The sequence below is a fragment of the Serratia sp. CY74737 genome, assembly GCF_052166775.1.
Taxonomy (GTDB): Bacteria; Pseudomonadota; Gammaproteobacteria; order Enterobacterales; family Enterobacteriaceae; genus Serratia; species Serratia ureilytica.
Genome location: NZ_JBJNOF010000014.1, coordinates 167,479 through 217,750, shown reverse-complemented (window position 1 = coordinate 217,750; position 50,272 = coordinate 167,479). Strand labels below are relative to the sequence as shown.

The window sequence follows — 50,272 nt, the reverse complement described above, 5'->3', positions numbered from 1 at the left end:
TCCAATTGCGCGCGAGGATGCAAACAGAGACGCTTCACGGTGAACTCGCCGGCTATGCTGGCAATAACAATATCTCCATGGGCCGGACTGATGCTGCGGTCAACAACAAGCATAGAGCCCTCAGTGATCCCTGCCTCAAGCATGGAATCACCTGTCGCATAGAGAAAATAGGTCGCATTGGGATGGCTGATGCAGTACTCGTTCAGATCGATGCGCGAACTGACGTAATCTGCTGCAGGACTGGGAAACCCCGCCGGCACCTTGTCGGCGAAAAGCGGGATTTTGAGCTTGGTTGGGTTTGGTGTTGGATAAAAGAAAGTCATAATGTTGCCTTGTTACTGTGTTTTTATACAGTATATGCGCAAGATTTTGACGGGGGAAAGTTCGGATTTTTGTTAGAAAGGTAGGATATTGATCGGTAAAGAAAGATAGTTTCGATGAATGGCCGAGTTCCCTCCAGGCTACAACTCACGATCGAAGTTCGACCTTCAGCGCGTTTTCGCATCCACAAGTAGAACACTGTGCTGATGTTTATCGCGACATTATCCCTTGCGATATCAGTCTGAGAGGAGCGCCAGAACCCAACTATCAGGTGGCGTGAGGCAACGCTGACGGACGGCGTGCTGGGAGTCATACGTTGTTACTACAGTACGTCACCATGCCCCAACGATAGTGATTGTGCTTACTTATCATCTTGATGGGCTAGAAAATTTTGCCATCAATATCATGCGATGGCAGAATATAGCAAACCAACATTTAAGAATTTTACGCATTGAATACTTTTATACGTTATGCATCTGTAGGGGTAATGAATACCCTGGCTCACTGGGCTGTTTTTGGGCTCATGCTCTTTAGCGGTTTCTCACAATCAGTTTCAAATGTTGTCGCTTTTGGCATCGCTGTAACCGTTTCGTTCTTTGCTAACGCCAAGTGGACGTTCAAGGCACAAGCTACAACTTACCGCTATATGGTGTATGTGTTGTTTATGGGAGGTATGGCATTCTCTGTCGGTTGGGCAGCAGATACGCTACATGCAAACCCAATTGTAACTCTCGTTACTTTTTCAGTGATCAGCCTAATCTGTGGCTTCATTTATTCTAAGTTAGTTGTCTTCAGGGAAGATAAATGAAAATTTCACTTGTAGTTCCCGTATTCAACGAGGAAGAAGCAATTCCTCTATTCTACCAATCTGTGCGTCAGTTTAAACCTTTTCAGCATATAGATGTAGAGATCGTTTTCGTCAACGATGGTAGCTCAGATAGAACGGAAGAAATACTGTCTTCCTTATCTAATGATGATCAAAATGTTAAATCGATAAATTTTTCCAGGAATTTCGGGAAAGAACCTGCATTATTTGCTGGTTTGGAAGCCGCTACCGGTGATGCTATTATCCCAATTGACGTTGACCTTCAAGATCCAATTGATGTTATCCCACTATTATTGAATAAGTGGCAAGATGGTGCAGACGTGGTGTTGGCTAAACGTATGGATAGGCAATGCGATGGCCGAATGAAGAGAAAAACAGCAGAATGGTTTTATCGAGTACACAATAAAATAAGTAAACCGGCCATAGAAGAGAATGTAGGTGATTTTAGGCTGATGACCAGGGAAGTGGTAGAAAGCATTAAATTACTTCCAGAGAGAAACCTATTTATGAAAGGTATCCTTAGCTGGGTTGGCGGAAATGTTGAAATTGTTGAATACTCTAGAGCCGAGCGAGTCGCAGGAACCAGCAAATTTAATGGCTGGAAGCTTTGGAATTTGGCAATAGAGGGAATTACAAGTTTTTCCACCTTCCCTCTTCGTGTTTGGGCTTACATTGGATTTTTTGTTGCTGCAATTTCCTTCATGTATGGCGCATGGATGATCATAGATAAGGTTATTTGGGGCAACCCGGTAGCTGGCTACCCTTCAATTATTGTTTCCATTCTTTTCCTTGGCGGTGTACAGCTTATAGGAATCGGAGTGCTTGGGGAATATATTGGTAGAATATACATTGAAACCAAACGTCGCCCACGCTATATAATAAAGAAGTGAGATGAGAATTAAAATGTTTTGTAAAATCGACAAAAAAGCACTGCTCCTTTACTCAGGGATTGCTCTTCTTTTTATTTATCCATTAATCCAAGCTGGTGTTTTTTATAGGGATGATCTAGATAGAGCCATAACTGGTCAGTATGGATGGAGAGGATTAGGTCGGCCTGTTGCAGATATTCTCATGAAAGTTTTATCCGCCAGTGGCCACTATAACCTTGATCTATACCCCTATACTATGATTGCTTCCTGCTTGTTTATCGGTGGGGCATCGCTTTTACTTAGCGATCATTTATCGAGGTTAGAAGTTCCTTCACACAAATTAGTTTCGGCTCTTCTAATTTTTAATCCATTCATGCTGCAAAATATCGCTTACAGATATGACTCTTTAGGCATGTCCATTGCTTTTTTCCTAGCGGTTATGGCTTATACCTATACAGCCAGTAATCCTACCAGACAAACTTTAGTAAAACTTTTCGCTGGCGTACTATCTTTAACCATATACCAACCATGCGCAAATGTATTTATTGGTTTACTTGCTGTAGACGTAATGATCGCAGCAGTAAAAAATGACTGTAAAGCCACTGACATTATAAGAAGAATACTTAAAAAAACAGCTTTATTCGTCTCTTTTTACATGGTTTACATGTTATTCTTTGCTGCAAAAAGTAATTCACGCGCAGAGATCATATCAGCTAATACTGAAGGGCTAGAGCATTTAGCCTCTACGCTTAGTTCATTAAAAAACATGGTGCTATCATATTTCTATGGCCCGGTTTATATTTATTTTTTGATTCCAGTTGTTGCTGGCTTGATTTTCATGTTGTTTGCAAATCGCCATAAGAAAAAATCAATATTATCATTCAGCCTTTATTTGGTTATTTCCCTAATTATATTTTTAGTTTCACTGATGGGGCCAACCATATTTCTTAAAGATGCTCCGGTATTCCCCAGGACTTTAGTTTCCTTCTCAGCGTGTCTTGTTTTAATATCGATTCCCATTGTTTATTTTTTACCAAAAATGAAATATTTATCACTAATTCCTGTTATTACAGCAATTGCATTCAGCGCACAATTAGGCAGTGCCATTAAATCACAGCGCGAGTATGAAGATTTTATTTTTAACATGATCAGTCGTGACTTGCTCACTCATAATGAAATTACCACCATCGGAACAGTTGGCCAGGTCAATATAAATGAAAGGGCTAAATTGTTAGTGGACAACAAACCATTAATAGGCTATTTCCTTAGCCCTGCATCTGAGTTTTTAGCCTCTTTTCAACTAATTAACAAAGGGTTCCCGCAGACTCTGCATGGTTATGGAGATGAACAAAACAATAAAAATGTGCTTTCTCGTATGATTAGCAGTGGGATTAAACCAATCTCAACTAATAAGGAATATTCTCTGTTCATTTCAGGTAATACAGCCATTGTATCATTGGGAACGGATAATAATTGACCTATTCAGCCCTCTACCATGAGGGCTTTATTTTTGGTTCCGGCCACACGATTTTTTCAAGATCTGTGTCATCGCTGATCTTCTCGATCTCGTTAACGTAGTCCATCCATACCCGCAATTTGGCTTTCTCTTCATCGGTAGCCATACCCAATAGCAACTTGCTATTGAGGGTTTGCGTAACGTGGTTAACACGTGCGATACGACGTTCTTTCTCCCCCTGTAACATCTTGCGTTTTTCAGCAGAGCTGTAGGTGCGCTTAATCACCCTTCCGTCACGATATACCCACGTCATATCGTTGCACGCTTCAGGTGGGGTTTCGCTAATCGCCACCTCTGCTACTGAGAAACCTGGAGGGAAAATTGCTGTGACGTCTTTTGATATACAGACGATAATGCCATTCTCGTCATACATGACCTTCAGCGTGTCTGGACTAAAATCCGCCTGACAGGCGTACCAGTCTCGCCCATTTTTATCTCTGGCGTAAAGAATATCAGGTCTATATGCTGGCTCATTCTCTTCGGTGGATTTAAAATCAGGCTTGTAAATAGCAAAGTTTTCAAATTTAACCATGATTAAGAAGTCCCTATATTTCGCCAAGAACCATTAATTAAAACTTGGACATATGAATAAGAAGCCCAAATAGATGGGTTATAGTTGGCCCCAGACATACCAGTAAACACGCAACCGTCAGGAGCTCTAACTTGCCCCCCAGTATCAGGCTGGTTAATTCGTCCAGTGAGCCTGACGTTTTGGACAAGATTTTGATAAGCCCAGTTTTGAGCGTTATTTTGCGCATTTGATATATTTTGATTCAGCCAGTTACTAAGATACCCACCCCAGATATTACCGGTAATATTACCGTCGACATGAAAAATAGCATTATTTGCATAAACTCCGCCTGGACAATAAAAGTTCCCGCCATTTGCGTCAAATCGCCAATTTACATCTGTATTATCGCCCTTTGCATGGATGCAGGCTTGTGCAAAGCTTGGCGTACCACTGAGCAAATATCCAAAACTCACTGCAGTTGGATAGCCTTGCCCTTGTCGAGTTGACACCCCTTTAACTATTGGCACATAAACACCGCCTGATGTTACAGGCCATTGCCAATTAGGCTGAAAGAATGGCGCCTGATTGTTCAACTGTTCGGAAAATGGCCCAGCTCCCCACGGAATTGCTCCTGGCGTTGTGGAAATAGCGGGGGAAAACAATTGTCCCGTCATAGTGTCGCCAGTCTTAGCAACAGCATTAATATCAGCAGCAGTAGGTTTAAACTTATCGGTATAAATTCTCGCCCAGGTAATCCCACCAGCCTCTGCTTGAGAAACACCAACATACGCAGCCATATTACCGCCAACAACAGCAACGTAGCCTGAGGACGGTGCGGCATCCATAGGCAAGCATACAACGCCAGCTGATACGTTCCCGGACACCGCTGGGGGCTTATTAGCTGCCGAGGCATTTACGCGGTAAAACTGCGCGATGTTACTGTAAGCGTCGCTTTTGGCTATTGGCCCGACACCCAAACCCGCCGTGCCCATTTCCATAACATTACCACTGCCAGTGCCGACGTTTTTTGTCGCAGCAGTACCGAGCTCAAGGTTTTTCCGGCCCTCCGCTTTATTTTGTAAATCCGCCAAGTTTTGTGACTTTTGAAGAAACAGCCCATTGGGATCCGCCAACAGATTTTTCCAGCCCGCTGCACTGGCGCCGTCCGGATCCGTGGTGTTTGAATCAACGGTATTCCACCAGATTTTCGAGCCGTCAGCGCTTAATACCGTCGCGCCTTTTGCATATCCGCCGATAGCCTGAGCAAAAGCGGAATCAAAGGTATACTGACCGCCGGCTTGAGAAAAACGAATTGCCGCAGTGATGTCGTTCAGCAGTCCGTTAAAATCCTTCCCGTGCGGCGGGATACCGCCGGCCGCGATCGCTGTCATTGTGAGTGGCGGAAAGCCAGAGTCATAGGCAGCTTTGCCCTTTTCCTTGGTTTCCTGCGTGGCGTTATTGGGGATCGTGTTTTTGTCAGCAGTACCGCTGGCGAACGGCACTACAATCTGACGCGGTTTATCTGTCAGTTTCATTTTATGCCTTCTGAATTATTGAAACGTTAATACCTGGCGGCGCCGGCAGTGCGCCGGAGGACTGCACGATAGCCAGCTCTGCGGTCGACAGTTCAAACTCGAACACATAGCTCATCTTCATTCCGCCATCGTTCTGGATATAGGCGCGCCCCCGATCGCCGAACATGTAACGCAACATCCGATTGATATTCGGTATTGAGCAATCGGTGATATTGCTCATGGCTTTCATCATGATCAGACGGCGATAGATCGGGTCCGCAAGTTCAATGGTCTGCGTTGTGCTCTCACCGCTATAGAACGGCGCCTGGTCAAATGGGCGGGGATCTGTCCGCGTTGGCGTATCCAGCCGCGCCTCACTGAACCCCAAATAATTAAAGTCGTCGTCGACCGTTAGCCGCCGGCTTACGTCCACAATTTTTCCCCACACATCGAGGCCATAGGTCTCTGCGGTTTCGATGTTCCAGATCAGATCGTAAAAATCATCGACGAACTTGTCGGGGGAAACGGCTTCGTTGAAGCTGCCGATCAGGGCGTTAAGGCGGGGGCTGGCGGCGTACTGTGCGAGCACAGTGGCGGCCACATTCTGCAATTTAGACCTCCTGCAGCTCTACGCTGATATTGTTCGGATCCAGCGTCGGAATTTCGTCGATACCAAACTGGAGGGATGAGGAAAAGGCGTTACCATCCCTGCTCAGCGCCAGGCTGAGAATATCGATGTTTGAAGGGTCAATGCTGTAAATGCCCGCATAAAATCGCCCGGCGGCCAGCGCAGCCGCTGCACGCGCGCGATTGCCCCCATCAGCGCCATTGAATGCCGCAATCACTTTATTCTTTACCTGATCGGTAATGTCCGATGGCAAATATTCGCTTTTTCTCAGGATAACCCTCACTGACACGCTCACCGGCTTCAACCCTTGCCAAGTGATCACATACTCCGGGTATGGCGGCTCATAGCCGTCGGTATCTGCAATCGTGTATGAGGAATCTCCGTTCATGTCGACACCGGGCGGCGCCTTGCGCCAGATAGCATCCGCGATATCCTCAGCCTTTCCGCCATATACGCCAACGTAGAACGAGTTTTTCTTCAATGTATATTTGGATGGGCCGACTTGTCTGTCTACCGGGGTCGGGTTATGCGTAACGTATACGTCCACTACGTTGGGAACTTTTGCGAGGATCTCGCCGCGGATCGCGTTCAATGTATTCCGGGCATTGTTGGCAACGGAATTGCGTCGGCGGTGCTCAAAGTCGGCTCTGCTCTCCTCATTGTTGCCCGGCACCCCGGCGGCGCGGTTGGTCACACCTGACCAGCCAGGGATCGCTTTGTAGACCTTGCTGAGCGCACCAATGGGGCAACCGATCGGGCCTGTCGTGAGGTTCTGGAAAACCACATCCACGCTACCGGCGGCGCCGATCGTTGCATCGGAAAGGCTGGCGTAGAGATACCCTGCTTCATCCTGTGCCAGGCTTCCAGCAGGGATCAGCGTATCCACCAGCCCTGAGCACGTCCCGGTTACTGTCGTGCCGGTGGCACCGATGCGGTCGAGGAAATAAACCCGGCCAATCGCATCCTGAAACCTGCCGCTGCTGTAGTCCGCGTTCACCTGGTTCGCGATCGCCAGCAACTGATCGTTCTTATCGGCGATGATGGCCGAATCGCTCATCGCCAGCTGCCCCTGTGGGCTTGTCAGACTGGTCCCCATCGAGCTCCCCAGCGCGGTGGAGAAATCGGTTAACCGGCCGTTTAGTATGTCCACCTCATCCGGCACCAGCAGCCCCGTTTTTGAAAACGTAACCGCCGGTACCGCAGTTGTGTAATTGGTGTTTTCATCCGTCATAACAGCACCGTGTAATCGTTGAAATTGGTATCGGTGATCGTCATTACGCCACCAATGCGGCGATCGCCATCAGAGACTGCCGTACACAGCGCGCTGGAGACCGTCGGCAGTTTCATCGCCTCCTGCTGCATTTTGGTGTTAATCAGCTGCGTGCCGGGCCAATGGCCGAGGATCCGCGGGTAATAAGGAATTCCGAGCGTGTTGTCATACCAACACTCGCCAAGGAAAGTGCTGCAGGCGCACGCCACATCCTGCGCCACCGCATAAGGATTGTCCGTGACCGCCAGGTTGCCTTTGTCGTCCAGCATCAGATCCCAGGTATTCGTATCGAGAAGAAGTGAGCGAGTTTGCATCATGCCCCCTATTGCGGTTTATTCGTCTGCGCGCTGCCTGATTGCACGCCACCATGCACGTGGTCACCAAACTCGATGCCACTAATCGTGGCGCCGGCGGACAGTTCCGCTTTGCCTTTGGCTGTAAACTTCTGGCTCACCTCGGTCGCGCCGTTCAGTGCGATTTCCGGCGAGTTAACGGCAAAGCGCTTCGATGCATTGGTTTCAACATCCGGCGCATTCAGCGTAATTTTCCAGGGTGAAGTTACATTGATCTGCTGATCGGCAAACTCGACAAATTGCACCGGGTCGCCATTCAGCACACCACCCAGATAGATCGCATCTGACAGGCTGTGCGTGCGCCTTGAACCGGGCATCGCGGGCTGGCGCGTGGCTTTAACCCCGCTGATATCCCGATCGCAAATCGCTATGAACCCAATATCACCGGCTTTCGGTGGCATAATCACCGCACTTTGGCCACCCTGTAGACGCCATACCGGCACGTTGTAAATCACCTCATGCGGGATAGGTGAGCCGTCGCCAGCGACGGCCATCACCATAGGGCGAATGTCCACGTGCTCCCCATTGGCATTGATCACCCTACACAACGTGATAAACGCATGACGCCCCAGAAACTGGCGCATAACGAAGTCCTGCGCGTTGATATCACCATTCAGATCGGAGCCGTTTACATGAAAATTCTCCATATCAGCCCCCGGGTTGCCGCAACAATTCGCAGGATGTTGAACATTGACCGCCCTCAATCCATGAGGTTAACGTGTGCATTGCACCGAGCACCGCATAGCGGCCGCTGGCGTTCGGGAGTGAGGTCACCAACGACAATTTGCGACCAATAAAAATATCAGGACAGAACAGACATGAAATGCTCAGCCCAACATTGGTAAAAATGGGATATCCGATTAATCCGTGGTCGGGAGAAACGAACAATGCCGGCTCTTTTCGGGAGACTCCCTTTGGCCAGATCGTCACCTTCTCCACGTTGATATCGATCTCGGCATCAACAGCCCGTGCCGCCTCGATCATCTGCTGCGTGATATCTCCCTGGAAATACGGATCGGGCAGCGTGCGTTTAACGCCCTGATTCTCATATTTCAGCCCCACTGATGATGCCATTGGCATCAAAATGTCATCGATCGAGACGGGGCCTTTCGCGCTGAATGGCGACACCTTTTTCGCCCGCAGATAAAACATCATGTTCGCCGTAATAATCAGCGGCACATCCGGAGCCTGGTTGTAATCCGCATATGCATCGCTGATAAACCCTTCGAAAATCAGACGGTCAGCAGCCCATACGCGGATCCGATTAGGCTTGGCCCCATCAATCCAAATCCCTTTGTAGCTCAGCGCCGCCATCTGCTGGGCCACGAGCCCCCACAGATAAAGGGTAATTTGCGTGCCGGCAATCCCGCCATACGCCGCCAGGCTTATATAGCAGCGCGCATTCTTGACGGTAAGCACGTTACCCCGATCGTCAAACGTTCGCCCCTCTGCCAGGGTAAACTCCACCCTGATATCCCGTTGTTGATAGCTCACGGCATTTCCTCCGGCGCAAGGTAGTAAAGTTTGAAACGCTCACCCAGGCCGGACCATTCAGGATCCGCGTTTCCCGCCAGGTCAGCGAAAAATAATTCGCCGGCGAATGGCAGATAGACGTAACGCACGATCTTGTTGCCGTTCAGGCACAACACCCCCTGCAGGCAGGGAGTGCCGTTAACGGTCAGATCGATATATAGCCCCGTGGTACGCTGTGCCAGACGAATTTCACAGGCCTGATTATTCAGGGAGACGGTGAATCGTTGAGACTTGAGGGGCTTGAGTACAATTTCCAGCATCAGGTTAAACTCCGCGCCAATTGCTTAACCGCCGCATCCAACTTTTGCGTCGCGCTGACGGTGACCTCTCCGAGAGGTTTGGTCACATCCTCGACCGCTGACGAAACCTTATCGGCAATGTTCCCAACCAATTCCGACGCCGAGCGCTGCACGCCGGAGATCGCTTTCTTCACATCAGAAAGGGTGGAACCACTCGTTGAAGAGGTAACGAGCTCCGTTTTGGCGCTCGCTCCCTGGGTGATTTGATTATTGGTAGTGTCGGCCTGCGATGTCTCGCTGCTGACGGTCACCTCGGCCACGTCCTGCACGTCCTGAAAAACCGCCGTTACCGTAAGCAACGTCGGGCCGCCGTCGCTTCGGATCCGATAATCGTATTTGGTCAGGTCATAGGACGAATAGGTTTTGTCGGGGGTTTCGATGTCATAAACCTCCGCCGTTGTGCGCATCGTCTCCAGGGTGGCCAGCACGTCCGAGCGGGATGTCAGCGTGAGATTGGTCAGGTTCGGAAGCCCGCCTGAAAACCCTGTCCAGCCTTCCACGGTAAACGTAATGTGTAATTCTGCCGGCCGCTGCACCTTGTTGAATGAGGTGTAACCACCTCGCTCGATCGGCGCCGTGGTGATCGACGCTTCGCCCCCCACTTCGATAACGACAAATGACGTTGGCGAAAAGGGCTTCGTGCCGACACTGGCGCCGGAGGCATAATAAACTCCGTATCCCGGTGCCAACACGCTGTTAACGACAGACAGCAGGCCACCGCCCCGCACAGCATTCAGTACAGTGGCCTGATTCAGGGAAAACCTCATGTCGACACTCCCGATGCATACGCGCCCACAAAGCTGGAGCGATTAATTTTTTGCCTTGCGTCGTCGATGATCCCTTTCGTGCTGTCCGCCGGCGAATTCACCTGCAGAGTGCCGATATGGGTTGTTTCGGTGATCGTGGATTGCGAACCGCCGACCGGCTGGCGCGCCTGCGCCGCCATGCCTGCGCCCGGCTGAGGCAAATTCGACAACACCTTCGGCACGTATTCCCGCGTTTCCTGCGGGGCCGCGCCGAGCCCTTTGCGCTCAACATTACCCTGGCCCCAGTTATACGCCGCCAGCGCCTTACCCAGATCACCATCGAACATTTTCAGCAGCTGCGACATGTAGCGCGCTGCGGCATAGGCTGATTTCTCCGGATCAAAAACGTCATCGCCGACCAGCCCAAAGTCCTTCGCCGTGCCTGGCATGAACTGAAACGGCCCTTTGGCGCCCGCTTTCGATATAGCCTGAGTATCGCCGCCTGACTCCGTGATCACCATGCTGCGCAGCAGCCCGGCAGGGAGCCCGAACGTTTCCTCCAGCTTGCTGAGTTTCGGCTGCAGCCACGCCAGCATTTCCTCACCGGCCTTTGTTGGCTGTGGCCGGCGTACAGATTGAGCAAACTGCGTCGGAGCCTGGTCTTGCCCGTAACCATCACCACGCGGAAGATTGATCCCGAATGTATCCTTAACCCAATCGTGAGCGGATTTTCCCCACCCCTCTACCTTGTCACTGAATGGCAGATTGTTCAGGGCATCCGCAACGGGGTTATTTTTCAGCGCAGGGTATTTTTCCTCGAGGGGTTTAATGACAAACTCCTCAAGCGCCACCAGAGCTGCAATAAGGCCGGCAGGCCCCATCAGCGCCCCGCTGAGCCCTTTAAACAGGGAAAGCAGCTTGCCACCCACCGATGCGCTAACCAGCAGCAGAATGGCGTTCTGCCAGCCTCCTACCGCATTGGCGGCTTCACCGGCGATACCGACAATGCTCGACAGAACATCGAACACGCCCTGCACTGCGGCTTTGATTTCATCCGGGTGCTGTGCCATCCAGCTCGCCAGATCGTTCAGCCACGCGTTGAACTGTTTGATGTAAGGCAGCAGCGCGTTAAAGAGGATGTATCCCGTTTTCTCAAAGGCCTGGCTGATCTCTGCCCACTGCTGGCGAAACTTTCGCGCCGCCGCGATTGACTGATCGTCAACGCCTGAGTGCGCTGTAAATCGGTCAACATCGCGCAACGCATGGCCAGAGCCGAACCATTGCTGCGCGGCGTAGCCATACCCCAGCTCACTGCCATAGGCCTGCTGCTGATCCTTATTCAGGTTTGGAAACGCGGCTGCCAATTTGCGGACAATATCTTCAGTCCCATCCCGGCCCAGATCGATATTGGCGCCCGCCTGGTTGGCGGCCAGTAGCAGGCTTTGAAGTTGTGGATCCAGCCCAAGGCCAGATTTTAAGCGTGCCTTTGCATCGTTGATGCGGGAGAACGCGCCAACAATCTCATTGGCACTGACACCGAACGCCTCGCCCGCCTTGGTCCAGCCATCCAGCGATTTGGCCGACATGCCAAAAGCATCGGCCGCCGTCGCCAACTGGTTCAGGTTACTGGTGAACCCGGTAACAAAGCTTTTGAGGCCGCCCAGCGACAACGTGACGCCGGCCAGCGCCAGCACCTGGGCGCGAATACTGGAAAAGAACGACGCCGCCTTTTTGCCGCTGGCTTCCATGTCTTTGGCGGTTTTGTCGGCTTTTTTCCCGGTTTTATCCAGCGCCTCGCTGCTTTTCTTCTCGCCGGTGTCGAACGCCTGCGCAACGTTCTCCATGACCGCTGTCAGGCGGTCAAGCCCTGCCACTACCGCCTGCTCGCCAGCGCTGAAGTTTTTGTCGTCAATACCCAGGGCGAGGACGAGCTCGTCAAGTACCATTGCCACTATTTCCCCTCCTGCATTACGCGTGCGTTATGGGCGTCCACCTGGATGATTTCCAACAAATCCCACAAGTCCTGCACACCAAGCACCGCATCCAGCTCGGCCTTGGAGGCTTTGCCGGCGGAAATCACGGTAGCGATGGTGTGCGGAACGTTGGTGTAATCGACAAGCCCAAACGGCCTGTCAGGATTGGCAAAACGAGGCGGTATATCTAGCGGCCGGCGGTAGCGAAAAAATCCACGTGCAGTTTGAACACCTCCGCGCGCAGGTTAAGGCGTGTGGCCACTTCATCGATATCGGCTTCAATCAAAGGGCGAACCACGGTTTTATCCGCTGGATTCGGCACGGCCTGAACACAGGTCATCAACTCATCAAGCAGCGGCTTGGCCTCATCCGGGGGGATCTTCGAAATCGCCTTTAAGCCCTCAACAGCCATCGCCGCGATCCCCATGCTGCGTAAATTATCGGGGATCTCGACGCCGCCGCGCCCCATCGCCATGAGCGCCCGCAAAGCCCACCATTCAGCCTGTGAAGCCGACATTTCCTTGATATAGAAAACCTTGCCCTGATCGCGCCCGGCGGCGTCGATAGTGATAAACGTCTCTTTACGTGCCATCAGTTAAACGCCTCCGGAGTGATGGATTCCCATTCGATGATCGCCTGGCTGGCCTGCAGAATGCGGCCGGCATCCGGTAGCGCCTTCCACTGCTTCAGCACGCCGTTCACGCATTTATATTTGCGCTTGAGCGCCGGCAAGATAACCGTTGCATTGCAGCGGAACACCGCCACGCTGGCGCGCGATGTGGTAGCCCAGGTATCGAACACGTCCCGACTTTCCGAATCCGGCATAATGTAGATCGTCTGGTTGATGTTGCCGTAAATGAAGCCGGCCGATAACTTGCCGTCGGCGCCGCGCACCGTTTCCGCCAGGCTCAGCGCGTCGGTCCCGTAGATATTATCCGCAGCGAAGCCCTGCAGCTGCACACCTGACGGGTACAGGTTCATTACCGACAGCGTAATGATGGCGTCGGCAGAAGTGATGGTGTTGGACATTATTGAACCTCCGTCGATGCAATATTCAATTTCTGGATGCTGCCGCCGTCGCTGTACCACAACGCGCAGTTCGGGCTGGTGCGACCTGGTCGAAGGGCCGGCAGCATTTCACCGACATAGAGGTAGTACCCCGTCGCGAAAATTGTCGCCGACACGTCTTCCCCTACTGCGTTGCTGATCTCCAGTTTTTGCGCCGCGGACAGTGTCACCCCGGCACGAATGCCGCCCCATGCTTTAAACTGCTCGATCACATCGGTCATCGAGGTTGCAACCAGCGCGCGCCCGGCGTTGTTGTAAGGGATCGTCTTGTTGGATTTGAACAGCGCCAGCACCGCGCCCTGCAGGTTGGCGTTCAGCCAAATTTGCCCAGCGAAGCTGTCCAGCCATTTGAAATCGCCGGTGATCGAGCCATCTGCCCAATAATCCTCGACGATGTTATTGGCGGCGTACTTGCCGTAGAAGTTATAGCCATTGGCGATCAGCACGTCGTACTCATCCCCGCTGGTCACATCGGCCGCCAGCCCGTTGTATTCGCGGAATTTGAACGGCACGCGCCCTTCTGTGCGGGTAAAGTCCAGCGCAGCGGCATATCCCAATACGGATGCAGGTTTTTTCACGTCAGTGCAGAACACCGGCACGACACTCCCGTAATTATTCACGGTGATGATCTTGTACGCGATGTGATCCTGATTGCCCGTAATTCGGGCTTTTTCGTTGGTGGTCCACGCCACATAGAAAAAGCGCTCCTCCTGCGCGCTGGCCCATGCGGACAACGCCAGGTGTTCATCATCCTTGCACTCGAAAACGGTCGAGAATGAAGCCCATTGCTGCGACTTGGCGATGATTGCCGTGAACAGCGCGGGAACCACTGCCGCCGGCGCCCCCTGGGAGATCTTGGCGCCGAGATCGCTGGTCATCTTCATGGGTGCCGCTGCGGTACCGGTCGCATACGCGATGGTCGTCGCTTCCGGCTTGGCGCCTGCAGCAGTGATGATGAAGGCATTGTGCGTGGTGTCATATACCACCGTCGCCACGGCGGCCGTCAATGAGGTTTGCAACGCGGCGGCCGCCTCCGCAAAACTGGTTACCGCGCTGAAATTGACTTCCGCACTGGCATTCTTCCCGCTGATGCTGATCGTGAGCGTACCGGAGATTTTTTTCAGCTCCTCGACCGTCACCCCTTTAAACGATCCGCTGCGCAACCATGCGGCCGCCGGCGCGCGGTTGAATCGGGCGAACAGCAACGCCCCCGGAGATTTTGTCGCGTTGTTGTAGCCCTGAAAATACATGGATGCCATAACGTATTCGTCAGAGTCACCACCGAAATAATCGGCCACGCTCGAGGGTGACGAAAACGAAGGGACGTCGCCGATCGGTACGTAAGGGCTGTCGGTTAAAAGCAGGCCGTTGAGGTCGACCGCATTACCCACGGCGGATAGCACGCCCGGTTTGATTTTTACGTCTTTACTGATTGGAATTGCCATCGATGGACTCCGTTGTGGTCGTTTTGATGGTCACGTTGTCGAAGAACGCCAGAGGCGCACTGACCACCGGTTTGATTTGCGCGATGAATTCCAGCGTCCAGCGCGGTTCGTATTGCCACTCGCCGTTAATCATCGTGGTCTGACGGGGATCGCTACAGTAGAGCGGCGTTAAGACGCCCCCGGAGCAGCGAAAAGCGGAGGTGCCAAACTCCGAGCGGATCAGCGTGGCGAACATCAGGGAATTTCGCTCCGCGCTGTCGCCAAAGAAATCAAGCTGACATTCCCAGCGCGTGGTGCGCGTGATGTGTTGCGTACCCATTCCGGCCGCCGGTGGCGGCGTGTACTTCACCACCGCCGTAGACAAACCGGCGGAATTCAGCGAAGTCATCGCGATAAATTCGCCCTGTGGCATCGGCACCCCGTTTTGCTGAGTGCGCACGATCTGCGCATCAACAAAAAGCCCCTGGAGAAAATCGCCAAGGGCTTTATAGAGATCGCTTTCAGTGATCGAGAGCGTTACGTTTGCAGACATGCAACAACCCTCGTCCAATCCGGCCAGTTCTCCGGCACCGCCACCACAAGCCACGTTTCCCCCGCGATGACGAATTTGTCACCGCCGACCTGCTTCGGTCGGCTCACACCGCACCAGTTCCCGTTCGTATAGATGGACGTGAACACCCCCTGAATATTCAGGTTGTCCAGGTGGCGGATATCGCCCTGGGTAACAGCCTGTTTTTGTACCATCATCGGAATAGGCGCGTCATAGGCCGGCGCCCGGGAATAATCCTCACGTTTTTCGGCACCGAGCGATCGATAAATCTGCGCCTCAACGAAGGGATTAACTGCGCCGACGGCGCGCGAAACAATACCGTGCAAATTCACTCATCACCTCCATCAACGGCATAGTCGACGCTGTTCTGCATGTGGCCAGTGTCGACCAGCGGCTTATCGAACCCTTTGCGCTTAATGGTCGATTCCGCCAACGGCGGAGAATTGAGCTCCCGGATAGAATCCTGCAGCTGGCTTTTTATCCGCTCCCCCATCAATCCAAGCGCTAACCGCGCGTCATAATTTGATGAACGGATAAGCTGCGAAAACTCACCGGGCCACTGCGTACTGTTGGCTGAAATCATGTTGCGGAAAAAAGGCCGCGGCAGCTGAAAATAGGACTCCCCGGCCTTGGTCATCACCATTTTTCCGAACTCGTTCGCGGCGGCCACCAGCGCAACCGGGGTCCCGTCCTCATAGGTCGCATCGGCCAAAAAACCCACCTTGAGGCTCTTGCCCGAAGACAGCCCTTCGGCAATTTGCGCCAGGCGCGCTTTAAACGCGGCACCGCCGCGAACACTGGCACCCATTTAGCGCCCCCGCCTGACCGGCCGATAGTAGTGATCTGGATAGCGAGATGGCGATGAGCCCGGGTGATAAACCATCGTCCTGTAGGGCGCGGTCGCTTGCCAATAATCCGCGCCATAGGGAGTCTGTAGATACCACCATGACTGATCGTTACTGCCGGCGCTGTCCACCGATACAGAAACCGATCCCTCTGAGGCACTGGTAATGCGGCCAACAAGGCCGCTTCCCTGACCGCCCGACTGTCCTGAACCAAATCCGCGCAACGCACAGAGATGAGCAACAAGCAGGAAAAATAACTGCTCACGCTCTTTCAGATCCTGCACTTTGCTTTCATCGGTATTATCGAGGTAGAGGGTCGAGGCCTGATTGAACAGCGCCTCGAGCAGGTCATCACTTGGCGCCGATCCGCATCCCGTTGCAAACGCCGGGTAAAGCGCCCGAAATGCCTTGATGTTGAAAACCACGGCGCCCATGCATTACTCCTTCTTATTCATCGCTTCATCATCACGCTTGATCCCCGGTGCCGGGTTGTTCTGCGGCAATGGGTCAAGGCCTGACTTCAACTTTTCCTGCTCTTTGGCCTGCGCACGGGCGCTGTTGCCATTCTCCTGCGCGAAGATCACACCGTTTTTTACATACGGCTGATCTTTGTGGATCTTCAGCCAGGCGTCCCACAGTTCCTTATCGACCGGTGTGAGGCCATAGCCGCCGATAATTCGCACATCTTCGCCGCGGTAACCCGCGACCGCCTGCCGATGGCCGTCGACTTCCAACACCAAACCGTTCGGCAATTTGCAGCCAACTGTTACTTGCTCTGCCATCTTTTAAACCCCCAACATTTGTGCGTAAGCCAGCGGTTGGCGAATGATCGCCCCCCAGGTACCGGCGGATTTTTTCTGGTGCCAGGCTGAAGACTCCGTCACCACGGCGTGCGCGCGCATTTTCTCGGTGAACGCACAGTAACCGGTGTCGTTCTCCCCGAGGCGCTCGGCAATCAGCTGAACCACTTCACCCGCGTCGCTGGAATACTCCACCGCCGTTTCGATGGTCATATTCGGGAAGTTTTTCTGCAGAAGATCTGAAACGTTGACCTTGTATTGGTTGGTCTTCGTCAGGTTTGCTTCCGATGTCGGGGACATATTCAGCTTCATCGCGTCGGTACGTTCGACATGACCTTTGGTCTGACTGGCGAGCTGCTTGTACAGCTTGACGACGTCGTTATAAATAGCGTCGCCATCCTTATCGTCCCACTTCAACTTGCCGCCGACGTCAATCGGGGTAATCGGCGCCGACAGCGATGGATCGTTCAGCATGCCGTAGTTCTGCAAGCCCTCGATGCCGTAGAAGTAGGATTTATTCTGGAACTTGTTCAGCACCAGAGCAGACGCGACATTCAACTCCGCCGCCCAGCCAATGCGCGCCGCGCCGTACATATCCAGTTCGCGTTCACCCCAGCGGGTGTGCGTCTGGTAGTGGTAGCTCTGGCGTGGCACCCAGTTTGCGTTCGCGGTTACCATGCCGTTGTTGTTGTAGTCGCCGTAAGAGCTGGTGTCACCGGCTGATTCCACGATCGGGAATTGAGTGGTCAGCGTCGTCCAGTCGCCCTTTTTGGTTTCGCCCAGGATTTGGGCTGCTTTCATCGGTGTCACCAGCACGCGAATTAATTCTGGATCAACGTAGTTGGTGAAATAGGCCGGCACGCCGGAGTTTGAGACCGTTACCAGATTAGGCTGCGCATCCATCGCCAGCGCGAAATCGCTCGCGTACTCCGGCGGCAGGTAAGCCTGCGCGCCCGGCAGGATGATGCCGTAATCGCGGCTGGCGGTAGCGTAATGCTGCTTAAATTTATTCATCACTTGCTCCAGGTGCTGATTTTGATACGTTCTTTGGCCGCCGCGGCGCTGGCCACCGAGAATGCCGTTTCCGCAAAGCCTTCAATGGTCGCGCCGGCGGCACCGGTAGCAATCTCGCCGGTGGTCAGTGACGCAAACACTTTTTGGCCGACAGTGGCTGCCGTCGTGGTAACCGCCCAGTAATCACCGCCGGTGTGCAGCGTGCACTCTCGCCCCGGCTGGATCACATTAGACGCCGCGCCCAGCCATTCAACGATTGACGCCTGGCCATCGCGAGGAACAAACCCCGACGGCGCGCCAGTGCCTTTGTTCGATGCCACGCCCTTCACCACCCAGGCAAATCGCCCAATGGTTAACCCGTCGGCGCCGGTGACCAATGCCCCATCACCGGCCACATAGCTGGTGTACGGGTTGTTACTGGCAAAAGCCCCCTCAATACCCGGAGCCGGGTATTGGTTAATGCTCGTCTGAAATCCTGACATGTTAATAACCTCGTTTAAGTTTGCCGGCGGTAGGGAAGTCGGCAGCGAAAGACGATGCAGCCGCGGAGTCATGGGCCAGCTTCGGCGCCTTGACGGCCTGTTTTTGTTCTACGGCATACTTCACCATGCTGCGGTAAGCGCTTGGGTGTACGTCGGTGATATCGATCCCGGCCTGTTCGAGCGCGGTGCGGTAAACCTCCTCGGCGGAGTCCATCGCCACCACGTCACCAATCAGAGGACGCACCTCACTTTCAGCGGTGCGAACCGCCTGGAAGTTTTTCGCCGCCGCCTTGGTGGCGTTGTCAGCCGCCAGCCTGATAGCTGCGTCCATCGCCGGTTTGCTGACCGTATCGGGATTCGGTTTTACCGGGTCTTTTGCTGGATCGTCCGGGGTGTCATCCGCCGCCGGCATCAGTACCGCTTTGATTTTTTCCAGCACTTCCTCCGGCACTTTGTCGGACAACAGCGCCAGGATGCTTTCCAGTGGGTTTTCCGTATCAAACGCTGGCCCGTTCTCTTCCGGCTCGACCACTTCTTCGGCGGCCTCCATCAGTTCGGCAAGCTCGGCCGGCTCGATTTCCATATCCTGCGCCAGGCGGCCGGAAAACGCGGATTTGACCGCATTCGCGATCGCATTGGGGCGTTTATGCTGGCCCACTAATTGCGTGAGGTCTTTCGGCGAGGCGTCTTGCGCCAGGCGAGGTTTAAGATAGGCGCCCAGCGCTGCGCGCATGGCGACACCCTTGCGATTTAATTTCATGTTTTGTAACTCCTTCGGGAGGCAATCAAATACCAGCACATCGGATCCGGCCCGGCCGTCACCGACCAGCGCCACGTGGTTACCGACGATATCCCGCATCACGCCGTCAAATTTGACGCCATCCGGGGTAACGCCTGGGGTCATGTCAGCGACGTACGCATACGACGATGACAGTTCTCGTTGCTCGTCGGTCTCGATACCGGCGATGGCGGAGTTGTCCCAAATCGACAATCCGTTTGTTAGGTAGGTGCCATCAAAATCACTGTTGGCGTGCGTTGCCCCCACCCGAAGCTCACGCGCGGGCGCGCCTGGGTAATCAGGCTTGTGTCGGCAAAGGATGGGGATGTTATTGAAGGTTTTCGCTGCCTTGCGCAGCTCGTCGGGGTCGCGGTACAGCATGTACAGCCGGTCGGGCTCAAGTCCCAGCGCCTCGGAATTCGGGATTTCTCGCCCGTAATAGCCGCACACGTTGGCCTTGCTGATGTTGCTGCGTTCGACCTGCAGCCGTCCGACCTTATCAATTTGCCGCACCGAACCCCGGTCAAATGCCAGTCGTTCAGTCGTCATTCATTACTCCAGTCCCGGTAAAATCGCCTCCCATCCACACCTGCAACGTATTTTTTGCCCTGGCATGATCCATTCGCCATCGATAAACATGCCTTTGTCCAGATCGAACTCTTTGCCGTCGGCTTTCACATGGGAGATGCGCGGCTCTTTCCCTGCGTGGGAATGGCGCCAGCGCCCCCGGCGGATGCCAAGCGCACGCTGGCGCGCCGACTGCATGGCAGACGTTGCCTTGTTGTTCTGATCCAGCGCGATAAAAGCCGCCCGGCGCCGGGTGACGCCATAGCGCTGTTGCAGCTCTTTTGTCAGGGTGCCGAGATCACGCCCGCGAGATACCGACTGCATTACCAGCGTTTCGACCTGCGTGAGGTATTGCTGCGGAATGGAGCGGATCAGATTGACGTTCTCGGTGATGGTCGCCTGCAGTGCGTTGTTCATTTCCGCCGTCATTTTGAAGGGCACCGTGAAACCGGCCTGCTGCAATGCAGTGGAAAGCGACGCATCGCTATTCTTCATCACATCAGAAGCGAAACGCTCAGCCAGTTTCCCGGCCAGCACATCGAATTTTTTTCGCCAGCGCCGCGACAATTTGCGCATGGCATCACGCATCATGATCGCCGGTGAGGCATCCTGCGCCAGCCCGGTCTGCCGGTATTCGGCGCGCAGCCAATAGAGCGTGCTGTTGTGCAGCTCCTGCACCGCCCTATCCAGCTGCCGCCGGTACCAGGCCTCAATCCCCGCGTTGGGTCGGATCTGACGGAGGGTCTTTTTCCGACGCGCTTTCCTCGAGGTTGAAGTTTTCGTCGTCTTCGTCGTCGTCAATCTCAATCTCCCCGCTTAAATCCAGACCGCTGTAGGGGCTGTTCGGATCCGAGGCCAATTTTTCGCGCACCTCGTTATTCGTCACCGCGCCGATACTCTCGTAAATCTGGTCCGTCTCCGCTTCTGTTTTGCGGATGGCGGCCTGCTGTTCACGCGTCATTTCGTGCAGGGATTCAAATTCAAAGGTGATATCCGGATCGATGTCGCCAAACTCCGAAAGCTGGATAATGTCCATCACGCGCTTTATCGGGTGCTTGAGCAATCTGGACGCGCCGGCCGCTATCGTGTCGTAGAACACCTTGATCTCGCCCTCGCTCGAGGCATTCAACCCCGTGGGGCTCAGGCCTGCGAACTTCACCGACGGGATCGCACTGACAAAGAACATGTGCTCTTGTGCCTGCGCCTGCAGCGTGTCCAGCCCACTCAGTGGCGTGTTGAACTGGAAGAACTCCTCCTGTTGCTTGTCCAGAATCAACAAGCCGCGCGTGTCCCGCGTGCGGTTATACAGCTCCGCGCGCTTGGCATAGTTGGGATCGTTCTTTCCGCTTAACGCATTCCCCATGTTCGTGAGGATGCCGCTCAGGGAGAAGGAATGAAGCACATCACCCACGCTATCGCGGGTACGCAGCCAGTTATTGACGTAGGGCTCGGCGATTTGCGTCAGCGACAAGCCACCGAAGTTATAGGCCGGCTTCAACATGTCAGGCACCGGCCGGGAAATCAGATCCAACATGCGGCTGGCGTGCACGGTCTTACCCATCACGAACCACTCCGCCGGCTTGTAGAAATCATCGCTCAGCGGGTTATCGGCGTTGTAGATGCCTGGGTAGGTCCATACCGGCTCAATCACGCGAAAGCCCACCAGCGAGCCGGGCGTGATTTTTTTGTTGGACAGGAACAGCCGGGATTGCAGCTCCTCCGGATCCGTCCATGCGGACAAACCGCGCGGGGAACGCACATCGATGTATATCTGGCCGCGGCCGAAAAATCCGTCGTGCTCAATAGCCAGGCGGAAAACATCCTGCACCTTGTAGCGCTCCATCGCCTTAACGAGTAGCGCGATGCGGTCAGCCTTGCTTTCATCCCCGTCACTGGCCGCTTTAACCTTGATCCATTTGCGGGTCATTTCCTCGGCGATCACGCTCACCATCCGGCGATATTCCGGCAGCTGGGCGAGTTGAGCCAAATAGGGATAGCCTGGGAAGCCGCCGAAAACGTAGTCAGGGTAGCTGCCGTTCAGTGAATCGTATGGCGTTGCATCCATCGCAAGAATTCCACTGCGGATATCGTCAGGGATAACACCGGCCGGCGGTTCGTACTTCTCGAACTCACGCCGCTTTTTGTGTCCGACCTCGGCGAGCATCTCGTCGCTGATCGCAATCCCTGGCGATTTTGGCGCCTCCTGCACTGGCGGCGCCTCGTCACTCGTTTTTTTTCGCTTAAAGGGCCACATCAAATACTCTCCAAAAAGTCGTCGGAAATGAGCATAGGCATTTCCATTGGGGCGTAGGCGATCATTGCCGAGTCGGCGAGGTTCGGTGATTTGGTACCGTCAGGCTTTTTATCAACCACGATTTTCCCCACACCATTCACCGTGTAAGTGGGCTGGGATAATTCAATAACCAGCTTGTCCTTTTTTTTCATCGTCCCAGAGATGGAAATAATTTCGTCAGGATCAAATTCCATCCCTTCAGTCACTGCGCGGTAGGTTTTTTGGAACCGGGTACGCAGTGACCACCACCCCTGTGCTTTGGCATTGGCGAAAAAGTCCTTGTTAAGACGGGCTGGCCGTCCGTTATCGCCACGAACGGCCTCGCCTTCAGGATCGAATACCGCTCCGCTACCGCGGAATGGCACAGCGACAATTGTTGGTATGTCCTCGGTTTCACGATTTTCGTTTATTACCCGTGCGTCGCCGCGCGCCCCGGCCCCCAGACCGTCTGAGTCAAACCTGAAGTGATCAAGCAGTTGCTGATCGCAAATGTTAAAAGCTTTCTGAACGGTTCCAAAAATGTCGTCGCCCTTCCCCGACCACTCGTCGATATCCTCCAGGAGGAAGCCGTGACGGGACGTAAAAGCGTTGGTGTCCTTGCCCTCATCGGCAACATCCAGCGCCCCCATGCGCACGCCCGTTGGCTCGATGCCAAGCACGATGTGAGCGTCGATAGCCGCCTGCACCCATGCAGACGGGATCAGCACACCCTCGACGGATGCGCTGTAGTTGATGTCGATTTCCTGTGCCACGGTGACAGCGTCGAGCTCCTCTACCTGCTTGTCGTACCAAGCCTGGTCTTTGCGAGGGTCATCACGCCAGTGGAACGTAAACACGTCGATCTTGCCGCTATGACGGCGCTCAGCGAAGGAGTTGGCCATGCCGTTCGGCGTTGAAATGTCCTGCCGGCAGTTGGTGGTGGCAGACAGCGACGCATCAACCAGATAAGGCCGCTCCAGGAACGCGGATTCGTCCACGATGTAGAAACTGGTGCGGTCACCACGCCCGATGCCGTCGCCGGCCTCACCGGTCATTGCTGATTCGGTTTCCGGGAATAGGATGCGCATGTGCGGCGCGTGCTGTTTGGCACTCCAGCCGCCGCGAAACTCTACCGGCAACAGGCTAATGAAGTTACGGGCTTTGTCGAACAGCGACTTCGGTGAGCCGATTTTATCAACGTATTCTTCTTTGCGAGAGCCGAAGCCGGCGAAAACGCCCCGATTAAACAGGCAGAGCGACGACGCCATCCCCACCGTCAGCCACGACATGCCCATGTCGCGGGTTTTCTCCGTGATGCCGGGTTTTGATGCCCGCCAGTGCTCTACAAACCACTGGATCCACTCCTCCTGTTTTGGGAACAGCAGAAATGGGATGCGAGCCGGTAAGCCACGCTCGACGTTGCGCGGGTCAACCGTCATTCCCCAATCAATGATGAACTGGGCCGGGTGGTCCTTATAAAAGGCCTTCATGATTGGGAGCGATTCAGGATTAGCCCTGATACGCTGCAGGCGTTCCATCCGCCATTCGAACACCTGGGTGTAGTCCGGGTTTTTGAAGTCGAAGGGGAATGGTATCGGCATAATGAAAACGACCTTGTTGATGTTTGCATGCAAAAGCCACATATTAGATGTGCTTATTAACAAAGGAGATTTTTATGAACAATGCTTTTGATGTTGGTGACTTAGTTAAATTAAAATCTGGCGGTCCAGACATGACTATTCAGTCAGTAAGTGAAACATCGACCTCATATTCATATTGGTGTCAATGGTTTGCTGGGCGCAAGCTTGAGCGCGGCAATTTCTCGGAAGCTTCTTTGGAATCAGCTGAAAATGGAGAGAGCTGAAGTCGCTCAGTGGATGCTAACCGCTCTACGACGCGATAAGTGTCTTTATCAGGATGATGTTGTTGATTACCTGATCAAAAATAATGACGAATCGCACTTGACCGAAAATACAGATGGTAACCAAGTTTTGGGACGCCCTCTCCTGAATGAATTTCTCAACTTAACGAGAAATGATGTTGTTTGGGTTCGTTCCGGGTTTTACTGGCGCTATCGAGTTGCCGAGGATGAGCCAGGCAGAAATGCCCGCGGTTAATAAATTGCTCACATACAAGGGGGTGCAATATCGCCCCTTTTTTTCAACCCATCATTTTCCGATAAAACTCCGCAGCCTCTTCCGTCGTCATATTGACGCTCTCGGTTTTAACCGGGCCACCATCAGGACCGCTCAATTCAGTCTTGGTTTTTATCATTCCAAGATGCTGGGCAACCATTTTCAGTGCGTCGTCCTGATTGCGGGTGATCACCTCAATACCAAATTTACCTTCCTTGATGCCAGCGAACAGGCGGCGGGCAGCCCCTTTTAAATCACGCGTGTCGTGGAAGTGGGCGCGGCCCTCACCGGCACCATTGCAACGTGGGCAATCAGGGTTTGGATCCAGCGTGGAGTCAAAACCGTAGCCACCTTTGTCTCGCGGCGGTGGTTTCTTCGCTGTCTTGGCCTTCTCGCTCGCCTCTTCATACTCAACAGCGTCACGCCACTGGTACTGAAACCCAAAGCCCCAGCAATGGCGACAGCACAACCGGCGGTACTCGGTGATCTGGTTGGCGTCGGCGGTAGCGATGTCCCACCACAGTTTCAAGACTTCATCCTGGGTGATCTGGGTGCGACGTTCGCGAGCAGCCAGCGCGTCGCTGATTGCCCTATTCACCTTAGCGTTTCTATACATGCGGCTAGCGCTGACATATGCCGTGTTGCCCTCGCCTTTGCCTCCCGCACGTTTGTATGCTGCCGTCCTGTTTAGGTCGATGAGATATTCATTGACGAAACGCCACTGCATATCGCTGAGCCCGTACTTACGCGAGTCTATGGAAAATTCTTCCTCTCCTTCTACAGCATCACGATGCAGTTCCTCTATAACCTTTTCAGGTGTTGAGTTCTGCATTTTTTCCTCGTTACGCACCTTAGCTTTTTGCGTACCTTTTTTGCGTACCTGCGTACCGGGTTGCGTACCAGTTTTCTCACTGCGTACCCAACCATGCTTTTTGGCCCGCTTTCTAATGGCTGCTTCACTGATGCCGTAAATCTTTGCCATCTCACGGAGAGAAAGCTGACCGGCACAGTAATCGCGCTCAAGGCCGCTTTCTTCCGGTTGTGACATAGCGTGCTCCATAAAAAAAGCCACCAGCACTACCCCCACAGCGAGCAGGAGTAACGAGGTGACTTTGCTTGCGCATTACACAGCATCCTCGTAAGGTTGCTTTGTAATGCTCACATGAAAATAACCACTGGTATGAGAATCGATGAAAACTGAAATGGACAAGATGTGGGGTAAAAAGGACTCACCCGAGCAAATCCATCTGAAAACAATTCACGCTCAATGCAAATGGGTTGAATTCGCAGCATCGTTCGAAGGAACGGACAACCCAAGCCCAGAGCTAAAATCAGCTTTTCATTCGATGTGGATTGAATTAGGTGGATCCATTCGATCATGTATAAACGATGACAAGAAACTTCTTCATGTTCTAAGGACATTGTTGCCTGCCTATGGCGGCGAAAGTTTAATCGTGTATCGAGGCGAAAATCTCGATCGGTATAATCAAGGCGTCATAGGGTTTTGCTGGACACAGAAAAAGGATAAGGCTTTGCAATATGCCAGGGGACTTAATGCATGTGGTTCAGGTGGCGTACTTTTACAAGGCTTGGCACCGCCATCAGCAATTATTGCTACTGCGGACACCCATCCAAATAGTATGCGTCTTGGGGAATATGAAATCACCGTAGATGGTTCTGCCATCAAAGATTTGCAGAATCTCGGGGAATTTCCCCCCTCACATTAACCAGCCACACTCTCGCAGTGGCCGCGCCCATGCCCTTGAGTCTCCGTCGCCCTATGGCCGCCCATAACCAGTTCGGGATTGGCGTTCCCGATGCTTCCCCGGCGCTATTTTGATTCATTAACCCTAACCAGATGCGAAGCTGGCTCACGACGAGAGACTCGGGTGCAGGTTATTACCCTACAATTGCCGCCCTTCGGCTGCTGCGGTCTAACCGTTTTATTTCAGCATTTGTTGCCTCCACTGATTCAGCGTGGCCACCTGGCCGGCGCAGATTGATAACGCTGTTTGAAGCGCCAGCGCGTGGCTGCCGATATCCCCCCAGGTATCACCCTGCAATTTTGGTTGTTCGCAGGGGGTGAACACTGATTCAGGGGGAAACAGCACGAGCGGCGCCGGCGTCGGTGGTGTCCGTTCCGCGCAGGAGGCCAAGAACAGCGGGAGGAGCAGCGCGCCGGCTACACTCGTCATTCTGGATTGCTTCACGATATTTCCTCTGGTAGTTTTCGCCCTGCTGGCGCAGCTGCTGCTCTCTCCGTTGCTGTTCGGCCATCATTGCGCGATTACGGGCGTCATCCGCGCGCAGTGTGGTGATCAGTCCTGCCTGCTGCGCCAGCGTCTTCTGCTGTTCAGCAGCCTGCTGGCGTGCCAACTGCAACCGGTGCGACAACAGCGAGCTGTAACCGCCAAGAAAGATAGCCACCAGCAACAGAAGCACCAGGCTGCCGTCGGCGATCTTGCTCATCCAGCCTTTCATGATTGGCCCCAGGTGCAGACGGTGTTTTCGACTTCACGCCGGGTGATCAGCCCTTTCCACTCTTTGCCGCCGGCATACTTCCAACGCTTCAGTTCACCGCACGCACCGGCCGGGTCGCCGGCATTCAATTTTTTCAGCATCGTGGAGCCGATGAACGCATACGGGCCGACGTTGTACGAGAACGAGTAAATAGCGGCGCGCTGGGTTTCCGTGGTTTTCACCTTGATCGCAGGATCGACAATCCGTGCAACTTTCTGCAGGTCAGATTTCAACAGCGCATCGCATTCTGCGTCGCTGTATCGCTTGCCGAGGATAATATCGGCACCGGTATGTCCATCGCAGACCGTCAGAACGCCGACAACGTCGCGATAGGCCACATACCGCCGCCCCTCTAACCCATCGTGGCCGCCGAGCATTGCAGTGGCGATCGCAATCGCCCCGCCGCCACCGGTTATGGCAGCGACGATTTTATTTCTCAAATGTGAGTTCATGGCTTCACTCGCTCATCGCTTTATAAGCTGCTTTTGCACGCTCTTTGTCATAACCGACGGCTGTGAGTTTGTTGACCAATTTGCGTTTGTAATACCAGTTCACCCCCGCCGTAAAAACGGCAACGAGGATCCCCACTAATACAGCCCAATCTTGCAATGTCATGGCGCCAGCTGCGGCCAACAGTGAAGCAACCCAGTACGAGAGCTGGGAGCTGTATTTGTCCATCTTCATACCTCCCCCTTCCGGGGATCTGTCCCGGTACCGGGTGATAGGAATGGTTTAGCCTCCCGCCTAGTCACTCAAGATCAGGATATGTTTGCAGTGTGATTGATTGATTTAGCAAGGAGGCGAAAACGAAAAGCCCCAGCAATTAGGCTGAGGCTTGGCAGGGTGTCGTGGCGGCCGGTGCTTATCTTCGGCTTGTCTCGGAGGACTGCAATTCACCACAACGAAAAGAGTACTATTGCTGTGCCGATCGCCCGTTAAAGGACTCAAGCACTCTTTCCGTTGCGCTCCGATTAGTGCAGCATCCCATCGAGGGAGGTACTCACATAATCCGGGGGGGATTAGATAACGAGTATCAAGTGAGTACCTCCGTCTGATGAGTAGCATTCATCAGAAACATGACAACATTATCATTCTATTCAATCACATACTTGTATTTATGAACACCCGTAAGATTGTCTAAAAACATACTGGAATTACGTTATCTACTCGGTATAACGCCGAATTACAGAATTTTCTTACTTTTTGGGAAATCGGCTTGCCCGCTTAAAAGCATTGTTGTAGTGTCGCCAAAAGACGACACACACAGCACCTCATCGTCTACACAAAAATCATGTAGCAATCATCCTTTCAACCCGCCGCTGTGCGGGTTTTTTTCTGAGGTTTGTCCTAAAAGGATGCATTACTTCCTCGTAAAACTTGCCCCCACTTCGGAATAGTCCTAAGTTGAAAATGTCATATAGAGTTAGCAATCTCTTATATGGACTTTGTAACACTTGAAACACCAGAATGGCTTCTCTAGCCCGCACACGCGGGCATCTTACCCAGATTAGCCCTGGCGATTAGAAGAAACATCGAACCGACAGAGTTCGCAGCAATACCAATACATTAATCGGGGATAATGATATGAAAAAAGACTTAGCAGCAGCTGTCGCTATTGGCAGCGTCATCTTGTTCGCCTTACTGGTTGGTTCTCCGTCAATCATGGTTTCTCTGATGCCCTAAAAGAGCACCAGTTAGGGATCTTTTGTTTTCAGCGTACACAGGGCATAGTCAGCAGCCGAAAAGAAAGAGACGATCAGGTTATTGCGAAGACGGGGCACAAGATACGAAAATCCCTTTTTACACCTGGATAAAAATGCATAAACCCGCGCAAGGCGGGTTTATTTTGCGAACTTCTCTGCTTCATCCAGGGTTTCCACATGGCTCACACCAAGCCATATGGTTGTAAGCAAACCAACTACATACCCGGAAGCTTTACTATTAAGCACCTTATTAATTAGCGTCAACATTTTACACCTCACAGTAGCTATATGGTCAGGTTACTCTCAAAGGAAATACTAAAGTACTAAATTTGAGGTTCTTTACACAGACTCACAAAAGCGAGGTCTTGAAAGTTGATAAGCTACGTCACTGCGTAACCACTCTTATCACAATAGCCAGTAAAATTCGTAACGAAAAGAAAAATTTTCTGTGCTGGATAAGGCTTAAGATTTCTTTTCACTCAAATCTAAAATGACACCATCATGAATCTAACCCATATCTGACGTTTCACTTCAGCGTAGTTACCACAATCACTGAAGTAAGTTCATTCAGTAACTGGATTTTTCCTTTGATCACGTACTGTAAGGAATATATGAAGTAATCCCATCGCCCCATGTGCAAAGAAATAAGTCTCAATAAACACAGTAAGAAACTTATGAAAATGAAGCACATCCCGAACCAATACCGATGATGCCCCAAGATTTGCGTTTAGCACAAACCAGAGTCCACCGCATAACGCTACTCCCAACAAGGCCAGAACTCCAAGCCCTTGAATCAATGCAGCTATACCGCCAGCGTGCGCCTCTGGAAGGCGAAGTGAAAAGAGTGTTTTTATATCCTCCGTAATGCCACGAAAATCGAGCGCAAGCCAAGAGTAATAGTAGCGGAACCCACGGTTAACCAACATCCAGACGAGCATGACAAAACCGAGTACGATAAGCGCAAATCCTGAGATGACATGAATCCACGTCACAATTCCGACTGCAGTAGGGTCACCTAAAGAGCTACTCTCAGTAAGATTTGAATTAATGATCTGCAATAAAATTAGAAACGCAACGATGATATGCAAAACGCGAAAAAAAGGTGTGTCTTTATGCGGAAGTGCATTACGCAGCTGTTCGTTCATCATATTACCACTCAGTTTACAGGGACAATGTCTCATGAGTATGGTACAAATTAATTAACAAAACCTTAAGTCGTGACGTTTTTCTTCTCGGAGCGAACGATCTATTCCAAAAGATTCTCGCGAGCTCTAACTAAGGTAAAGCTACTGCAGTTTCGAACAATGCTGACGACGCAGCATTGTCGAGCCAAACCAAGGAAACGATCAGTTCAAGCTTGAGTTGATGCAGACAGTTTATGCGTCCAGGCGTCCATCTCAAGTGATGCGCCAGTCATCGCCAGACAGCCTTCAATAAAGCTTTCCGCCATCATCAGTTTCTGCCGCACACTGCCCTCAGAAATCTTCCAACGACGAGCTATGGCTGACTTGGAAACCCCATAGCAATAATGCAGCATGATGACGCCAAGCTCTCTCTCATCGCGAACTTTCTTCAACCTTCCGACAGCACCATCGATGATCAGTCCGTCATTATCGCAGCATGAGGGCTTGCTCTTACGGGTATCCGGGAGCAGTCCTTTAAAACCGGCTGCAATTGGAGAGTAGTCCACTCCGCTGTTGTCCTGCGCCCACTGCCCCCAGCGTTCTAAAACCATCTGTATATCGCGCATTATAATTTTCCTTCCTTTCTCAAAATTTCTTGAGTGCGCATGACGCCTTCGGCGTGCATAAGCCGGGCGTCGTTCGCGTCGATAAGCCGTGTGCGACGGTCTACTTCATCGTGACAGGCGCTGCAGGCCCAAGCGGCCTGTGTGTCGTCTGGTTTTATTGCCGTGCCACAGGTGCCGGCCAGCCGGTAATGCGCCAACACAGTGGTTTCTGGGTTGAAATTGCATACGCCGGGGATCCGCACCTGACACTCTCGGCCGCGAGCCTCTTTGGTTAATTTGCTCATGACGTGTACCCCATCAGCTGGGCAGCAGCGTTTTCTGCAGACTGTTGATCGGGGAAAGTGCGAAACAGGATGTAGTTCCAGAGCACATCTAGGACAGCTTTGTAAAATTCGCCGAATTCGATGTCGTCCATTTTGGCGAACGAGATCGACTTTGGCTCATTACGAGTGGTTCCGTCAGGCATGACGAATTTGGTGGAGAAGCCCGCTTGAATAGTTACCCATGCCCGGAAAGCTTCGAATGATTTTGCGGCGCTGATATTCCCAGCTCGCTTTTCTGCTAAATCTGCAACATATTCATCGGCAGCGGACTGCAACGCATCTTCACCGCCGGCGTAATATGCGAGGAATTTTACATACCCATTCACAAGCGCTTTGTCTGCGGGGGATATGGTGCCACCGGTCGGTTGCCAGTAGTCGAAGCCGAGATTCAGCAACGAGAACAGCTTGCGGTGAAATGCCGGGTTTCGGGCCTGTTTGAAATCGGCGTATAAAACAGAGCCGACTTTTTTGGATCGCAGAAAATCTCTGGCATCCCGGGTCGCGGGTACCAGCAGATCACCTGCTGCTTTGATATACGAATACTGCGCCATAGAATGTTCTCCAGTAGCGCAGCAGTTGCTCAGAATATGAATGGGCTGGGTGTTCAGTCCAGCCTATTAATTATAGCGCGTTCTCATCAGGTCTTACAACTGAATAACCTGCGGACTTTGCCAAATCAATCAACGCGTTAAGTGAGGCTATATACTCGTCTTTCTTGACGATACGAGTTCCGATTATAGTACCGTTATCACAGGTGATAACTATCCTACCGGTGCTTGGCAATAGATAATGAAAATCTTTAATATCAATCAATTAACTATCTCTTATTGTGTATTGCAGTGATATTGCATCAAATAACTGTACAAATAAACAGTATTTGTTTTTGTGCCAAGCATTAAACAAAAAACCGCCTTACGGCGGTTACGTTATAGGTGAGAGGCAGACCAAGCTTGATGCGGATTACCCTTCTTCAGCACCCGTGTGCCAATTCAGATGTTACCTGAGCCTCTTGGCTTTTCACGCATTGACCATACCCCACAACAGGCATGGCGAGAGTCTCTCAGGTCACAAACCCAAGATAACAGCCCCAATACGGCCCAACCGTACCAGGCAACCCTCTTCTCGCTATCCACTCTTTTTCAGTTTACCCCTGGCTCAGGCACCTAGATGTTGTGCTCCTCGGAAGCATAAGGGGGAGTTCAAAAACTGGGTCAAAAAAACCTCCAGAACTCCGATGGGTTAACTGAGCAATGATAACATTAAATATTAAAAGAAAACAATGGGGACATGTGACAGCGAAGATATCATTCAACAAAAAATAATTATAAATTGAATTTTTTACTGTATTTTTAAACATATAACACTCACAGTAAGTTACTGGTATTATATAAAAAAACTCAAGGTTATAAACATGCCTATTACTAACCAAAAACTCCACTCAGCAACCTTTAAAAAATTAAAGAATCTTACTAACACCGAAGAAATTAATTTTGACAATACACTAATGACTGCAATTATGGGGCCAAATGGCTGCGGTAAGTCAACTATAATTCATGCGTTAGCTTGCTCTTTCAAACCATTGGAACAACCTGGATTAAACAGAGATAACTATAAATTTAGCACTCATTTCTTTTTATCTACTTCAGACTACAACTGGAGTGGGAGTGCCTTTACGCTAAAAATTTCATATAGAAATGAAAGAGCCGTTCACAATAGGGTTGGTGTTGAATATGCAAAGGTAGACCGATGGACACCAATTTATGATCGACGTCCAGAAAGACATGTTGAGTACATAGGAATATCTTCCTGCGCCCCTAGGATAGAAAACGAATCAAGCATTAGCATTGTGCTATTTGAGAGAGAAGAAACAGATGTCGATTTAAAAAACTGGATAGTCGCAAAGGCTGGTTTTGTTTTCAACAAAGCGTACACTGATTACTCCAAGAGACTCAAAACAAGAAAGCAATATATAGGTGTTAGATCTGGAGATATTGAATATTCTTCTTTGGCAATGGGTGCGGGAGAGCAAAGAGTATTCTTCATGCTAGAAAAATTATATTTATCTCCTAAAGGCACACTCTTTTTGGTTGATGAAATTGATCTTTTGTTACATACTGATGCTCTCAACCGATTATTAGACGTGATCTATGAACGTGCATTAAGCAAAGATATACAGGTGATTTTCACAAGCCACCGCGAGTCTATATTAGATTATCGCAAAGATCGTTTATCTATAATTCATTTATATCAGTCGCAAAATAGAACCCTTTATTTTGATAGGACAACGCCGGCTGCAATCCAGAGATTAACTGGGCAAGTTCCTAGAGATATATCTGTTTATGTCGAAGATGATCTTTCAAAATTCATCATAGAGAAAATTGCAAGTGAGTTTGGGATAAGAAGATATTTGAAGGTTAGTTTGTATGGCTGCGCATCTAATTCTTTCACTATCGCAGCGGCCTTAATTATGCAAAATAAAAACATTGAAAACACATTAATAGTGCTGGATGGGGATGAATACCCAAACATTGAAGAAAAACAAAGGCAGATTAAATCAAAGCTAAGTGGAACTGAAGTTGATAATCCACAAAAAAGAGAAAGCGCGTTGGGTATAATCCGTCAATACAATCTGCAAGAAAATGAAAAACCCGAGCAAAGAATAAGCAAATTGATATTATCTCTAAATGAAAATGACCATGAGACCTCTGAAATTCAAAATACAGTAAGGGGTATAGTTAATCCTAGAGATACTCATGATTTTGTTGATCAGGCAATAGAGCAACTAGGATACGGCAGGGAGCCTGGTTTAACAAAAATTATTGACAAAGCTGCTATTGCAGATGATTGGCCTGAGTTTACAGCACAAATAAGAGAATGGATGGAAGATATAGCGCCACGATTTAGAGAGTAAACTTAACCAAAATCTCGCAGTAAAAAAACGTAAACTAAACGCAATTAAACACGTTTGGTTTACGTAATTATCTCACACCCTACTCTTCTTTTGCGCCAGTAATTCAGGCGTGCTCTGAAATGTTCCCGGTATTGCTCCGGCGCCTCTTCAATCGCCACCAGCACCTTTGTGCGGGTGATCTTCCTCGCGAATAAATCGCGGACCAGGCCACAGGCGCGCAGGTCGAACTGCTCTAAATCGCGTTGTTCCTGCGTCCAGGCGCCTCGATTGAATGGCAGGCCGGGCGGTAGATAGTCCGATTGCCCGGCCATGGTTTATGCCCTCGATTCGGCCGCCAAACGGCGCATGACGTCTTTTTCGCGTGGGGGTACCCCACTTGCCACGCTTTTATGTATCTCGCGGCGTACGGCCGTTAGAGGCTTCAGGATGTGCAGTACCCGATCGAGGGGCATACGGAGCATCAGCGCGATGCTTTCGGGAGAGCGACCCAGGCGCTGCAGCTCGTAGATACCGGTCATCCCCCGGCGGCCGTAGCTGATACGGTCACCGATTTTGACGATCGGGCCGGATTCTGCTGCCGGCCGGGCGACGCGCTGGGGTTTCGGAGGTGGGCAGTACGGCGCGCGGGAACGGGCGCGGGCTGCCTGGTTGATGCGGTCGAGAATCGCCGGCGCGTGGTCGCAGCCGTCATCCATCACAAACCGCTTATCGCGGATCATTTCGTTGATATTGCTCATGGTCTTTCCTCGTTTTGGTCGTTCAAGCGCTGGTCAGGCGCCGGTTAAAAACTCTTTGTCGCTTCGTTCTTGTCGGCGTAACGCCGCTCTCTCGTTTGCCCGGTTTGCGCCCGGCGCGCGGCCTCCTCGTCGGTTATGTCTCGGATATATCCGTTTTCCAGCAGCGCATACGCGGTGCCAGTAGCGCCCTCGCGGTTCAGGCGCAAAATCACTTCCATCAGCTGCGGGTCGGCGCCTTTGGTGTATACGGCGTCGCGGTACAGGCCGATCCACACGTCGCAATCCTGCTCGATCTGGCCAGTGTCCTTACTGTCGCTCGGCACCGGGCGCTTGTCGGCGCGGTCTTCTAGTTTGCGGTTCAGCTGGGTCAGCAGCAGCACCGGGCAATCCAATTCTTTGGCCAGATTTTTAAGGCCAGTGGTGATATCGCCATACGCAATATCGCGGCGCTCGGCTTCCTCGGCTTTCATCAGGGTCAGGTAGTCGATCGCAATCAGCCCCACAGCGCCGCGCTGGCGCTTCACTTTGCGGCACTCCGCCACGATGTGCGCCAGCGTTACGCCCGGCGTACTGTCGATCATCAGGTTTGACTCGGCCAGCTCCGTGGCCTTAGCCATCGCGCGCGCCATATCGCTGTCGTCGTGGGCGCCAACGTAGAAAATTTCGGACTTCACGCGGGCTTCCTGTGCGACCATTCGCTCGATGATCCCTCGGTCGGTCATTTCCAGGCTGAAAACGAGCGTCGGCAGTCTGTGGTTCAGCGCAAAGTGCGCGCCGACTTTGTTGTAGAACGCCGTTTTGCCCATCTTTGGCCGAGCCCCCACCACTACTAGCGCGCCGCGCAGCACCTGTTTCGGATACATCAGTCGATCGAGGCTCTCGATCCCCAGCGTCAGGCCGGCGGCGCTGTCCGGGTCTTGGAAGCGGCGATCCATTTCATCCACCCACTCGCCGATCACTTCCCCCGCAACGCGCAGGCCGCCGCGTTTGCCAGTTCTTGCATGGTCGGATACCGCGGTGATCATCTGCTGCACGCTGGCGAGTTTGCTCGCTGCATCCATGCCGTTGTTAGCGCCCACCAGCTCAACGCAGGCGTAAAGCTTCTCCAGCGCGTAGCGGAGAACGGCTTTCTCACGCACGGCGTGCGCATAGCTGACCATCGCCGGAACGCTGGTATTACGGCCGGTTTCCGCCAGGTACGCGAACCCACCTACCTGTTCCAGCACGCCCTTGCTCTCGAGCGAATCGCTCAGGGTGATCAGGTCAGTCGGTCGGCTGGCGTTCACCAGTGCGCGCAGCTCGGTGAAAATTATCCGGTGTGCCGCCAGGTAGAACGATTCCGGCTTCAGCAGGCCAAACACTGCCGCCGCCCTGTCGTGCTCCGTGTTGTGCATCAGGCTGCCGAGAATGGCCTGCTCAAGGTCGATGTTGTACGGCGCGGCCGGCAGGTTATCGATCATCGGCGCGGCCCTCTTTCACGGCGACATAGCAGCGCTCAGTGATCAGGTAGTCGAAGTTTTTACGGCGCCACTGGCCACCGCGACCGTTCGGCCGGTCTTCCAGCATCCACCGGCAGTTCTCGGCGATAAACTGCAGGTATGCCTGCCAGCGGGTTTCGTTGAACTTGAATTTCTTCCAGAAGTTACGCAGCGTGCGCTTACGGGTATCCGTCAGGATCTGCACCGTCGCCATTTCCGGCAGCGTAGCGTGATAGGCTTCGAGGATTTTTTGATAATCAATCCGATCGGCCTGCGGTTGCTCAGGGTGATCAGCGCCAGCTGATTCACCATCAGTAATCTCTGTAGTAGTCTCTGTAGTAATCTCTGTATGAATGTTTGCTGGTTTTCCCGCAGCAGGCTTGCTGGTTTTCCGCACGCTTGTTTGTGGAAATTCCGCATCCTTGCATGCTTCTGCAAGTAGTTGATTTAACTTATCTACGTTTACTTTGTAGAAAAGCTGAGCTGGTAGTCCCCTCTTCAACTCGATCAGCAATCCGAGTGAGCGGAGTTTCTTCCGCGCGCCCTCTTGTTCGTAGCGAGTCAAGCCGGTTTCGCTTTCCCAGTCCTCCTGGGTTTTGTACACCCAACCGTCCTCGTCGTTCGTTCGGTTAGCCCAGTAGACCAGTTGTGATAGCAGCAGCGCCCCCGTAACACCGGCACCGAGGCGAACAAAGCTGCGCTGAAATGCGACCGGGCGATCGAGAAGCTGTAAAATATCCATCATCAGATCCCCAGCGAGTCTGCAAGCTGGCGGCACGCATCCTGGTACTGCTCCGGCGATAAGTTTTCTTCACGCAGCGCGGCCTTGCCCTGCTCGTATTGTTCCCAGACGGCATGCGCGGCAGCCTGGCGATCTTCAAAGATCGGTCTGATTTCTGCGGCGTCGGCGGGCATGCCATTCAGGCGCCAGCCGTTCCGGTATGTGATGTGGTTGGCTTGCATTGGTCTTTCCTCGGTACAAAGTTTTACGCGGCGCTGGTCAGGCGCTGGGTTTCCTGCAGGGCGACAAGTGCGCCGGCAATGCGCTGCGGCGTGTCACAGGCGCCGAGCAGAATTGCGATAATCGCGGCGGCAAATTCACGGATGGCCACCGACAGCAAATACTGCTGAGTTGGGCCGGCCAGCCGGGCGCGCCGTTCCGCCGGCAGCGCGGATAGCATGGCGTCGGCCAGCTCCTGCACCTTCTCACGCGCGGCTTTCGACTCGCTGCGCATATGGCGGAAAATCGCCTGCCGGTTGGTATTGATCGCCCGCCAGTCGGCGGCGCCGGTTTCATCCTCGATCGGGTACAGCCGAACCCGGTCACCGTCGGCGCCGAGCAGGAACCATGCGCGGGTGATCTCGATGGCAACGTGTTCCTGCCCCTGCTCCGCCGCCCAGCTCACGATCTCGTTTTTCAGTTTCTCGATGTTTTCCACTTCGCGTCTCCTGTCGCTCGAAAACTAATTTTGCTTAATCAGCTTTCGGTGGGGTTGGTTGTTAAGCTGCATCCGTTGATTTCGGGTGCTGGTATGCCGCGGGGTCGTAAGACAGCTCACCATCAGTTAAGCGATCTAAACGAGCAGCGCGTCGTTCGGGAATTTGCTTCCCCCAACGCGATACTGAAGCCTGCGAAACGCCCGCGGCTTCAGCGAGTTTGGTTTTATTTCCGAAGAATTTAACTGCGTCTTTAGTAAGCATTCTTGCCTCCTGTGATTAACATTTGTTTAAAAATTACAACTTAACAAAAGCTAAGTCAAATTAATTTATAGTAACTGGATGAAAATGACCTCATTAAGCGACCGCATGAAGATGCGCAGGACAGAACTGGACATTTCACAGCAGCGACTAGCTGACGCTGTGAAGGTTTCTCACGTCACAGTTTTTAAATGGGAGAACGGAGACACTGAACCGAAAGGCAAAAACCTTTTTCTGTTGTCTAAAGCTCTACGCTGTACTCCTACCTGGTTGCTTTACGGTGATGAAGATCAAACCCCACTCCCTGCCGATCAGCTGCCTGTAGAGCTTGACGAACGACAAGCCAAGCTCATCGAACTATTTGATTCTCTTCCTGAATCAGAGAAAGATCGTCACTTGGCTGATCTAGAGGCCAAGGTCAACGACTTCAATGCTCTTTTTGAAGAGCTTTTGACTGCAAGAAAAAACTCAAAGAAAAAATAGCCTAAATATCAGTAAGTTACTCAATGCGACGCAGAAACTTAACTTTTTGCAAGCAATTTCCATTGACCATTAACTTACCTTTAGTTAAGCTAATTTCCATCAACAGCGCACTAACCCTGCAGCGGTTGTTCAGAAATGTTCCGCCAGCCGGGCGATACGCGGCAAAGGATTTAAGCGTGGTGGTCGTAACTTCGGGGCGTTGTTCTCGGCCACCACAACCCGAAAGACATTGCTGTGTGTAGTCTTTCGCCCCGCGCGCCGGGGCAATTTTTTCACCCAGCAAATTGAGGAAAGACCATCGGCCTGACCAGCCTGACAGCCGGGAAAGACCGGCAACCACCAGACGTAAAAAAACCCGCCGAAGCGGGTTCTTTTACCCCGGCGCCGACCAAAGCAACCGGGAATGATACAGGGGACCAACCCTGTATCGAGGAAAGACCAATAACCCATGGAGCTACTGATCAGCTCCAATTATATCAGGAGTCGCTATGAAAGCACTACAGATACCCGTCACGCTGTTTATCCACGCGAACGTTAGCCAGTACACCCAAGAGAAAATCTCCGTGTTCACCATGGATATGTCTCAGTACCCGGAATACGTGCTGCTGGAAACCCGCACAATCCACATCGACGTTAATCAGCCTGAACCGATCGACATCATCGGGAAACAGGTTGAAGCGTTGCAGCTGGAAAAAGCCCGTCTGGCCGACGCCACTTACAAACGCATTGCCGAGATCGACGATCAGGTGCAGCAGCTGCTTTGCATTGAGCACTGCCCTGTCGACGCCGACGAACTCCCGTACTGAGGGCGCGGCCATGGATAGCGAAATGGATAACCTAAAATCCGAGCTGGTGCTCTGGTATGGAGTCGATCCAGCAAGCCAGCGCGATCAGTTCGAAGCCGCGGCGACGCACGGCTATTCCGACGAGGCGATCGAAGTTTTCACCCACATCGACGGCACCGCCGCCGACACCCGCGACCGCCTGTTAATGGCCGTAATGATGGCGACGCCGGACACCCTGCAGCAGCGCCAGCGTGAGCTTTACAGCTGGTATTGCGACAACGTGAAAGCCGTAGCGCGCGAGAAGTTTTAACCCACCCCGGCGCCTGACCAGCGCCGATTTTTAACAGAGGAAAGACCAAAAATGCCTATCTACATTTCACTTTTTGAGCCGAAGAAAAAGGCCCAGGTTAATGGTGCCGTGCCGCTAGTGATCGCGTTGGAAGCGCCAAACAAGCGCGCAGCCGAAAGCATCGCCACTGGCAAACTGTACGAAGCCTACCCGGAGGGCGGCGACAACTTCTTCAATCCGAAAACTGTCGAAGATCAGACCGGTCACCCTCGCCCAGCCGTCGGTCAGTTTGATGAAAAGTTTGCCGCTGAGAACACTTTCGACGGCAACGCATGGACGCCAAAAGAGCCTGAGCCGGAAGTTCCACCCGGCCCGGTCGATTTGATGGCGCAGCCTGCGGATATTCGGATCGCCGCCGTCGTCATGTACTGCAACACCGAGATCGATAACCATCAACTGTCGATGGCTGCGGATTTCATCGACGACGAAGAAACCCCGGACGATACCGGCATGCGCGACCTGATCACTGGCCTGCAGTCGGTAAAAGCGGTCGGTGCAATGTCACCCGAGGCGATTTTGCGGCTGGCGCAGGCTGTCATTCAGAGCTTTGGGGATGATATGCCGTCGCATGACGATGTTGTCGAGTTTGCTCAGGCCTGGGTGGATAATCCGCGCGATCGCGAAAACCTTACTCAAACCAGCACCAGCACCGACAATGCCGGCGGCGCGGCCGACTACAACACCCTGAGCATGCACACGGCGTTATCGATCATGGGCGTTAATCCTGCAGAGGCGAAAGCGGCCGACGTGAAGAACGCCAAAGAGATTATCGCAAACCGCGATAACGCTTGGCGCGCGTGGGACAAAACGCTGCGTGTGATCGTCGGCATTCTCAACGTCGAAACCGACGTGCGCCATGGCATCATTTCCGACGGTCTGAAAAACCTCAAGCTGATCAGCGACGATGCAGAACGTCTGCACTTCGTGAAATCGCGCCTCGCTGGTCACACTGCATGCCCAGAGCTGGATTCCTACGGCAAGAACCCACCACCGGTATCAGTGGAAAATCTCGGCGGCGGCCGCTTCTCTATCGAAGGTCTGATCGGCAGCGGTGAGCAGCAGCATGCGGATCCAGACACGGCGCAATCTACCACCTCAAATCAGGGTGAAAAAACAGAAGTAGCGCAGCAGCAAGTTACCGACGCTGCGGCGGCGCAGGCCAAGCAGCAACTGGATCAGATGGGCTATGGCGTTTACGCCAACGCACCGGCGGAGAAATCCCCGCAACTGCAGCAGGAGGAAGAAAACGCCGACCGCGCCGAAGCGCTGGCGCAGCAGCTGAAAGCCGACGATTTCCAGCAGCGCGCCGCGCAGGTTGCGCAGGTGATCGCCGAGCAGCCAGCTGAGGCCCAGAAGAATCTCGATATCTGGAAGCGCGTTATGCGTACAGATCCTCGATATACGAAGCCGATCGAAGGGGCTGGCTATGTCGGTACCAGCATCAACAGCGAATACATGTTTATGCGCGCAACCGAAATTTTTGGCCCTATCGGTACGGGCTGGGGATTTGACATTGTAGAAGAGAAGATGATCGCCGGCGCACCAATGAGCGAGGCCGTATTCGAGGGCGGGAAAATTATTGGTAACCGCATTCTACGCGATGCAGACGGTTCTATCTTGTTCGAGCAGAACCACAGCCTACTGATCGAGTTTTGGTATGTTCTGAACGGCACCAAAGGCCGAGTTACGGCATATGGCGCCACGCCATATATGTACAAAACGAAGCGCGGTTTTATGGCTGACGGTGAGGTGATGAAAAAGAGCCTCACCGACGCGATCAAAAAGTCGCTGTCCATGCTGGGCTTCTCCGCCGACGTGTTCTTGGGTTGGCACGACCTGCCGGAATATCGCGAAGAAAACGCCACCGAGTTCGCGATCAGAAATGCCAGTGACAAGGCCGAAGACGTAACGCGCCTGCGTGAAGAACTGGACGAGAAGCTGGCAAAAGTCGCCGACACCATCACATCTGCTGTAACAGTCAACGAGGCCAGTAAGGTTCACGCCTCCATCGCTCGCGAGGTCGAAACGCATCGCAAGGCCGCTGAGGCAAAAGGCGATGCCGATCATGCCAAGTACCTGGCCGGCCGCCTGCGCCGCCTCACCGCACTGAAAGATGAACGTATCGCCGCATTGTCCGAGGAGAAAGCATGATGAGCACTACCGCCATTGCATTAGCAGCTGATTACGCCAAGTTGCACGAACTGGTCGAAACCTCCGACGATCTGACGCCGGAGATGATCGCCGACACGCTTGAAGGTATTGAAGGGGCGCTCGGCGACAAGCTGGACGCCGCTTTTATCCACGTTCGCAATATCGAGGGGCAGGCCGACACGCTGACGGCGGAAATCAAACGCCTGACCGACCGTAAAAAGTCATTCGAGAACCGCGCTAAGTCGATCCGCAAGTATGTGCTGGCGTGCCTGCTGGCCAGCGGTCAAGGCTCAATTAAAACCACGGCGAACACCTTCACGGCGCGCAAAGGCTCCGCCAGCGTGGTGGTCGACAATGCCGACCTGCTGCCTGATGAACTGGTGACGGTGCAAACGGTGGTAGCGCCGGACAAGAAAGCCATCAAAGAGGCAATCGAGAACGGCGTGGAAGTCAAAGGCGCGCATATCGAAATCGGCGAACCGTCGCTGCAGGTGCGTTAATCATCCGGCCCCGGCGACGGGGCCAATACTGAGGATCTCACATGCTGAGAATGTACCTGGCCAAAGGCGATGCGGTGCACGTGACCTTCCCTGACGGTACCACCGGAATCATTGAGGCCGAGAGCCGCGGCGAGCTGGCTTTCCACTTCCCGCAATCTGTACGCCTGACACGCGAGAAAGAAGCCTTTAAAAAACCGATTACGCCTAATCAGAAATAACCACCCCCGCCATGTTTGCATTGTTGGAAACCACACAACGGGGAACAGCAATGCAACCATGGCAACCAGGCGCCCGCCTACTCTCTGATTTCGATATCAAGATCGGCCGGCTATCTGCCAGCGTCAGAAAAGCGACGCTGAGCGATGACGATATCGTCCGGGCGTGTCGTGTGACCGACGACGCAATCGCCCAATTACTGAAGCTGAAACTGAGGAAAGACCATGTCCAACAAATTGATCCAGGGGAGTTGCAATAGTCATCTTCCAAACACAATCAACAGCACTAGCCACGCCGTATTTTTGACCTTAGAGGAATGGTGCAATAGCACTTATCCTGGGAAAAAACCGTCATTGCAAACTCTTCAGCGCTGGGCTCGAAACGGCAATTTTTACCCGGCGGCTGAAAAACACGGGAAGCAATACAGGCTTGTACCTGGTGCCATATACATAGACCCAAGCGATCCTCGCTTAGGCAAAAAAATAAAAGAAGCTCGCAGCATCGAGCCAGCAAGAACAGCGTTTATGGAGAAAGTGATTAATGACTCGGCAAAGGGGGGAGTATGACATGAGACTGCCTAAAAACCTGACATTCCGCCGAAATCGGAACGCGTTCTACTGGCGCAATCCAGTCACCAAAAAGGAGATCTCTCTCGGTCAGATTTCGCGACGCGAGGCTATCGCCCAGGCGATTGAAGCCAACCACTATATCGAACAAAATTACTCTCCCGTTCTGCTCCTGGAGAAAATCAAGGGTAGCCACGAATACACGCTAAACGCCTGGCTCGATCGGTACGATGTCCTATTCAAGCGGCGAGAACTGGCCGAGAACACATACAAAGTGCGCGCCGGCCAAATTGCCATTATCCGGGAGCGCCTGGGCGACATGGTGCTGACAAAAATCACGACACGCCATATCGCCGAATTTCTCGAGTTTTGGATCGCCCAGAACAAAAAGACAATGGCCGCAACCATGCGATCGGTGCTGTCTGATATTTTCCGCGAGGCGATCGTGGAAGGTCACATCGAAAACAACCCTGTGACCCCTACCCGCGCGGCGAAAGCTGTCGTGATGCGCGAACGTCTGGAACTGAAGCAATACGGGCCGATTCGAGAGGCCGCGGAAACAATGCCGCCTTGGTTCTGCCTGGCGATGGATCTCGCTCTGGTCTCCGGCCAGCGCCGCGAGGATCTGACACAAATGCGCTTTAGCCATATCGTTGACGGCCGCCTGCAGGTTGAACAAGGCAAAACGGGGGCTTTGCTCTCCCTCCCCCTTGATCTTGAACTGAAATGCATGGGCCTGCGGCTTGGCGCCGTTATCGACCGATGCCGATTGGTCAGCACGACTGACTTCATGATCAGCGCCGGCATCAGGAAAAATAGCCCAGATGGCTCGATCCACCCCGACGGGCTAACGAAAAAATTTGTCGCCGCGCGGAAAGCATCAGGTTTGGAATTTCAGGAAAGCCCGCCGACGTTCCACGAGATCCGAAGCCTGTCCGGCCGCCTGTACGAAAAGCAGAACGACAAGGCATTTGCTCAAAAGCTGCTGGGACATACAACGGAAATGATGACGCTGAAATATCTTAAAACGAGGGGGAAAGAGTACGTGATGCTGTAAAAGACCGAATATCAAAATTCGGACATATTTCGGACATTTTCGGACAAACGAAAATAAACCCTTTAAAATCAACAACTCAAAAAAAGACCGAATACGATTCCTATATTCGGTCTAGGGAAATGGCTCTTGGGAGAGAGCCGTGCGCTAAAAGTTGGCATTTAATGCAGGGCTTGTTCAGCCGTGCACTTTAAGAGTAGCCTACCGCGCCAGTTTTGCCAGCCGCCCGGCGGCCGCGTGATAGTTTCGTGACGAAATAACTATGCGGCAAATGCGCATCAATCTGCGCGCGCTGGGCAAGGCGTTGGCAAACAAGCGGTTAGTCAGCGCACAGCTTCTCGGCGCGTTCGATAAACGGCGCCATGCTCATTTTCTTCCCCGGTTCAGCGGGATCGTCCAGCAGGATCACGTCCAGCGGTTGCGCGCGCTGATGGCCCTTCTTCACCTGCTGCTCCGCCGCGTCGTTGAGCGGGTATTGCATCAGGGTGCTGTTATTCAGCACGAACAGCGCGCCGCCGCTGCGGCACTGCAGCGTCACCTCTTCCTTGGTGAACGCCCACTGTTTGCCGTACTCCAGTTTGGTGATGTTAACCAGTTTGTCTGCCGCCAGCGCGCCGGTCGCGGTTGCCAGCAGCGTAATGCCGAGTAATACCGATTTCATGTGATGGCCTTAAGGTTGCTATTCGCGTCGATTTTCCCGCAGCTTGCCGGCCTGCGGCAAGCTGAAATGTCAAACCGGCGCATAGGTTGCAAATAAACTGACCAGCAGCAGCACCGCCATCCCCAGCCCGACTTCGAGCCAGCAGGCCAGCACCACCCCGCGCTGCGCCAGCGCCGGTACGCGGCTCATCGCCGGCACGATGGCGTAGCGATTGGCCAGCGCCACCATCACCATCAGCGCCACCAGCGCGGTTTTGATCAGCAGCAGGCGCTGATAAGGCGAGCTGAGATTAAGCGGCCAACCGCCGAGTATGATCAGGCTGTTGACGATGCCGGTGACGATCACCGCCGCCACCGCCAGGTGCCCCCAGCGCGAGAAACGGATCAGCGTGGTGATGGCGTCGCTGCGCCACTGCGGCGGCTGCAGGTAGCGCAGGCAAACCAGCAGCGGCGCCAGGCTGCCGAACCAGTAACCGGCGGCCAGCAGGTGCGCCGCATGGTTGGCGCGGTGCAGCGCACCCAGCGTGCCTTCGTGCATCGCCGCGTGGCCGATAAACGCCAGGCTCACCAGCAGCAGCGCCGAACACAGCGCCAACGCCTGCGCGCGCGACCGTTCCGGCAGCAGCAGGCTCAGGATCGCCAGCAGCGACAGGCCCAGATGCCAGCGCCACACTTCGCCGAAGGTGGTGCCGAGCACCGCCCACCAAACCTCCAGCCGCCAGGCGTCTTGCCAACCGTCGCCCATCTGCCCGGCCTGAATGGCCAGCAGCGCCACGGCGGAAAGCCCGGCAATCCAGGTGCCGGCAAGCAGCAGCGGACGCACATCGCGGGAGAGGATCGGGGAAAGGCGCTGCGGTGCCAATAAGGCGGTGAACAGACTGATGCCAAACATCAGCATCACCGCCGCAAAGTGCACCAAGCGACACAGAACGAACAGGGTCGCCAAACTCACGATCAGTTTACGGTGAAGCTGTACTGGCCTTTGGTTTTATGCCCGTCGACCGAAACCACATGCCAGCTGACGTTGTATTTGCCCGCGCTCAGCTCGCCTTCGATCGGCACGTTGACCTGGGTGTTGTTGTTCGGATCGAGCTGCAGCTTGCCGGTTTTCACCACGGCGTTATCCGGGCCGGTGATTTTCACGCCGCTGAAGTTCGGCTCGATGCCTTCGGAGAAGCTGAGAGTCAGCGCCTTCGGCGCCGGGCTGACGCTGGCGTCGGCCTTCGGCGTTTCCACTTTCAGGTGAGCGTGCGCCAAGGCTTGCTGTGAAGACAGGCCAACGAACAGGACGAAAACGGTGGAAAGCAGGCGACAGGAGGAACGAATTTTACCGATCACAGTGGTATCCCTTAACAATATAAAGAGGGTCATAAGGGTTAAGGCCACAGCCAAGGCGATGTATCAGCGGCCCCAACCCACCGCAAATGATTGCGCCACGGGTAAACAGAAAAACGGGTTGTATCGGCTAACCCGCTGTTTTGACTCTACCATCCCTGTAGCGTATCGCGGTAAATCATAACGAGCACGCCTCAGCAAGTCGAGCGCATCACTGGCATTTTGCGATCCGGCAGCACGTATCGCCGCATAACCGCGATAAACGCAGGGTAAAAAAAACCGCGCGTCGGGTTTGCCCCGCGCGCGGTTTTTCAATGTTCAGTCAGGGATCAGGCCTGGCCGTTGCCGCCCTGGCCCATCGCGCCCATTTTCTTCAGGTCTTTGTCGATGAAGAACAGGCCTTTGCCGCTGGTGCCCACCAGCGCCAGCTTATCCAGCACGGATTTGAACAGTTTCTCTTCTTCGTGCTGCTCCGCCACGTACCATTGCAGGAAGTTGAAGGTGGAGTAATCGTGAGAGGACATTGCCGCGTGCGCCAGCTCGTTGATCTGACGGGTGATCAGCTTCTCGTGTTCGTAGGTCTGTTCGAACACGTCCGCCAGCGACTCAAACGCCACCGGCGGGGCCGCGATGGTGCCCAGCAGCGGCAGAGAGCCGGTATCGCTCAGGTAGTCGAACAGACGTTGCATATGCTGCATCTCTTCCTGAGAGTGCTCTTTAAGAAATGCGGCGGCGCCTTCAAAGCCTTTGTCGCTGCACCATGCGCTCATCTGCAGATACAGGTTGGCGGAGTAGAACTCCAGATTCAGTTGCTCATTCAGCTTTTGAGTCATTTCTTGCGTCAGCATAATCATTCCTTTTATTTTGCAGGTCATGAATTTAATTTCCGCGCATTATGCCCTGTCGCCGTAAAAATAAAAACACCTTATTTACATTCAAACCAAATCAATTACAAAAACAAATTATATCAATAAGTTAAAATATCATAAAATTATTGGTAATTAACATGAGAATTATTTAGATCTTTTATTTTAATCATAAAGCGAATCATTCTTATTTAAAAGAATAAATAGATTGCATTACTCTTGGATAAATATCGCCCGCCGCCGCGGCGCAACGGGCTTGCCAAGCGCCGCCGGGTGGATTACCTTCTGCGCAGGTTCAAAGCGGCAAAGTAAGTAAGGAGCATAGCGTGGGTTACAATCTGGCCGAGCTGTCTAAAGAAGAGATGGACCGGGTGAACGTGGATCTCGCCGCCTCAGGCGTGGCGTACAAAGAGCGTTACAACATGCCGGTGATCCCGGAAGTGGTGGAGCGCGAGCAGCCGGAGCCGCTGCGCGACTATTTTCGCGAGCGCGTGGCGCACTACCGCGCGGAATCCCACAAGTTTTCGCGTCTGCCTTACGAACCGAAGGCCAAATAACAAAACCCGCCGTTACGGCGGGTTTTTCGTGTCACTTGCCGGCGAACCGGTCGGTGGCGATCATCAGCTGGTGCAAAATGCCCGGTTCATCAAACGAATGCCCCGCCCCTTCCACGATATGCAGCTCCGCCTCCGGCCAGGCCTTGGCCAGATCCCAGGCGTTCTGCACCTGGCAGGCCATGTCATAGCGGCCGTGGACGATCACCGCCGGGATATGGCGGATCAGCGGCACGTTGCGCAGCAGTTGGTCATCGCTCTCCAGGAACCCCAAATGCGTGAAGTAGTGGTTTTCAATGCGGGCGAACGCCAGCGCGAAATCATCCTCGCCGAACGAAGCGGATTCACGGCTTGGCAACAGCGTCACCGTTTCCCCTTCCCACACGCTCCACAGTTTGGCCGCTTCGAGCTGCACCTGCGGATCGGCTGAAGTCAGCCGCTGCCGATAGGCGGCAATCACGTCTTTGCGCTCGTCATCCGACAGAATGGACAGCACGCGCTCCCACTTGTCCGGGAAGAAGCGCGAAGCGCCGTCCTGGTAATACCAATGCAGCTCCTGCTTGCGCAGGGTAAAGATGCCGCGCAGCACCATTTCACTGACGCGCTCCGGGTGGGTCTGCGCATAGGCGAGCGCCAGCGTAGATCCCCAGGAGCCGCCGAACACCAGCCACTGCTCGACGCCGGCCATTTCGCGCAGCCGCTCGATATCGGCCACCAAATGCCAGGTGGTGTTGTTGTCCAGACTGGCGTGCGGACGGGAGCGGCCACAGCCGCGCTGATCGAACAGCAATACCTTGTAGCGCTCGGGATCGAACAGCTGGCGATGATGCGCAGAGATGCCGCCGCCCGGCCCGCCATGAATGAAGACCGCCGGTTTACCGTTCGGGTTGCCGCTCAGCTCCCAGTAGATCCGGTGGCCATCCCCAGTGTCCAGCCAACCGCTGTCGTATGCCGCTAACGGCGGGTACAAACCTCGTAATTGTTCCATGGCGCTTTCCGTCTCTCTGTGAGTCATGCTTTCATCAAAGCGGAAGCCGCCCGGCAGGTCAACGGTAAAACCTGAAAACTCGAACGCGCGCCGGGAACTCGGCGCGCGTTTGCTCAAAATCGCAACGACCCGCCTGCAAAATGCCCACAGGCCCGATCGGTTGAGGGACACATTCGCCCCCCGGCGGGACTCAATTAGCCACCTTTACGCATATGCGGCTCGCGCATCTCCTGTGCGGTTTTCGCCTCGATGCTCAGTTCCGCCGTCGGGCGCAGCAGCAGGCGTGCCAAGCCGATGGGTTCGCCGGTTTCCCGGCAGTAGCCGTATTCGCCGTTCTGCAACCGCGCCAGCGCCGCATCGATTTTCGGCAGCAGGCGGCTTTCGCGATCCAACTGGCGGAACAACAGGCGCAGCTCTTCTTCGCGCGCCGCCTTGTCAGCTTCATCGCCCGTCGCTTCGCCGCTGTCGATCGCCTTCTTCAGCTCATCGATGTGCAACAGCAGTTTTTGCCGCTCATCCTGCAGCAGCTGGCGGAAAAAAGCCCGTTGAACCGAGTTCATGTAATCAGAATCCGGCATGGCCAGCAGTTGCTGCGCATCCGGTAATGTCATCACTGTCATTGCGTTCTCCGAACCCTAAAAGTGTAATATTATAACATAATAATCATTTTAAGCACCCGGTCATCCAAAAACAAAATTTCAAGTGCAAACAGCCGGTTACATACTACTTGCACTTTGTCGCTTGCATCCTGTCGGCTTTAGGCGGTTAATGGCTGAGCAAGCCACCCAATCATAGGTAACGAGAGGCCATCATGAGTAAGGGAATGGATAGCAAAAAAAATGCGAAGAAGAAGCCGTTGAAAACCCCAGCAGAGAAACGTGCGGAGAAACGCGCCAAAAAAGCGCATCCGTCTGGTGAGTAAGCGTCCTTCCATCCGTCATTAAACCCGCCAAGGCGGGTTTTTTATTGCCTCACTGGAGAGATGGCCAATGCCGTGCTTTACCCTCGCCGCAGCCCAATACCCCGCCGCTGCGGCCAATATCGCCTGCAACCTTGAACGTCACCTTGAATTTGTCGCGCAGGCAGCCGAACAGCAGGTGCAACTGCTGGTTTTTCCCGAACTGTCGCTAAGCGGCTATGAGCTGACCGATGCCGCCGAACTGGCGCTGACGCTGGACGATCCGCGTCTGCAACCGCTCGCTGCGGCGGCGCAATCGCATCAGATGACGATCATCGTCGGCGCGCCCTTGCGCAGCGGCCAGGCGCTGCATATCGCCGCCTTGATCTTTCACCCCAACGGCGCGGTGGCCGCCTATACCAAGCAACATCTGCACGGCGCGGAACAACAACGGTTCTTGCCCGGTAATGGCGGCACGCTGCTGGAAATACATCGGCAACGCATCGCGCTGGCTATCTGCGCCGACACCTCGCAACCCGGCCACGCAAGCGCCGCCGCGCTGGCGGGTGCGCAGATTTATGCCGCCGGCGTGCTGGTATCTGAAGCCGGTTACGCGAAAGACAGCGCCGCGCTGGCAGGCTATGCCCGTCGTTATGGCATGGTCACGCTGATGGCCAACCATGCGGCGCCGACCGGAGGCTGGATCCCGGCAGGCCGCAGCGCCATCTGGAATGAAACGGGAGCGCTTTTGGTTGCCGCGCCGGATGACGCCCCTGGTCTTATCATCGCCGACAAGACCCGCGACGGTTGGCACGGCCGCCTGTGCCGGTTAAGCTGAAACCTGACGGCAACGCGGAGGAAAGCATGACGTTACGCGTAATAGATACCGAGACCTGCGGGCTGGACGGCGGCGTGGTGGAAGTGGCCTCCCTCGATCTGCTCGACGGCCAATTGACCAACCCGATGAGCGACCTGATCAGCCCGGACCGCCCCATCAGCCTCGACGCGATGGCGATTCATCACATCACCGAACAGATGGTGGAAGGCAAACCGCGCATTGCGGTGGCGATCGGCCGCTATCAGGGCAGCTCCTACTATGTGGCGCACAACGCCGCCTTTGATCGCGGGGTGTTGCCGGAGATGAACGGCGCCTGGATCTGCACCCTCAAGCTGGCGCGTACGCTGTATCCGGACATCAAGTACGGCAACCAGTATCTGCGCTACGCGCTGAATCTGGACGTGCAGCTGCCGGCAGACGCCACGCTGTACCCGCACCGCGCGCTGTATGACTGCTACGTGACCGCCGCGCTGCTGCAACGCATCATCAAAGATTCGGGCTGGACGCCGGAGCAAATGGTGCAGATCACCGAACAGCCGGTGCTGCTGAAGAAGTTCAAGTTCGGCAAATATCGCGGGCAGGAGATCGATCGCA

Annotated in this window: 67 protein-coding genes (1 of these 67 cut by a window edge); 19 read left to right on the top strand and 48 right to left on the bottom strand. The window is 53.4% G+C overall.

Annotation, left to right across the window (positions count from 1 at the left end; translation table 11 throughout):
* On the bottom strand, positions 1-323 hold a 323-nt coding region (gene umuD / locus ACJ8PE_RS19715; protein ID WP_442536850.1), incomplete at its 3' end, for a translesion error-prone DNA polymerase V autoproteolytic subunit.
* A gap of 449 nt (positions 324-772) precedes the next feature.
* Between umuD and ACJ8PE_RS19710 the strand changes: the two genes are divergently transcribed.
* Genes ACJ8PE_RS19710 through ACJ8PE_RS19700 form a run of 3 tightly spaced genes read left to right on the top strand, consistent with a single transcriptional unit; the run spans position 773 to position 3,493 of the window.
* Positions 773-1,129 carry a GtrA family protein gene (locus tag ACJ8PE_RS19710; protein ID WP_072271515.1) on the top strand — a complete coding sequence of 119 codons (357 nt, stop codon included), beginning with the start codon at positions 773-775 and terminating at the stop codon, positions 1,127-1,129.
* Positions 1,126-2,037 carry a glycosyltransferase family 2 protein gene (locus ACJ8PE_RS19705; protein WP_060447306.1) on the top strand — a complete coding sequence of 304 codons (912 nt, stop codon included), beginning with the start codon at positions 1,126-1,128 and terminating at the stop codon, positions 2,035-2,037. Before ACJ8PE_RS19710 ends, ACJ8PE_RS19705 begins: the two co-directional genes overlap by 4 nt.
* 1 nt (position 2,038) lies before the next feature.
* Entirely contained in the window at positions 2,039-3,493 is a 1,455-nt protein-coding gene (locus ACJ8PE_RS19700; protein ID WP_242015918.1) for a glucosyltransferase domain-containing protein, read from the top strand.
* Positions 3,494-3,506: 13 nt separating this feature from the next.
* Here the strand turns inward: ACJ8PE_RS19700 and ACJ8PE_RS19695 are convergent, their stop codons facing one another.
* From ACJ8PE_RS19695 to ACJ8PE_RS19580, 24 genes are all read right to left on the bottom strand, one after another.
* Complete coding sequence (locus tag ACJ8PE_RS19695) at positions 3,507-4,064, bottom strand: tail fiber assembly protein (protein WP_122004116.1); 558 nt, start codon at positions 4,062-4,064, stop codon at positions 3,507-3,509.
* Positions 4,065-4,066: 2 nt separating this feature from the next.
* Positions 4,067-5,578 carry a hypothetical protein gene (locus tag ACJ8PE_RS19690; RefSeq protein WP_164120316.1) on the bottom strand — a complete coding sequence of 504 codons (1,512 nt, stop codon included), beginning with the start codon at positions 5,576-5,578 and terminating at the stop codon, positions 4,067-4,069.
* A gap of 1 nt (position 5,579) precedes the next feature.
* Positions 5,580-6,167: a DUF2612 domain-containing protein gene (locus ACJ8PE_RS19685; protein ID WP_089191830.1), complete on the bottom strand. Its 588-nt coding sequence runs from the start codon at positions 6,165-6,167 to the stop codon at positions 5,580-5,582.
* A 1-nt stretch (position 6,168) separates the two neighbouring features.
* On the bottom strand, positions 6,169-7,416 hold the full coding sequence (locus ACJ8PE_RS19680; RefSeq protein WP_195879964.1) for a baseplate J/gp47 family protein: 1,248 nt from the start codon (positions 7,414-7,416) through the stop codon (positions 6,169-6,171).
* Complete coding sequence (locus ACJ8PE_RS19675) at positions 7,413-7,769, bottom strand: hypothetical protein (protein ID WP_038875867.1); 357 nt, start codon at positions 7,767-7,769, stop codon at positions 7,413-7,415. The genes ACJ8PE_RS19680 and ACJ8PE_RS19675 overlap by 4 nt, the downstream gene beginning before the upstream one ends.
* 8 nt (positions 7,770-7,777) lie before the next feature.
* Positions 7,778-8,455, bottom strand: a complete 678-nt coding sequence (locus ACJ8PE_RS19670) for a Gp138 family membrane-puncturing spike protein (RefSeq protein ID WP_038875716.1) — start codon at positions 8,453-8,455, stop codon at positions 7,778-7,780.
* A gap of 1 nt (position 8,456) precedes the next feature.
* Positions 8,457-9,302 carry a baseplate hub protein gene (locus ACJ8PE_RS19665; protein ID WP_038875720.1) on the bottom strand — a complete coding sequence of 282 codons (846 nt, stop codon included), beginning with the start codon at positions 9,300-9,302 and terminating at the stop codon, positions 8,457-8,459.
* Positions 9,299-9,601 carry a phage baseplate plug family protein gene (locus ACJ8PE_RS19660; protein ID WP_182264660.1) on the bottom strand — a complete coding sequence of 101 codons (303 nt, stop codon included), beginning with the start codon at positions 9,599-9,601 and terminating at the stop codon, positions 9,299-9,301. Before ACJ8PE_RS19660 ends, ACJ8PE_RS19665 begins: the two co-directional genes overlap by 4 nt.
* Entirely contained in the window at positions 9,601-10,407 is an 807-nt protein-coding gene (locus tag ACJ8PE_RS19655; protein ID WP_182264661.1) for a phage baseplate protein, read from the bottom strand. Before ACJ8PE_RS19655 ends, ACJ8PE_RS19660 begins: the two co-directional genes overlap by 1 nt.
* The gene (locus ACJ8PE_RS19650) at positions 10,404-12,338 is read right to left on the bottom strand and encodes a transglycosylase SLT domain-containing protein (protein WP_197832691.1); all 1,935 of its coding nucleotides are present in this window, start codon (positions 12,336-12,338) and stop codon (positions 10,404-10,406) included. Before ACJ8PE_RS19650 ends, ACJ8PE_RS19655 begins: the two co-directional genes overlap by 4 nt.
* Before the next feature lie 208 nt (positions 12,339-12,546).
* Entirely contained in the window at positions 12,547-12,951 is a 405-nt protein-coding gene (locus ACJ8PE_RS19645) for a hypothetical protein (protein ID WP_049194151.1), read from the bottom strand.
* Positions 12,951-13,388, bottom strand: coding sequence for a phage tail fiber protein (locus ACJ8PE_RS19640; RefSeq protein WP_038875737.1), 438 nt, complete (start codon positions 13,386-13,388; stop codon positions 12,951-12,953). Before ACJ8PE_RS19640 ends, ACJ8PE_RS19645 begins: the two co-directional genes overlap by 1 nt.
* Positions 13,388-14,872 carry a DUF3383 domain-containing protein gene (locus ACJ8PE_RS19635; protein WP_060432106.1) on the bottom strand — a complete coding sequence of 495 codons (1,485 nt, stop codon included), beginning with the start codon at positions 14,870-14,872 and terminating at the stop codon, positions 13,388-13,390. Before ACJ8PE_RS19635 ends, ACJ8PE_RS19640 begins: the two co-directional genes overlap by 1 nt.
* Positions 14,853-15,404: a phage neck terminator protein gene (locus ACJ8PE_RS19630; protein ID WP_442536849.1), complete on the bottom strand. Its 552-nt coding sequence runs from the start codon at positions 15,402-15,404 to the stop codon at positions 14,853-14,855. Before ACJ8PE_RS19630 ends, ACJ8PE_RS19635 begins: the two co-directional genes overlap by 20 nt.
* Positions 15,389-15,754, bottom strand: a complete 366-nt coding sequence (locus tag ACJ8PE_RS19625) for a hypothetical protein (RefSeq protein WP_049194153.1) — start codon at positions 15,752-15,754, stop codon at positions 15,389-15,391. Before ACJ8PE_RS19625 ends, ACJ8PE_RS19630 begins: the two co-directional genes overlap by 16 nt.
* The gene (locus tag ACJ8PE_RS19620; RefSeq protein ID WP_060419448.1) at positions 15,751-16,230 is read right to left on the bottom strand and encodes a hypothetical protein; all 480 of its coding nucleotides are present in this window, start codon (positions 16,228-16,230) and stop codon (positions 15,751-15,753) included. The genes ACJ8PE_RS19625 and ACJ8PE_RS19620 overlap by 4 nt, the downstream gene beginning before the upstream one ends.
* The gene (locus tag ACJ8PE_RS19615) at positions 16,231-16,701 is read right to left on the bottom strand and encodes a DUF4054 domain-containing protein (RefSeq protein WP_038875751.1); all 471 of its coding nucleotides are present in this window, start codon (positions 16,699-16,701) and stop codon (positions 16,231-16,233) included. It lies immediately after the preceding gene.
* A gap of 3 nt (positions 16,702-16,704) precedes the next feature.
* A complete protein-coding gene (locus tag ACJ8PE_RS19610; RefSeq protein WP_164120309.1) occupies positions 16,705-17,049 on the bottom strand; it encodes a hypothetical protein in 345 nt (114 codons plus the stop codon).
* A 3-nt stretch (positions 17,050-17,052) separates the two neighbouring features.
* Positions 17,053-18,081, bottom strand: coding sequence for a DUF2184 domain-containing protein (locus ACJ8PE_RS19605; RefSeq protein WP_442536848.1), 1,029 nt, complete (start codon positions 18,079-18,081; stop codon positions 17,053-17,055).
* Entirely contained in the window at positions 18,081-18,563 is a 483-nt protein-coding gene (locus ACJ8PE_RS19600; protein WP_442536847.1) for a structural cement protein Gp24, read from the bottom strand. The genes ACJ8PE_RS19605 and ACJ8PE_RS19600 overlap by 1 nt, the downstream gene beginning before the upstream one ends.
* A gap of 1 nt (position 18,564) precedes the next feature.
* Positions 18,565-19,890, bottom strand: a complete 1,326-nt coding sequence (locus tag ACJ8PE_RS19595; protein ID WP_442536846.1) for a DUF2213 domain-containing protein — start codon at positions 19,888-19,890, stop codon at positions 18,565-18,567.
* Positions 19,891-19,893: 3 nt separating this feature from the next.
* Positions 19,894-20,577, bottom strand: coding sequence for a phage head morphogenesis protein (locus tag ACJ8PE_RS19590; RefSeq protein WP_038875869.1), 684 nt, complete (start codon positions 20,575-20,577; stop codon positions 19,894-19,896).
* A gap of 40 nt (positions 20,578-20,617) precedes the next feature.
* Positions 20,618-22,162, bottom strand: coding sequence for a DUF1073 domain-containing protein (locus ACJ8PE_RS19585; protein WP_442536845.1), 1,545 nt, complete (start codon positions 22,160-22,162; stop codon positions 20,618-20,620).
* A complete protein-coding gene (locus ACJ8PE_RS19580) occupies positions 22,162-23,781 on the bottom strand; it encodes a TerL protein (protein ID WP_213928138.1) in 1,620 nt (539 codons plus the stop codon). Before ACJ8PE_RS19580 ends, ACJ8PE_RS19585 begins: the two co-directional genes overlap by 1 nt.
* 74 nt (positions 23,782-23,855) lie before the next feature.
* Between ACJ8PE_RS19580 and ACJ8PE_RS19575 the strand changes: the two genes are divergently transcribed.
* Positions 23,856-24,044 carry a YodC family protein gene (locus ACJ8PE_RS19575; RefSeq protein WP_099782372.1) on the top strand — a complete coding sequence of 63 codons (189 nt, stop codon included), beginning with the start codon at positions 23,856-23,858 and terminating at the stop codon, positions 24,042-24,044.
* Entirely contained in the window at positions 24,031-24,297 is a 267-nt protein-coding gene (locus tag ACJ8PE_RS19570; RefSeq protein WP_099782373.1) for a DUF6953 family protein, read from the top strand. The genes ACJ8PE_RS19575 and ACJ8PE_RS19570 overlap by 14 nt, the downstream gene beginning before the upstream one ends.
* Positions 24,298-24,340: 43 nt before the next feature.
* Here the strand turns inward: ACJ8PE_RS19570 and ACJ8PE_RS19565 are convergent, their stop codons facing one another.
* Positions 24,341-25,363: a terminase small subunit gene (locus ACJ8PE_RS19565; protein ID WP_442536844.1), complete on the bottom strand. Its 1,023-nt coding sequence runs from the start codon at positions 25,361-25,363 to the stop codon at positions 24,341-24,343.
* 142 nt (positions 25,364-25,505) lie between these two features.
* Here ACJ8PE_RS19565 and ACJ8PE_RS19560 point away from each other — a divergent pair, with 142 nt between their 5' ends.
* Positions 25,506-26,042: a hypothetical protein gene (locus tag ACJ8PE_RS19560; RefSeq protein WP_286653143.1), complete on the top strand. Its 537-nt coding sequence runs from the start codon at positions 25,506-25,508 to the stop codon at positions 26,040-26,042.
* A gap of 216 nt (positions 26,043-26,258) precedes the next feature.
* Here the strand turns inward: ACJ8PE_RS19560 and lysC are convergent, their stop codons facing one another.
* The 8 genes from lysC to ACJ8PE_RS19520 form a co-directional block, all read right to left on the bottom strand.
* The gene (gene lysC / locus ACJ8PE_RS19555) at positions 26,259-26,510 is read right to left on the bottom strand and encodes an Rz1-like lysis system protein LysC (RefSeq protein WP_442536843.1); all 252 of its coding nucleotides are present in this window, start codon (positions 26,508-26,510) and stop codon (positions 26,259-26,261) included.
* On the bottom strand, positions 26,410-26,796 hold the full coding sequence (locus ACJ8PE_RS19550) for a hypothetical protein (protein ID WP_442536842.1): 387 nt from the start codon (positions 26,794-26,796) through the stop codon (positions 26,410-26,412). The genes lysC and ACJ8PE_RS19550 overlap by 101 nt, the downstream gene beginning before the upstream one ends.
* Positions 26,793-27,287 (bottom strand): lysozyme, encoded by a 495-nt coding sequence (locus ACJ8PE_RS19545; RefSeq protein ID WP_089194581.1) that lies wholly within the window; start codon positions 27,285-27,287, stop codon positions 26,793-26,795. The genes ACJ8PE_RS19550 and ACJ8PE_RS19545 overlap by 4 nt, the downstream gene beginning before the upstream one ends.
* A 4-nt stretch (positions 27,288-27,291) precedes the next feature.
* Positions 27,292-27,519: an HP1 family phage holin gene (locus tag ACJ8PE_RS19540; protein ID WP_060424656.1), complete on the bottom strand. Its 228-nt coding sequence runs from the start codon at positions 27,517-27,519 to the stop codon at positions 27,292-27,294.
* 1,582 nt (positions 27,520-29,101) lie between these two features.
* The gene (locus ACJ8PE_RS19535) at positions 29,102-29,683 is read right to left on the bottom strand and encodes a cytochrome b/b6 domain-containing protein (RefSeq protein WP_442536852.1); all 582 of its coding nucleotides are present in this window, start codon (positions 29,681-29,683) and stop codon (positions 29,102-29,104) included.
* A gap of 206 nt (positions 29,684-29,889) precedes the next feature.
* Positions 29,890-30,288, bottom strand: a complete 399-nt coding sequence (locus tag ACJ8PE_RS19530; protein ID WP_089194580.1) for an antiterminator Q family protein — start codon at positions 30,286-30,288, stop codon at positions 29,890-29,892.
* Positions 30,288-30,572: a DUF1364 domain-containing protein gene (locus ACJ8PE_RS19525; RefSeq protein ID WP_060424662.1), complete on the bottom strand. Its 285-nt coding sequence runs from the start codon at positions 30,570-30,572 to the stop codon at positions 30,288-30,290. The genes ACJ8PE_RS19530 and ACJ8PE_RS19525 overlap by 1 nt, the downstream gene beginning before the upstream one ends.
* Positions 30,569-31,162: a DUF1367 family protein gene (locus ACJ8PE_RS19520; RefSeq protein WP_442536841.1), complete on the bottom strand. Its 594-nt coding sequence runs from the start codon at positions 31,160-31,162 to the stop codon at positions 30,569-30,571. Before ACJ8PE_RS19520 ends, ACJ8PE_RS19525 begins: the two co-directional genes overlap by 4 nt.
* 860 nt (positions 31,163-32,022) lie before the next feature.
* On the opposite strand from ACJ8PE_RS19520, the gene ACJ8PE_RS19515 reads away from it, so the two are divergent.
* Complete coding sequence (locus ACJ8PE_RS19515) at positions 32,023-33,522, top strand: AAA family ATPase (RefSeq protein ID WP_197817375.1); 1,500 nt, start codon at positions 32,023-32,025, stop codon at positions 33,520-33,522.
* 59 nt (positions 33,523-33,581) lie between these two features.
* Here ACJ8PE_RS19515 and ACJ8PE_RS19510 read toward each other — a convergent pair whose 3' ends face one another.
* The 7 genes from ACJ8PE_RS19510 to ACJ8PE_RS19480 form a co-directional block, all read right to left on the bottom strand.
* Complete coding sequence (locus ACJ8PE_RS19510) at positions 33,582-33,833, bottom strand: hypothetical protein (RefSeq protein ID WP_442536840.1); 252 nt, start codon at positions 33,831-33,833, stop codon at positions 33,582-33,584.
* A gap of 3 nt (positions 33,834-33,836) precedes the next feature.
* Positions 33,837-34,259 (bottom strand): hypothetical protein, encoded by a 423-nt coding sequence (locus ACJ8PE_RS19505; RefSeq protein WP_442536839.1) that lies wholly within the window; start codon positions 34,257-34,259, stop codon positions 33,837-33,839.
* Positions 34,260-34,303: 44 nt separating this feature from the next.
* Complete coding sequence (locus ACJ8PE_RS19500; RefSeq protein WP_442536838.1) at positions 34,304-35,719, bottom strand: replicative DNA helicase; 1,416 nt, start codon at positions 35,717-35,719, stop codon at positions 34,304-34,306.
* Complete coding sequence (locus ACJ8PE_RS19495) at positions 35,709-36,482, bottom strand: replication protein (protein WP_442536837.1); 774 nt, start codon at positions 36,480-36,482, stop codon at positions 35,709-35,711. Before ACJ8PE_RS19495 ends, ACJ8PE_RS19500 begins: the two co-directional genes overlap by 11 nt.
* Positions 36,482-36,700, bottom strand: a complete 219-nt coding sequence (locus ACJ8PE_RS19490; RefSeq protein WP_047568246.1) for a hypothetical protein — start codon at positions 36,698-36,700, stop codon at positions 36,482-36,484. The genes ACJ8PE_RS19495 and ACJ8PE_RS19490 overlap by 1 nt, the downstream gene beginning before the upstream one ends.
* A gap of 23 nt (positions 36,701-36,723) precedes the next feature.
* Positions 36,724-37,176 carry a toxin YdaT family protein gene (locus ACJ8PE_RS19485; RefSeq protein ID WP_442536836.1) on the bottom strand — a complete coding sequence of 151 codons (453 nt, stop codon included), beginning with the start codon at positions 37,174-37,176 and terminating at the stop codon, positions 36,724-36,726.
* Between the two features lie 61 nt (positions 37,177-37,237).
* Complete coding sequence (locus ACJ8PE_RS19480; protein WP_077038962.1) at positions 37,238-37,438, bottom strand: Cro/CI family transcriptional regulator; 201 nt, start codon at positions 37,436-37,438, stop codon at positions 37,238-37,240.
* Between the two features lie 78 nt (positions 37,439-37,516).
* Between ACJ8PE_RS19480 and ACJ8PE_RS19475 the strand changes: the two genes are divergently transcribed.
* Complete coding sequence (locus tag ACJ8PE_RS19475; RefSeq protein ID WP_080335416.1) at positions 37,517-37,918, top strand: helix-turn-helix domain-containing protein; 402 nt, start codon at positions 37,517-37,519, stop codon at positions 37,916-37,918.
* A gap of 16 nt (positions 37,919-37,934) precedes the next feature.
* Here ACJ8PE_RS19475 and ACJ8PE_RS19470 read toward each other — a convergent pair whose 3' ends face one another.
* Positions 37,935-38,258: a hypothetical protein gene (locus tag ACJ8PE_RS19470; protein WP_442536835.1), complete on the bottom strand. Its 324-nt coding sequence runs from the start codon at positions 38,256-38,258 to the stop codon at positions 37,935-37,937.
* 148 nt (positions 38,259-38,406) lie between these two features.
* Between ACJ8PE_RS19470 and ACJ8PE_RS19465 the strand changes: the two genes are divergently transcribed.
* The 8 genes from ACJ8PE_RS19465 to ACJ8PE_RS19430 are packed head-to-tail and all read left to right on the top strand — an operon-like array spanning position 38,407 to position 43,542.
* The gene (locus ACJ8PE_RS19465) at positions 38,407-38,724 is read left to right on the top strand and encodes a hypothetical protein (RefSeq protein ID WP_060435313.1); all 318 of its coding nucleotides are present in this window, start codon (positions 38,407-38,409) and stop codon (positions 38,722-38,724) included.
* 22 nt (positions 38,725-38,746) lie between these two features.
* Positions 38,747-39,013, top strand: coding sequence for a hypothetical protein (locus ACJ8PE_RS19460; RefSeq protein ID WP_242490470.1), 267 nt, complete (start codon positions 38,747-38,749; stop codon positions 39,011-39,013).
* Positions 39,014-39,064: 51 nt separating this feature from the next.
* Positions 39,065-41,203 (top strand): hypothetical protein, encoded by a 2,139-nt coding sequence (locus tag ACJ8PE_RS19455; protein WP_442536834.1) that lies wholly within the window; start codon positions 39,065-39,067, stop codon positions 41,201-41,203.
* Positions 41,203-41,703 (top strand): siphovirus Gp157 family protein, encoded by a 501-nt coding sequence (locus ACJ8PE_RS19450; RefSeq protein ID WP_195880703.1) that lies wholly within the window; start codon positions 41,203-41,205, stop codon positions 41,701-41,703. The genes ACJ8PE_RS19455 and ACJ8PE_RS19450 overlap by 1 nt, the downstream gene beginning before the upstream one ends.
* Positions 41,704-41,744: 41 nt before the next feature.
* Positions 41,745-41,921, top strand: coding sequence for a hypothetical protein (locus ACJ8PE_RS19445; RefSeq protein ID WP_168166355.1), 177 nt, complete (start codon positions 41,745-41,747; stop codon positions 41,919-41,921).
* Positions 41,922-41,971: 50 nt separating this feature from the next.
* Entirely contained in the window at positions 41,972-42,178 is a 207-nt protein-coding gene (locus tag ACJ8PE_RS19440; protein ID WP_442536833.1) for a hypothetical protein, read from the top strand.
* Entirely contained in the window at positions 42,144-42,485 is a 342-nt protein-coding gene (locus tag ACJ8PE_RS19435; RefSeq protein WP_080435747.1) for an excisionase, read from the top strand. The genes ACJ8PE_RS19440 and ACJ8PE_RS19435 overlap by 35 nt, the downstream gene beginning before the upstream one ends.
* Positions 42,460-43,542, top strand: a complete 1,083-nt coding sequence (locus tag ACJ8PE_RS19430) for a tyrosine-type recombinase/integrase (protein WP_060450651.1) — start codon at positions 42,460-42,462, stop codon at positions 43,540-43,542. The genes ACJ8PE_RS19435 and ACJ8PE_RS19430 overlap by 26 nt, the downstream gene beginning before the upstream one ends.
* 316 nt (positions 43,543-43,858) lie before the next feature.
* Here the strand turns inward: ACJ8PE_RS19430 and ACJ8PE_RS19425 are convergent, their stop codons facing one another.
* The 4 genes from ACJ8PE_RS19425 to ftnA form a co-directional block, all read right to left on the bottom strand.
* Positions 43,859-44,200, bottom strand: coding sequence for a YebY family protein (locus ACJ8PE_RS19425; RefSeq protein WP_016928154.1), 342 nt, complete (start codon positions 44,198-44,200; stop codon positions 43,859-43,861).
* A 69-nt stretch (positions 44,201-44,269) separates the two neighbouring features.
* Positions 44,270-45,151 carry a copper homeostasis membrane protein CopD gene (copD, locus tag ACJ8PE_RS19420; protein WP_197792828.1) on the bottom strand — a complete coding sequence of 294 codons (882 nt, stop codon included), beginning with the start codon at positions 45,149-45,151 and terminating at the stop codon, positions 44,270-44,272.
* 2 nt (positions 45,152-45,153) lie between these two features.
* Positions 45,154-45,570 (bottom strand): CopC domain-containing protein YobA, encoded by a 417-nt coding sequence (gene yobA, locus ACJ8PE_RS19415; protein ID WP_046686875.1) that lies wholly within the window; start codon positions 45,568-45,570, stop codon positions 45,154-45,156.
* A 293-nt stretch (positions 45,571-45,863) separates the two neighbouring features.
* Positions 45,864-46,382: a non-heme ferritin gene (ftnA, locus tag ACJ8PE_RS19410; RefSeq protein ID WP_033642716.1), complete on the bottom strand. Its 519-nt coding sequence runs from the start codon at positions 46,380-46,382 to the stop codon at positions 45,864-45,866.
* A 344-nt stretch (positions 46,383-46,726) separates the two neighbouring features.
* Between ftnA and ACJ8PE_RS19405 the strand changes: the two genes are divergently transcribed.
* A complete protein-coding gene (locus ACJ8PE_RS19405) occupies positions 46,727-46,957 on the top strand; it encodes a DNA polymerase III subunit theta (protein WP_033642715.1) in 231 nt (76 codons plus the stop codon).
* A 31-nt stretch (positions 46,958-46,988) separates the two neighbouring features.
* Here ACJ8PE_RS19405 and pip read toward each other — a convergent pair whose 3' ends face one another.
* Positions 46,989-47,942, bottom strand: a complete 954-nt coding sequence (pip, locus tag ACJ8PE_RS19400) for a prolyl aminopeptidase (protein WP_033644252.1) — start codon at positions 47,940-47,942, stop codon at positions 46,989-46,991.
* Between the two features lie 194 nt (positions 47,943-48,136).
* Positions 48,137-48,562: an RNA polymerase-binding protein DksA gene (dksA, locus tag ACJ8PE_RS19395; RefSeq protein ID WP_043141630.1), complete on the bottom strand. Its 426-nt coding sequence runs from the start codon at positions 48,560-48,562 to the stop codon at positions 48,137-48,139.
* Positions 48,563-48,931: 369 nt separating this feature from the next.
* On the opposite strand from dksA, the gene ACJ8PE_RS19390 reads away from it, so the two are divergent.
* The gene (locus tag ACJ8PE_RS19390; RefSeq protein WP_197762140.1) at positions 48,932-49,678 is read left to right on the top strand and encodes a carbon-nitrogen hydrolase family protein; all 747 of its coding nucleotides are present in this window, start codon (positions 48,932-48,934) and stop codon (positions 49,676-49,678) included.
* Positions 49,679-49,704: 26 nt separating this feature from the next.
* Positions 49,705-50,272, top strand: partial view of an exodeoxyribonuclease X gene (gene exoX, locus ACJ8PE_RS19385; protein WP_197792826.1) — the 5' portion only. The gene runs 101 nt beyond the window's last position; the window shows 568 of its 669 coding nt (coding positions 1-568); it begins with the start codon at positions 49,705-49,707; its stop codon lies off the right edge, out of view.

Coding starts and splice junctions, on each gene's coding strand:
- ACJ8PE_RS19705 (WP_060447306.1), top strand. CDS start 1,126: ATGAAAATTTCACTTGTAGTTCCCGTATTCAACGAGGAAGAAGCAATT.
- ACJ8PE_RS19700 (WP_242015918.1), top strand. CDS start 2,039: ATGAGAATTAAAATGTTTTGTAAAATCGACAAAAAAGCACTGCTCCTT.
- ACJ8PE_RS19695 (WP_122004116.1), bottom strand. CDS start 4,064: ATGGTTAAATTTGAAAACTTTGCTATTTACAAGCCTGATTTTAAATCC.
- ACJ8PE_RS19690 (WP_164120316.1), bottom strand. CDS start 5,578: ATGAAACTGACAGATAAACCGCGTCAGATTGTAGTGCCGTTCGCCAGC.
- ACJ8PE_RS19680 (WP_195879964.1), bottom strand. CDS start 7,416: ATGACGGATGAAAACACCAATTACACAACTGCGGTACCGGCGGTTACG.
- ACJ8PE_RS19675 (WP_038875867.1), bottom strand. CDS start 7,769: ATGCAAACTCGCTCACTTCTTCTCGATACGAATACCTGGGATCTGATG.
- ACJ8PE_RS19670 (WP_038875716.1), bottom strand. CDS start 8,455: ATGGAGAATTTTCATGTAAACGGCTCCGATCTGAATGGTGATATCAAC.
- ACJ8PE_RS19660 (WP_182264660.1), bottom strand. CDS start 9,601: ATGCTGGAAATTGTACTCAAGCCCCTCAAGTCTCAACGATTCACCGTC.
- ACJ8PE_RS19655 (WP_182264661.1), bottom strand. CDS start 10,407: ATGAGGTTTTCCCTGAATCAGGCCACTGTACTGAATGCTGTGCGGGGC.
- ACJ8PE_RS19645 (WP_049194151.1), bottom strand. CDS start 12,951: ATGGCACGTAAAGAGACGTTTATCACTATCGACGCCGCCGGGCGCGAT.
- ACJ8PE_RS19640 (WP_038875737.1), bottom strand. CDS start 13,388: ATGTCCAACACCATCACTTCTGCCGACGCCATCATTACGCTGTCGGTA.
- ACJ8PE_RS19635 (WP_060432106.1), bottom strand. CDS start 14,872: ATGGCAATTCCAATCAGTAAAGACGTAAAAATCAAACCGGGCGTGCTA.
- ACJ8PE_RS19630 (WP_442536849.1), bottom strand. CDS start 15,404: ATGTCTGCAAACGTAACGCTCTCGATCACTGAAAGCGATCTCTATAAA.
- ACJ8PE_RS19620 (WP_060419448.1), bottom strand. CDS start 16,230: ATGGGTGCCAGTGTTCGCGGCGGTGCCGCGTTTAAAGCGCGCCTGGCG.
- ACJ8PE_RS19615 (WP_038875751.1), bottom strand. CDS start 16,701: ATGGGCGCCGTGGTTTTCAACATCAAGGCATTTCGGGCGCTTTACCCG.
- ACJ8PE_RS19610 (WP_164120309.1), bottom strand. CDS start 17,049: ATGGCAGAGCAAGTAACAGTTGGCTGCAAATTGCCGAACGGTTTGGTG.
- ACJ8PE_RS19605 (WP_442536848.1), bottom strand. CDS start 18,081: ATGAATAAATTTAAGCAGCATTACGCTACCGCCAGCCGCGATTACGGC.
- ACJ8PE_RS19600 (WP_442536847.1), bottom strand. CDS start 18,563: ATGTCAGGATTTCAGACGAGCATTAACCAATACCCGGCTCCGGGTATT.
- ACJ8PE_RS19595 (WP_442536846.1), bottom strand. CDS start 19,890: ATGACGACTGAACGACTGGCATTTGACCGGGGTTCGGTGCGGCAAATT.
- ACJ8PE_RS19585 (WP_442536845.1), bottom strand. CDS start 22,162: ATGTGGCCCTTTAAGCGAAAAAAAACGAGTGACGAGGCGCCGCCAGTG.
- ACJ8PE_RS19580 (WP_213928138.1), bottom strand. CDS start 23,781: ATGCCGATACCATTCCCCTTCGACTTCAAAAACCCGGACTACACCCAG.
- ACJ8PE_RS19575 (WP_099782372.1), top strand. CDS start 23,856: ATGAACAATGCTTTTGATGTTGGTGACTTAGTTAAATTAAAATCTGGC.
- ACJ8PE_RS19570 (WP_099782373.1), top strand. CDS start 24,031: ATGGAGAGAGCTGAAGTCGCTCAGTGGATGCTAACCGCTCTACGACGC.
- ACJ8PE_RS19565 (WP_442536844.1), bottom strand. CDS start 25,363: ATGTCACAACCGGAAGAAAGCGGCCTTGAGCGCGATTACTGTGCCGGT.
- ACJ8PE_RS19560 (WP_286653143.1), top strand. CDS start 25,506: ATGAAAACTGAAATGGACAAGATGTGGGGTAAAAAGGACTCACCCGAG.
- lysC (WP_442536843.1), bottom strand. CDS start 26,510: ATGACGAGTGTAGCCGGCGCGCTGCTCCTCCCGCTGTTCTTGGCCTCC.
- ACJ8PE_RS19550 (WP_442536842.1), bottom strand. CDS start 26,796: ATGAAAGGCTGGATGAGCAAGATCGCCGACGGCAGCCTGGTGCTTCTG.
- ACJ8PE_RS19545 (WP_089194581.1), bottom strand. CDS start 27,287: ATGAACTCACATTTGAGAAATAAAATCGTCGCTGCCATAACCGGTGGC.
- ACJ8PE_RS19540 (WP_060424656.1), bottom strand. CDS start 27,519: ATGAAGATGGACAAATACAGCTCCCAGCTCTCGTACTGGGTTGCTTCA.
- ACJ8PE_RS19535 (WP_442536852.1), bottom strand. CDS start 29,683: ATGAACGAACAGCTGCGTAATGCACTTCCGCATAAAGACACACCTTTT.
- ACJ8PE_RS19530 (WP_089194580.1), bottom strand. CDS start 30,288: ATGCGCGATATACAGATGGTTTTAGAACGCTGGGGGCAGTGGGCGCAG.
- ACJ8PE_RS19525 (WP_060424662.1), bottom strand. CDS start 30,572: ATGAGCAAATTAACCAAAGAGGCTCGCGGCCGAGAGTGTCAGGTGCGG.
- ACJ8PE_RS19520 (WP_442536841.1), bottom strand. CDS start 31,162: ATGGCGCAGTATTCGTATATCAAAGCAGCAGGTGATCTGCTGGTACCC.
- ACJ8PE_RS19515 (WP_197817375.1), top strand. CDS start 32,023: ATGCCTATTACTAACCAAAAACTCCACTCAGCAACCTTTAAAAAATTA.
- ACJ8PE_RS19510 (WP_442536840.1), bottom strand. CDS start 33,833: ATGGCCGGGCAATCGGACTATCTACCGCCCGGCCTGCCATTCAATCGA.
- ACJ8PE_RS19505 (WP_442536839.1), bottom strand. CDS start 34,259: ATGAGCAATATCAACGAAATGATCCGCGATAAGCGGTTTGTGATGGAT.
- ACJ8PE_RS19500 (WP_442536838.1), bottom strand. CDS start 35,719: ATGATCGATAACCTGCCGGCCGCGCCGTACAACATCGACCTTGAGCAG.
- ACJ8PE_RS19495 (WP_442536837.1), bottom strand. CDS start 36,482: ATGATGGATATTTTACAGCTTCTCGATCGCCCGGTCGCATTTCAGCGC.
- ACJ8PE_RS19490 (WP_047568246.1), bottom strand. CDS start 36,700: ATGCAAGCCAACCACATCACATACCGGAACGGCTGGCGCCTGAATGGC.
- ACJ8PE_RS19480 (WP_077038962.1), bottom strand. CDS start 37,438: ATGCTTACTAAAGACGCAGTTAAATTCTTCGGAAATAAAACCAAACTC.
- ACJ8PE_RS19475 (WP_080335416.1), top strand. CDS start 37,517: ATGAAAATGACCTCATTAAGCGACCGCATGAAGATGCGCAGGACAGAA.
- ACJ8PE_RS19465 (WP_060435313.1), top strand. CDS start 38,407: ATGAAAGCACTACAGATACCCGTCACGCTGTTTATCCACGCGAACGTT.
- ACJ8PE_RS19460 (WP_242490470.1), top strand. CDS start 38,747: ATGGATAACCTAAAATCCGAGCTGGTGCTCTGGTATGGAGTCGATCCA.
- ACJ8PE_RS19455 (WP_442536834.1), top strand. CDS start 39,065: ATGCCTATCTACATTTCACTTTTTGAGCCGAAGAAAAAGGCCCAGGTT.
- ACJ8PE_RS19450 (WP_195880703.1), top strand. CDS start 41,203: ATGAGCACTACCGCCATTGCATTAGCAGCTGATTACGCCAAGTTGCAC.
- ACJ8PE_RS19445 (WP_168166355.1), top strand. CDS start 41,745: ATGCTGAGAATGTACCTGGCCAAAGGCGATGCGGTGCACGTGACCTTC.
- ACJ8PE_RS19440 (WP_442536833.1), top strand. CDS start 41,972: ATGCAACCATGGCAACCAGGCGCCCGCCTACTCTCTGATTTCGATATC.
- ACJ8PE_RS19435 (WP_080435747.1), top strand. CDS start 42,144: ATGTCCAACAAATTGATCCAGGGGAGTTGCAATAGTCATCTTCCAAAC.
- ACJ8PE_RS19430 (WP_060450651.1), top strand. CDS start 42,460: ATGACTCGGCAAAGGGGGGAGTATGACATGAGACTGCCTAAAAACCTG.
- ACJ8PE_RS19425 (WP_016928154.1), bottom strand. CDS start 44,200: ATGAAATCGGTATTACTCGGCATTACGCTGCTGGCAACCGCGACCGGC.
- yobA (WP_046686875.1), bottom strand. CDS start 45,570: ATGACCCTCTTTATATTGTTAAGGGATACCACTGTGATCGGTAAAATT.
- ftnA (WP_033642716.1), bottom strand. CDS start 46,382: ATGCTGACGCAAGAAATGACTCAAAAGCTGAATGAGCAACTGAATCTG.
- pip (WP_033644252.1), bottom strand. CDS start 47,942: ATGGAACAATTACGAGGTTTGTACCCGCCGTTAGCGGCATACGACAGC.
- dksA (WP_043141630.1), bottom strand. CDS start 48,562: ATGACAGTGATGACATTACCGGATGCGCAGCAACTGCTGGCCATGCCG.
- ACJ8PE_RS19390 (WP_197762140.1), top strand. CDS start 48,932: ATGCCGTGCTTTACCCTCGCCGCAGCCCAATACCCCGCCGCTGCGGCC.